Below are 57,671 nucleotides of genomic sequence, written 5' to 3'. Positions count from 1 at the left end.
CCGGTGGTCAGCACGACGCCGTCGATCGGGTAGCCGTAGAGCGTCTCGACCAGGCCGAGGTAGGCGAGGTTGCGGTCCAGCGCGGCGGTGGGGCGCTTGCCGGTCTCCTGGATCGGGTGGACGGGGAACTCGATGGCGATCCCGCCCGCCTCGCGGATGCCCTCCCGGGTGCGGTCGGCCAGCTGCAGGTGGTGCCGGTTGCAGGGGGAGAGGTCCGATCCGGTCTGCGCGATGCCGATGATCGGCTTGCCGGACTGCAGCTCTTCCCTGGTCAGGCCCCAGTTCATGTACCGCTCGAGGTAGAGCGCCGTCATTCCGGGGTCGGCGGGGTTGTTGAACCAAGCTTCGCTGCGCAGTCCCATACCGGCCAGTCTGGCAACGGCGGTCTTGGAATGCACGCCTCGGCTCAAGCGCCCCAAGGCGGCCTTCGGTGCGTCAGACGCACCCAAGGCGGCCTTCGGTGCGTCAGACGCAACCAAGGCCGCCTTGGGGCGCTTCGGTCAACCCAAGCCGTTCAGCTCGATCACCCGCGAATACCAGTGCGCGCTCTGCTTCGGGGTGCGGCGCTGGGTCGCGTAGTCGACGTGGACCAGGCCGAACCGCTTCGCGTAGCCCTCGGCCCACTCGAAGTTGTCGAGCAGCGACCAGTAGAAGTAGCCGCGCAGGTCGACGCCCGCCGCGATGGCGTCGTGCGCTGCTCGCAGGTGGGAGTCGAGGAACGCCACTCGGTCGGTGTCGACGATGTCGCCGCCGTCGGAGACGACGTCGGGGTACGCCGCGCCGTTCTCGGTGATGTACAGCGGGACCCGGCGGTAGCCGCGGTGGACCTGCAGCAGCGACTCCGTCAGGCCGGCCGGCTGGACCTCCCAGCCGGAGTCGGTGTGCGCCGCCGCCGGGTCCGGGACGAAGTGGACGTCGCCCGCCCCGACCCACTCCGGGCCCGCCGGCTCGCTGCCCGGCACCGGGCGGCCCGCGACGCGGTAGTCGCGGTAGTAGTTCACGCCCAGCCAGTCGACGGGCGCGCCGATGACCGCGGCGTCCTCGTCCCGCACGACCGAGCCCAGCCCGAACGGCGCGAGGTCGGCGACGAGGTCGTCCGGGTAGCCGCCGCGCAGCACCGGGTCGAGGAACAGCCGGTTCTGCAGCCCGTCGATGCGGCGGCACGCGGCGACGTCGGCGACGTTCGCCGGGTCGTGCGGGACGACCGGGTAGAGGTTCAGCGTGATGCCCGCCGGGACGCCCGGCGCGTGCCGGCGGATCACGTCCATCGCCAGCCCGTGGCCCAGCAGCAGGTGGTGCGTCGCGGCGACGGCGGCGGGGTGGTCGGTGCGGCCGGGCGCGTGGATGCCGCCCGCGTACCCGAGCATCGCCGCGCACCACGGCTCGTTGAGCGTCGACCAGCTGGCGACGCGGTCACCCAGCCGGGCGAGCACCGTCTCGGCGTAGTCGGCGAACCGGAACGCGGTGTCGCGCGCCGTCCAGCCGCCCTTGTCCTCCAGTGCCTGGGGCAGGTCCCAGTGGTAGAGCGTCGCCCACGGCTGGATCCCGGCCTCCAGGAGCCGGTCGACCAGCCGGTCGTAGAAGGCGAGCCCGGCGGTGTTGGGGGCGCCGCCGTCGGGGCGGACCCGCGGCCACGCCAGCGAGAAGCGGTAGGCGCCGAGGCCGAGCCGGCGCATCAGGTCGACGTCTTCGCCGTAGCGCCGGTAGTGGTCGGCGGCCGGGTCGCCGGTGTCGCCGCCCACGACCGCACCCGGACGGCGCGCGAAGACGTCCCAGACCGAGTCGGTGCGCCCGTCGGCCGTGGTGGCTCCTTCCACCTGGAACGCCGCGGTGGCGGCGCCCCAGACGAAGCCGGGCGGGAACATCGACGCGGTCTCCGCCCGGACGTTCTCCGACCGGACACTGTCGGGATGTACGGACATGGTCACCCTTTCACGGCACCTTGCATGATCCCGGCCACGATCTGGCGGCCGAGGAGGACGAAGACGATGAGGATCGGGATGGTGGCCAGGGTCGTTCCGGCCAGCACCAGCGAATAGTCGACGTAGTAACCGCTCTGGAGCTTCTCCAGCGCCACCTGGACGGTCGGGTTGCCCGCGTCCAGGACCACCAGCGGCCAGAGGAAGTCGTTCCAGGACGTCATGAACGTGAACATCGCGAGGATCGCCGCGGCCGGGCGCACGGCGGGCAGGCAGACGTTCCAGAAGATCCGGATCATGCTGCAGCCGTCGACGCGCGCGGCCTCGATCAGCTCGTACGGCAGCGCGTCCACTGTGTACTGGCGCATCCAGAAGACGCCGAACGCGGTGACCAGGTTGGGCACGATCACCGACTGCAGGCCGCCGGCCCAGCCGAGCTCCGACATCGCGATGAACAGCGGGATGATGCCGAGCTGTGTTGGCACGGCGAGCGTCACCACGATGAACACGAACATCCCGTTGCGGCCCTTGAACCGCAGTTTCGCGAAGGCGAACCCGGCCAGCGACGAGAACAGCACGGTCGTGAGGGTGACCGTGCCGGACACGATGACGCTGTTGGCCAGTGCCTTCCAGAACGGGACGGTGTCGAACACGCGGGCGGCGTTGGCGAAGAAGTTGCCGCCGGGCACGAACGGCGGGATGCGCTCGGTGAGCATCCCGTTGTCGCGGCTGGCCACCAGGAACGACCAGTAGAACGGGAACAGCGAGCCCAGCACGAAGATCGCGAGCACGATGTAGGTCGCCTTGCGCGGTTTTCCGAGCGTGGCGACGCTCCTGCGCAGTCCACTCTGGAGGGTCGTCATTTCTTCTTCACCCCCGGGGTGCGCGCGAGCCGGCCGGTGAGGAAGAAGTTCACCAGCGCGATCAGCACGATGATCACGAACAGCACCCAGGCGATCGCCGAGGCGTAGCCGAGGTTGTAGTTCTCGAACGCCGATTGGTACAGGTACAGCGTCACGGTCTGGAACTGGTTGGTGGAGCCGCCGTTGTTCGACCCGGGCAGGGCGTCGAACAGCTTGGGCTCGGTGAAGATCTGCAGGCCGCCGATCGTCGAGGTGATGGTGACGAAGATCAGCGTCGGCTTCAGCAGCGGCAGGGTGACGGCGGTGAAGCGGCGCCACGTGCCCGCGCCGTCGATCAGCGCCGCCTCGTGCAGCTCCTTCGGGATGGCCTGCATGGCCGCCAGCACGATCAGGGCGTTGTAGCCGGTCCAGCGCCAGTTCACCATGATCGCGATGGCGACGTGGCTGCCGAAGCGGCTGGCCTGCCAGTCGACCGGGTCCAGCCCGATCGTCTGCAGGACGCCGTTGATCAGCCCGTACTTGGGGCCGAACAGGTTGGCGAAGATGATGCCGATCGCGACGAGGCTGGCCGCGTACGGCAGCAGGATGCCGACGCGCCAGCCGGTCGCGCCGCGCAGCCGGGCCCCGAGCAGCGCCGCCAGCAGCACCGCGATGATCAGCTGCGGCACGCTGGACAGCAGGAAGATGCTGACCGTGTTGGTCAGCGCGTTCCAGAACTGGGAGTCGGCGAACAGCTCCTTGAAGTTGTCGAAGCCGATGAACTCCGGGTTGTCGTCCCCGGCCTTCCAGTCGAACAGCGAGACGTAGGCGGTGTAGAGCAGGGGGAACAGCCCGACGATCCCGAACACGACGAAGAACGGCGCGACGTAGAGGTACGGCGATACCTTGACGTCCCACCGGCTCAGCTTGTGCCGGAAGGTGGGCCGGGAAGACACTCGCTTCCCGGCCGTACTCCCTTCCGGCGCGACCTTGTCGATGACGGTCATGAGGTCAGCGGGTGATCTTCTTCGCCGAGTCGACCAGTTGCTGCCAGCCGTCCGCCGCCGACTTGCCCTGTTCGACCGCCTGCAGCGCCGGGCTGGAGGCGTTCTCCTGGATCTGGCCGTCGCCCGGGCCCTTGTACTGCGGCTTCTGGACCTTCTTGGCCTGCTCGGCGAACAGCTCGCCGACCTTCGCGTCGCCGAAGTAGGCGTCGGTCTGGCTCAGCAGCGCGGGGTCCGACAGCGCCTTGACCTGGCTCGGGAAGGTGCCCTTGGCCTGGAACGCCTTGATCTGCTGCTCCGGCGCGGTCAGCCACGCGGCCAGCTCGGCGGCCTCCTTCGGGTGCTTCGACTGCGTCGGCACGGTCAGGTACGAGCCGCCCCAGTTGCCGCCGCCGCCGGGGAAGGCCGCGGTGACCGCCCACTTGCCGGCGTTGTCCGGGCCGGCCTGCTCCTTGATCACGCCGAGCATCCAGGCGGGGCACACCTTCGTGGCGAACGCGCCCTGCTTGAAGCCGGTGTTCCACTCGTTGCTGAACGCGGTCAGCTTGGCCGACTCGCCCTTGGCGACGGCGTCGGTGACCTTCGTCCAGGCGTCCTTGATGCCCTGGTTGCCCTCGACGGCGAGCTTGTCGTCGGAGCCGATGTAACCCTGGGGGAGCTGGTTGACCATGGCGTTGAAGTTCTGCGCGGCCGAGTCGAACCAGGCCTTGCCCTTGGTCTTCGAGACGTAGTCGGCGCCGGCGGCGAAGTAGCTGTCCCAGGTGGCGAACAGCGGCTTGACGGCCTCGGGGTCGGTCGGCAGGCCCGCCGCGGCGAACATGTCCTTGCGGTAGCACATGGCGAGCGGGCCGATGTCGGTGCCGTAGCCGATGACCTTGCCGTCCTTGGTCTTGGCGGCGTCGTACTTCCAGCCGAGCCAGCGCTCGGGGGAGGCGTCGGCGGGGCCGATCTTGCTCAGGTCGTTGAACTTCGAGCCCTTGTCGAGGACGTCGGAGAGATGACCCTCCTCGACCGCGGAGACGTCGGCGAGACCGGAGCCGGCGGCCAGCTTGGTGATGAGGTCCTGGTGGTACGGGCCGCCCTGGCCGGTCTTGCGGTGGGTGATCTTGATGTTCGGGTGCAGCCGCTCGTACTCCGGGATGAGCGCCTCGTAGCCGAACTCGGTGAACGTCGCCAGCGTGAGGTCCACGTGCTCGTTCGGACCCGCTGCCGCCGGGGTTTCGTCACCGCCGCCACCGCAGGCCGTGGCGCCGAGCGCCGTCATCGTGATGCCCAGTGCCAGGACCAGGCCGTTCCGGATCGTTCTCACGTGTCCAACCACCTTGTTGACGGGAATGAGCGCTCCTACTGCTGGGAGCCAAACTGGGAGCGCTCCCAGGTGTCGCAGAGTCTGGTTGGGGCCTCGACCGGTGTCAAGGGGTCGTAACCGGAGCGTTTTCTGCGAGGAGCGCTCCCGGACCGTGCGCACGAGTGCCGGTTAAGCTGTCCGCGTACAGGTGGTGGCGGGAGCGAGGGCGGTAGGCGTGGGGCCTCGAGCAGGGGATGAAGAACGGCCGACACTGGAGGACGTCGCGGCGTTCGCCGGCGTGTCGCGGTCGACGGCGTCGCGCGCGTTGAACGACGACGCGTACGTCAGCGCGGCGGCGCGCGAGAAGGTCCTCGCCGCGGCCCGCGACCTGGGCTACTCCCCGAACCAGGCGGCGCGGTCGCTGGTCACCCGCCGGACCGGGGCGATCGCGGTGGTGCTGTCGGAGCCGGAGGCCCGGCTGCTCGACGACCCGTACCGCACCGCCGTCATGCGGGCCGGCTACCGCGAGCTCGCCGACGTCGGCCGTCAGATGGTGCTGATCTTCAGCGACACGCGCGAGGACCTGAGCAAGACCGTCCGGTTCCTGGAGGGCGGGCACGTCGACGGCGCGCTGGTGTTCGCGCCGCACCGCGCCGACCCGCTGCCCAAGGCGCTGCGGCTGCTGCGCATCCCGGTGGTGTTCGGCGGGCAGGCGGCCGGCATCCGGCGCGGGGTGCACGTCGTCGACTTCGACAACGAGGGCGGCGCCCGGCTGGCCGTGGAGCACCTGGTCGCGGCCGGACGGCGGCGGATCGGCACCATCGCCGGGCCGCAGGACCAGAGCGCCCCGATCGACCGGCTCGCCGGCTGGCGCAAGACCCTCCTCGACACCGGGCTCGACCCCGCCGACCTGGCCGAAGAGGCCGACTTCACGCTGGCCGGCGGCGCTTCGGCGATGTCGGCCCTGCTCACCCGGCACCCGGACCTCGACGCGGTGTTCGTCGCCAGCGACATGATGGCGGTGGGCGCGTTGCGCACGCTGGACGCGGCCGGCCGCCGCATCCCGGACGACGTCGCGGTGGTCAGCTTCGACGACAACGCGACCCTGGCGCCGGCCATGGACCCACCCCTGACGTCGGTCCACCAGGACCCGCGCGAGCAGGTCCACGCGATGGTCGAGACCCTGATCCAGCTGCTCGACGACCAGAACCTCAAGCCGCGGCAGCAGATCCTCCCGGTCTCCCTGGCGGTCCGCGCCTCCAGCTGACCCCCCGATCACGCGTGTCGACCCTTCCCGCACGGGCCGATCGGCGAACTCGTGTGTCTGAAGGGGTCGACACGCGTGATTGAAGGGTCGACACGGCCGGGGGCGCAGGTGGCTGGGAGCGATCCCGCCTGAGGTGCACGCCTTTGGCGCTAAACGGTGTTTCCTTGGTACTGAGGGTGACCGTGGAACTGGGCCGGACGAGTGAACGGGCGACCATCGGGGGCGGCTGTTCAGGAGCGTTCAGTGCGCCGGGGCGGGCCGGGAGCGTAGGTGTGACGTCCGCGGCCGCGGTGTGCTTCTGACTCGATTCTTTACATCCACGTTTCCGGCTGGCTACCGTCTGCGCCTGGAAGCGCTCCCAGATCGCTGGCTCCCTACGGACAAAGGAGTTCCGAAGCCATGCGTTCCTCCCCCCGATGGCGCCTTGCGCGCCGAACGCGCTGGTTACGCGGCCGCGCGCTGACCCTGGCCTCGGCCGTGGTCGCGTTCACCGCCGCGCTGGTCGTCCCCTCCTCGGCGCTCGCCGCCGACGTCGCCTGTTCCGTCACCTACACCACCAGCGACTGGGACACCGGGTTCACCGCGAACGTCTCGCTGCGCAACGACGGCGCGCCGCTCGACAGCTGGAAGGTCGGCTGGACCTTCCTCGACGGCCAGAAGGTCCAGCAAGGCTGGAGCGCCACCTTCGCCCAGACCGGCGCCGCGGTCACCGCGACGAACCTCTCCTACAACGGCCACCTCGACACCGGGGCGAGCACGAGCTTCGGCTTCAACGGCTCGAAGGGCTCCGCCAACCGCCCGCCCACCGACTTCTCCGTCAACGGCACCGCGTGCACCGGCGCCAACAAAGCCCCGACGGTCAGCCTGACCTCGCCCACGAGCAGCGGCACCTACTACGCCCCGGCCACGATCCCGCTCGCCGCCACGGCCGCCGACTCCGACGGCACGGTGAGCAAGGTCGAGTTCTACGCCGGCGACAGCCTGCTGGCCACCGACACCACCGCGCCGTTCGAGGGCAGCTGGGCGAACGTCCCCGCCGGGACGTACTCGATCACGGCCAAGGCCTACGACAACAAGAACGCCTCGACGTCGTCGAGCCCGGTGAGCGTGAAGGTCCTTTCCGGACCCACCATCGTCGCGACCCCGGCGACCACGCAGGTCAAGCAGGGCGGGACAACCACGTTTGCGGTCAGTCTCGCCGGCGCGCCGACGAGCTCGGTGACCGTCGGCGTCGCCCGCACGGCTGGCAGCACCGACCTCACCGCGAGCCCCGCGAGCCTCACCTTCACCACGTCGAACTGGAGCACCCCGCAGAACGTCACGGTGAAGAGCGCCGACAACGGGGGAGCGCTGGGCAGCGCCACCTTCACCGCGAGCGGCACCGGCTACACCGCGGCCACCGTCACGGTCACCGAGATCTCGTCGTCCACTTCGGACTACCAGCTCGCGTTCCTGACGCAGTACAACAAGATCAAGGACCCGAACAACGGCTACTTCCGCAAGTTCGGCAGCATCCTGGTGCCCTACCACTCGATCGAGACGCTCATCGTCGAGGCGCCGGACCACGGCCACGAGACGACATCGGAGGCGTTCAGCTACTACCTGTGGCTGGAAGCGTCCTACGGGCGGATCACCGGTGACTGGGCGCCGTTCAACCAGGCCTGGACGTCGATCGAGACGTACGCGATCCCGTCGGCGGCCGACCAGCCGGGCAACTCCGGGTACAACGCGAGCAAGCCGGCCACCTACGCGGCCGAGTACCCGAGCCCGAAGTCGTACCCGTCGCAGCTGCAGACCGGCGTCTCCGTCGGCAGCGACCCGATCGCGGCCGAGCTCAAGGCGGCCTACGGCTCGGCGGACGTCTACGGCATGCACTGGCTGCTCGACGTCGACAACATCTACAAGTTCGGCCACTGCGAAGACGGCACGAACACCGCGCCCGCGTTCATCAACACCTTCCAGCGCGGTTCGCAGGAGTCGGTCTGGGAGACGGTGACCCAGCCCAGCTGCGACACCCTGAAGTTCGGCGGCAAGAACGGCTATCTCGACCTGTTCACCGGTGACTCCGCCTACGCCAAGCAGTGGAAGTACACCGACGCGCCGGACGCGGACGCCCGTGCCGTCCAGGTGGCCTTCCAGGCGGAAAAATGGGCAGCCGCCCAAGGCAAGAGCGCCGACGTCGCGGCCGTCGTGAAGAAGGCGTCGAAGATGGGCGACTACCTCCGGTACTCGCTGTTCGACAAGTACTTCAAGAAGATCGGCAACTGCGTCAACCCGAGCAGCTGCCCCGCCGGTACCGGCAAGGACAGCGAGCACTACCTCGTCTCCTGGTACTACGCCTGGGGCGGCTCGCTCGACCAGAACGCCTGGGCGTGGCGCATCGGTGACGGCGCGGCGCACCAGGGTTACCAGAACCCGCTGGCCGCGTACGCGTTGTCGGCGGATCCGGGCCTGAAGGTGACGTCGGCGACCGGCGCGAGCGACTGGGCGACCAGCCTCGGCCGGCAGCTGGAGTTCCTGCAGTGGCTCCAGTCGTCCGAAGGCGGTCTCGCCGGTGGCGCGACCAACAGCTGGGACGGTCAGTACGGCACCCCGCCGTCCGGGACGCCGACGTTCTACGGGATGTTCTACGACCAGCAGCCGGTCTGGCACGACCCGCCGAGCAACCAGTGGTTCGGCTTCCAGACGTGGGGCATGGAACGGATCGCCGAGTACTACCAGGCGACCGGCGACGCCCGCGCGAAGAAGATCCTCGACAAGTGGGTTCCGTGGGCGATCGCGAACACCACGGTCGGGGCCGGCGGCAGCTTCCAGATCCCGGCAGACCTCGGCTGGAGCGGCGCGCCGGACACCTGGAACGCCACCAGCCCGGGCTCGAACACGAGCCTGCACGTCACGGTGAAGAACTACAGCAACGACGTCGGGGTCGCGGCTTCGCTGGCCAAGACGCTCCTCTACTACGCGGCCGGCTCGAGCAACGCCCAGGCCAAGACCGTGGGGGAGAGCCTGCTGACGGCGCTCTCGGCGAACACCGACAGTAAGGGCATCGCGGTGCCGGAGACCCGGACGGACTACAACCGGTTCGACGACGCCTACAACGCCACCACCGACCAGGGCCTGTACGTGCCCTCCGGCTGGACCGGCACGATGCCGAACGGCGACCCGATCAACGCCTCCTCGACGTTCACCTCGATCCGCTCCTTCTACAAGAGCGACCCGCAGTGGCCGAAGGTCCAGTCCTACCTGGACGGTGGCGCCGCGCCGACGTTCACCTACCACCGGTTCTGGGCGCAGTCGGAGATCGCCACGGCGTTCGCCGCCCACGTCGCCCTGTTCGGCTGAAAGGCATTCGATGAAGCGACTGCTCGCCCTCGCGGTCGCCGCACTGGTCGGGGGCGCCGTTCTCACGGCGTCCCCGGCCACCGCGGCCCCCACTCCCGCACTTTCACGTGAAAGTGCCCACCTGGGGTCCGCACTTTCACGTGAAAGTGCGGCCTCGGGGACCGGGATCGGCTATTGGCACGCGTCCGGCTCCCAGCTCGTCGACGCCACCGGTGCGCCGGTGCGGATGACCGGCGTCAACTGGTTCGGCGCCGAGACCGGCAACTACTCGCCGCACGGCCTGTGGAGCCGGAACTACAAAGACATGCTCGACCAGATGGCGAGCCTCGGCTACAACACGCTGCGGCTGCCGTATTCCAACCAGCTCTTCGACCCCGGCGTCAAGCCGAACAGCATCGATGCCGTCCAGAACCCCGACCTGCAAGGGCTTTCCGGCCTGCAGGTGCTCGACAAGATCATCGCGTACGCCGGCACCAAGGGCATGCGCGTCATCCTCGACCAGCACCGGCCGGACTCCGGCGCGCAGTCCCCGCTCTGGTACACCAGCGCGTACCCCGAGAGCCGCTGGCTGTCGGACTGGACGATGCTCGCCCAGCACTACAAGGGCAACACCACGGTGATCGGCGCCGACCTGCACAACGAGCCGCACTCGATCCAGGGTGGCGGCGGCGCGTGCTGGGGCTGCGGAGACACCGCGACCGACTGGCGGCTCGCCGCCGAACGCGGCGGGAACGCCGTTCTCGCCGCGAACCCCGACTGGCTGGTCATCATCGAGGGGGTCGACTGCGTCAGCGGCACCGGTGACCCGCAGTGCGGCTGGTGGGGCGGCAACCTCTCCGGCGCGCGGCAGTTCCCGGTGCGACTGTCCAAACCGGACAAGCTGGTGTACTCGGCGCACGAGTACGCGACGTCGGTGTTCGCCCAGCCGTGGTTCTCCGACCCGTCGTTCCCGGCGAACCTGCCGGCGTTGTGGGACCACTTCTTCGGTTACCTGCAGAAGCAGAACATCGCGCCGGTGCTGCTCGGCGAGTTCGGCACCACCCTCGCCGACCCGCGCGACAAGACCTGGCTGCAGGAACTGATGAAGTACGCCGGGACCGGGGCGACCGGGATGAGCTTCACGTATTGGTCGTGGAACCCCAACTCCGGCGACACCGGCGGCATCCTCAACGACGACTGGACCACGGTCAACCAGGCCAAGCAGGCAGTCCTGCAGCCGTACCTCATCCCCCCGGTCGGCGGCGGTGGCGGGACGACAGATCCGCCGCCCGCGGTGAGCTGCGCGGTCACCTACCACGTCGACAACGCGTGGCAGGGCGGGTTCGTCGCCTCCGTGACGCTCAAGAACACCGGCACCACCCCGCTGAAGACCTGGGCGCTCGGCTGGATCGCGCCTTCGGGGACGCAGATCACCGGCGGCTGGGGCGCCACCGTCACCCAGTCCGGGCAGCAGGCGAGCGCCAAGGCGCCCACCTGGGCGCCCGATCTCGCCGGCGGCGCCTCGACGTCGATCGGCTTCCAAGCGACCGGCGCTTCCGGCGGGACACCGACCGGGTTCGCCGTCGGCGCCACCTCCTGCACATCCTGACAACCCGAAGGAGCACACTCGATGAAGAGTGAATTCTGGTCCCCGAAGAGGAAGGTGCGGCTCGCCGCGGCTTCCTCGGTGACGGCCGCCGCGGTCGTCGCGGGGCTGCTGGTGGCGGGCGGCAGCCCGGCGGTCGCCGCCACCGGCTGCAAGGTCACCTACGCGACCAACCTGTACGAGCCCGGGTTCACCGCGAACATCACGGTGACCAACCTGGGCGACCCGATCACGTCCGGCTGGGACCTCCAGTGGGACTTCGCCGGCAACCAGCAGGTCCAGCAGGGCTGGAGCGCGACGTTCTCCCAGAGCGGCAAGCACGTCAGTGCGAAGAGCCCGTCCTGGGGCGCCACGCTGGGCACGAACGCCACCGCGAGCCTCGGCTTCAACGGCCAGTACTCGGGCTCGAACGCCGTCCCGGCGTCGTTCACCCTCAACGGCGTCGTCTGCGACGGCTCCACCGGCGGTTCGACCACCACGCCGACCACCCCGACGACACCCACGACCCCGACCACGCCCACCACGCCGAACCCCGGCACCCACGTGGACAACCCGTACTCCGGCGCCAAGGGCTATGTGAACCCGGACTGGTCGGCCTCGGTGACCGCGGCGGCCGCGGCCAAGGGCGGCACGCTCGGCGCGCAGATGGCCAAGGTGGCGAACACCTCCACGGCCGTCTGGCTGGACCGGATCGCGGCGATCGAGGGCACGTCGAGCGCGCGCGGCCTGCGCGGGCACCTCGACGCGGCGCTGGCCCAGCAGAGCGGCGGGACGCCGGTGACGATCCAGATCGTCGTCTACGACCTGCCGAACCGCGACTGCGCCGCGCTGGCGTCCAACGGTGAGCTGCAGGCCGGCTCGAACGGCCTGGCCCGGTACAAGAGCGAGTACATCGACCCGATCGCCTCGATCCTGTCGGATTCGAAGTACGCGCCGCTGCGGGTCGTGGCGGTCGTCGAACCGGACTCGCTGCCCAACCTGATCACCAACACCGCGACGGCCAAGTGCGCCGAAGCGCAGTCCACCGGGGCCTACACCCAGGGCATCCAGTACGCGCTGAACAAGCTCCACGCGATCTCCAACGTCTACAACTACCTGGACATCGCGCACTCGGCGTGGCTGGGCTGGGACAGCAACTTCGGCCCGTTCGTGAACCTGGTCAAGCAGACGCTGCAGGGCACGACGGCCGGGGTGAACAGCATCGACGGCTTCATCAGCGACACGGCCAACTACACGCCGCTGACCGAGCCGAACCTGCCCGACCCGAACCTGACCGTCGGCGGCCAGCAGATCAAGTCGGCGACGTTCTACCAGTGGAACCCGTACTTCGCAGAGGTGCCGTTCGCCACCGCGATGTACACCGCGTTCGTCTCGGCCGGCCTGCCCAGCGGCATCGGCATGCTGATCGACACCTCGCGCAACGGCTGGGGCGGCTCGGCCCGGCCCGGCAGCGCGTCCGGGTCCACTGTGGACAGCTACGTGAACTCGGGCCGGGTCGACCGGCGGCTGCACCGCGGGAACTGGTGCAACCAGAGCGGAGCGGGGCTGGGCACGCGGCCGACCACGTCGCCCGCGGCGCACTTCGACGCCTACGTCTGGATCAAGCCGCCGGGTGAGTCCGACGGCGCGAGCTCGCAGATCCCGAACGACGAAGGCAAGGGCTTCGACCGGATGTGCGACCCGACCTACCACGGCAGCGACCAGGCCAACGGCGGCAACCTGACCGGCGCCCTGCCGAACTCGCCGCTGTCCGGCAAGTGGTTCCAGGCCCAGTTCGAAGAGCTGGTCCAGAACGCCTACCCGCCGGTGCAGTAACCCCGCAGTGCTCCCGGGCCGGGCGGTGCCGCGCAGCCGCCGTCCGGCCCGGGTCTCCACCCCGTCCACTCCAGGAAGGAACCGCTCATGAAGAACCGGCTACGGGCCACACTGGCGTCGTTCGGAGCCGCGACCGTGCTGCTCTCCGGCGGTGTGGTGCTGACCGCCCCGCCGGCGGCCGCGGACACGCAGCTGTGTGACAAGTACGGCTCGCTGCGCATCCAGGGCGGCAAGTACATCGTGCAGAACAACAACTGGGGCGACGACACGACCCAGTGCCTTTCGGTGTCCGCCACCGGGTTCACCGTCACGACGGCGTCGCACAACCGGCCGACCAACGGCGCGCCGGGCAGTTATCCGTCGGTGTTCGCCGGCTGCCACTACGGCAACTGCAGCAGCGGCAGCGGCCTGCCCCGGCAGGTCCGGTCGATGGGTTCGCTGCGGTCGCATGTGGACTACGCGACCGTCCAGGCCGGACAGTGGGACGCGGCCTACGACGTCTGGTACGACCCGAACCCCAACCCGGCCGGGCAGAACACCGGCGCCGAGGTGATGATCTGGGGCAACCACCGCGGCGCCCCGCAACCCGTCGGCAGCGTCATCGGGACGGCGCAGCTCGCCGGGGCGACGTGGAACGTCTGGTTCGGCAACATCGGCTGGAACGTCATCTCCTACGTCCGCACGTCCGGCACCGACAGCCTCGACGTCAACCTGAGCGACTTCACCCGGGACGGCGTCAACCGCGGCAAGATCAGCGACGCCTGGTACCTGACGAGCGTCCAGTTCGGCTTCGAGCCGTGGCAGGGCCAGACCGGGCTGGGCGTGCGGTCGTTCAGCGTGTCCGGCTAGAGGTCCTTGCGGAAGGACAGCCGGTCCAGCCCCGGCCCGTCGTAGTCGGGCTGGACCGGCAGTCCGCCGAACTCCTTCGGGCCCGGCTCGGTGACGAACCCCAGCCGGGTGTGGAACGCGTGCGACCCCTTGTTGACCGGCGACGTGATCGCGCGGACGGTCGTGCGCCCGTTCGCCCGGCTGTAGGCGAAGAACCGCTCGTACAGCTCCGCGCCGAGCCCGTTGCCGCGCTCGGCCGGGTCGACACCCACGAAGTGGATGTAGCTTTCCGCCGGCCGGGACGGTGAGAGGAAGCCGATCAGGAACGCGACGATCCGCTCGTCGGAGGTCACCACGAAGCTGCTGTCGGTGAAGTGCTGGAACATCAGCTTGGGCAGCAGCAGGGCCCGCTGACGGGAGGCTTCCGGGCCGCCCATGCCGTCCCACCAGCGGTCGAGGACGGCCAGCACCGGCAGGTGGTCTTCGGGACCCGGGCGGCGGAGGTCGTAGTGCCGCCAAGGTGGGGAGAGGGGAGTGGTCATGACCGGCACCCTGCCTGCTCCGGCGGGCCCGCGCGAGCGGGTTTTGCCGGTCCCGGCCTCACGGCACCACCCGGTGCACCCCGATCAGCACCTGCTGCCAGACGGCGGCCGGGTCGGCGCCCCGCTCGACCGACCCGAGGGCGGGCGCGATCACCGTCTCCTGGATCTTGCCGTCACCCGGTCCCTTGTACTGCGGCTTCCCGACTTTTCGTGCCTGGGCGACGAACACCTGCCCGCTCAGCGCGCCGCCGAAGTAGCCGTTCATCTCGCTGAGGAGGTCGGGGGAGGTGAAGGCGTCGACCTGGCTGGGGAAGTTCCCGCTCACCCGGAACGCGTGCAGCTGCTGCTCCGGCGCGGTCAGCCACGCGGCGAGCGCGGCGGCCTCCTTCGGGTGCTCGCTCGAGGACGGCACGGTCAGGTAGGAGCCGCCCCAGTTGCCACCGCCGTCCGGGAAGGCGTCGGTGATCGCCCACTTGCCGGCGTTGCCCACTCCGGCCTGCTGTTCGATGACACCGAGCATCCACGACGGACAGACCTTCGTCGCGAAGGCGCCGAGGCGCAGGCCGTTGTTCCCGTCGTCGGCGAAGGCGGTGAGCCCGGCCGACTGGCCCTGCTTCACGGCGGTGGTCACCCGGTCCCAGGCGCCGCGCAACGCGGTGTTCGTTTCCAGCGTCGAGTGGTCTTCGCGGTCGAGGTAGCCGACCGGGAGCTGGTTGACCATGGCGTTGAAGTTCTGCGCGGCGGAGTCGAACCAGGCCTTGCCCTTGGTGCGCTTGACGTACTTCTCGCCCGCCGTGAAGTAGCTGTCCCAGGTCGCGAACATCGTCTTCACCGAGCCAGGATCGGTCGGCAGCCCGGCGGTTTCGAGGAGGTCCTTGCGGTAGCACATGGCGAGCGGGCCGATGTCCGTGCCGTAGCCGACGAGCTTGCCGTCCTTGCTGCGGCCGGCCTCGTACTTCCACTCCAGCCACCGGCCGGGCTTGACGTCGGCGGGCCCGATCTCGGCCAGGTCGGCGAACTTCCCGGACTGCGCCAGGACGTCGGCGAGGTGTCCTTCTTCGACGGCTTGGACGTCGGCGAGCGGTTGGCCGTTCTGCAGCTTGGCCAGCAGGCCCTGGTGGTACGGGCCGCCCTGCTCGGTCCGGACCTGGGTGACGGTGATCCCGGGGTGGGTGAACTCGTAGCCGGGGATCAGGTCGTCGTAGCCGAACTGGCCGAACGTCGCGAGGGTCAGCGTGATGGCTTCGGGGGTGCCCGGCCCGCACCCGCCGGTCAGGACGAGCAGGACGAGCGTGACGGCGACGGCCAGCCGTCTTCGGATCTGCCTCATGTGCGCGCACTCCCCGGTCGCCTGCCACTCCCTCGTGACTGGGAGCGCTCCCGGACGGAGTGTTGTTCGCGAGAGCCCCGGGTGTCAAGGCGCACGACGGCGGGTGTCCGCGCGGACACGGACCGGCTTTCCGGTGGTGTCCGGTGAAACGGCCGACGGTCACCGACATCGCGCGAGAGGCGGGAGTGTCCACAGGGGCCGTTTCGTACGCGCTCAACGGCCGGCCGGGCGTCTCGGAGGAGACCCGCCGCCGCGTCACGGAGACCGCGCGGCGGCTGGGCTGGTGCGGCCCCGCGCCGGCCGGCACCGGGGTCACCGGCCTGGTGCTCGACCGGCCGCCGGAGCTGCTGCTGGGGGCGCTGCTGGCGGGGTTCGAGGCGGAGCTGCTGGTGCGGATCGCGCCGGACCGGGAGACCGAGCTGGTGGTGTACCGGCGCTGGCGGGCCGAACGGAGGGTGGACGGCGTGCTGCTCGCGGGGCCGCGGAATGCCGCGGAGGTCGGCCTGCCGGCGGTGGTGCTCGGCGGCCCCGGCGGCGTGCCGGGCGTGCCGTCGGTGTGGGTCGACGACGTGGCTGGGGTGGGGGAGGTGCTGGAGTACCTCGCGGCGCTGGGACACCGGCGGGTGGGGCGGATCGCGGGAGCGGCGCCGTTCGCGGACGCGGGAGTGCGGGAACGGGCGTTCACCGAGGCGGCGGCGCGGCTCGGGCCGCCGGCCACGCGAAGGGGCGACGCGCCGACCGTCCACCCGGGACACCCCGAACCCTCTGCCGACGCGGTCCGCCGGGTGCTCGCCACCGACTCGGGACATCCCGAATCCTCCGCCGACGCCGTCCGCCGGGTCCTCACCGCCGACCCACGTCCCACGGCGCTTCTCTGTGATACCGACACCCTCGCCGTGGCGGTCCTCGTCGCGGCGCGCGAACTCGGCCTCTCCGTGCCCGGGGACCTCTCCGTCGTCTCCTGGGACGACACCCCGCTCTGCCGCCTGGTCCGTCCCGCGCTCACCGCCGTGCGGCGTCCCTTGGCCGAGCTCGGCTCACTCGCCGCGTCGGTCCTGCACGACCTGCTCGCCGGGGAACACCCCGGTGATGTCTGCGCGTCGCGGCCCCGGCTGATCACCCGGGGCAGCACCGGCCCCGCCCGCTGACGGACGGGACCGGCGCCCGGTCAGCTGCCCTGGCAGGTCGGCGTCGGCTGGGCCGGGTTGGTCCCCGGCGCGTTGACGACCAGCCCGAACGTCGTCTCGCCGTCGGGCTCCACCCGGCCGTTCCAGTCGGCGTTGCGGACCGTCACCACCGAGCCCGACTGGCTCAGCGTGCCGTTCCAGACGCTGCCGACCGTCTGGCCCGTGGGCAGGGTCCAGCCCACCTGCCAGCCGCGGTAGGCCGCGGTGCCGTGGTTCATCACCGTCACCGTGGCCTGGTAACCGCCGCTCCAGGAGTTGGTCACCTCGTACATCGCCATGCACGAGCCGCCCGAGGGCGGGGGGTCGGTGGGGGTGGTCGGCGTCGTGGTCGGGGTGCCCGGCGAGTGGACGCCGGTGACTTCGCCGTGCCCGCCGTCGAACGTGACGTCCGAGCAGCCGTAGAACGTTTCGGCGCTGTCGGAGCGCTTCCACACCGAATAGACGACGTGCCGGCCCGACTTGCCCGACGGCAGCGCGCCCGTCCACTTGTACTGTCCGTCCACCGTGCCGACCTGGCCGGTCACCGGCGGGTGGTCGACGGTCAGGAACGGCTGGTCCTCCAGCGAGTCCCAGGTGAGCGGCTTCGAGGGATCCCAGCCGTCCTTCGTCACGTAGGTGGAGAACCAGCCCGGGTGCGCGGCCCACGCGTTGTAGGAGAAGTCGAACGTGGCCCCGGCGGTGAGGTGCGTCAGCGGCCAGTCGCCGACCTGGTCGAAACCGGCGTAGCCCGGGTTGCCGCCGGAACACAGCTTTCCGTCCGGGATGAACCCGCGGGTGCGCCCGGCGCCGTCGGAGCGCAGCACGGCGAACCAGTTGTACAGCGAGTTGGCGCCGCTGGTCGCCACGGCGGCCGAGCAGGCCGGGTTCTGCGGGATGATCTGGCCGGTCGGGCTGAGCCCGTCCTGCCAGCACAGGAACGTCCGGCTGCCCGGTTTCATCAGGGCGCCGTGCGCTTCGGCGGTGCCGGTGTCCAGCAGGATGGCCGTCAAGCTGGCCAGCAACACGGTGACGGCGGCGAGGATCGTACTTCGTCTCCTGGTCACGTCTGTCCCTTCGTCGGGTAGCGTGCGTCGAAGACTGGGAGCGCTCTCAAGGTCAGGATACGCGGTGGCGCGCCGGGAGAACAGCCCGCGGTGACGGGCCCGGACGCCTTGGCCTACCTTGGCGGAGGCCGTCGATCACCGAGAAAGGCACAGCGTGGAAAGTCCGTCATCGGTTCCCGCCTGGGTGCGGGCCGAACCCGCCCGGCTGCTCGGTTTCGCCGCTCGTGCGGCGCACCCCGGCGGCGGGTTCGCCTGGCTCGACAACACCGGCCGCCCGGTGCTCGACCGGCCCGTCGAAACCTGGATCACCTGCCGGATGACGCACGTCCTCGCGCTGGCGTCCCTGCAGGGCTCGGACACGGGAGCGCAGGTCGACCACGGGGTGGCGGCGCTGACGGGCCTGCTGCGCGACCCGGACCACGGCGGCTGGTACGCGACGACAACGTTGTCAGAGAAGCGCGCCTACGAGCACGCGTTTGTCGTCCTGGCCGCCGCGAGCGCGGTGGCCGCCGGCGCCGAGGGCGCGGAACCCCTGCTCGCCGAGGCTCTTGACGTGGTCGAACGCCGGTTCTGGGAGCCGGGCCCGGGCCGCGTCGCCGACGTCTGGGACCGCGGCTGGACGCGGCTCGAGGACTACCGCGGGGCCAACGCCAACATGCACTCGGTCGAGGCGTTCCTCGCCGCCGCGGACGTCACCGGCGACCCGGTCTGGGCCGCCCGCGCGTTGTCCATTGTGGACAAGCTGGTGCACGGCGAGGCCCGCGCGCACGGCTGGCGGCTGCCGGAGCACTACGACGCGCGGTGGCACGTGCTCCTGGACCACAACCGCGACGAGCCCGCGCACCCCTTCCGCCCGTTCGGCGCGACGATCGGGCACCTCTTCGAGTGGGCGCGGCTGGCGGTGCAGCTCAAGCGGGCGCTCGGTGACGGCGCGCCCGGCTGGCTGGTGCGCGACGCGGTGGCGCTGTTCGAGACCGCGGTCCGCGACGGCTGGGCGGTCGACGGCCGGCCGGGATTCGTCTACACCACCGACTTCGCCGGGACGCCGGTGGTGCGCACCCGCCTGCACTGGGTGGTCGCGGAGGCGATCGCCGCCGCGTGGACGCTGCACCAGGAGACCGGCGACCCGGCCTACCTGGCCCGGTTCGCGGAGTGGTGTGAACACGCCGAAGCCTGTTTCGCTGACCGGGAACTCGGGTCGTGGCACCACGAGCTCGACCCGGAGAACCGGCCCGCGTCGATGGTCTGGGCCGGCAAACCGGACATCTACCACGCGTACCAGGCGACGCTGCTGCCGGCGCTCCCGCCCGCCGCGTCGTTCGCCGGGGCGCTCAAGCCGCGCGGCTAGACTCGCCCGAGCCGTCTTCCCGACAAGGAGAACCATGTCGCCCTTCACCGCCGCCGGAAACCGGTACGCGGACATGCCGTACCGGCGCGCCGGGCGCAGCGGGCTGAAGCTGCCCGCCGTGTCGCTCGGCCTCTGGCACAACTTCGGGGACGACAAGCCCCTCGACGTCCAGCGCGCGGTGCTGCGGCGGGCGTTCGACCTCGGCGTGACGCACTTCGACCTGGCGAACAACTACGGCCCGCCGCCCGGTGCGGCCGAGGCGAACTTCGGCCGGCACTACGCCGCCGACTTCCGCCCGTACCGCGACGAGATCCTGGTGTCGTCCAAGGCCGGCTACTTGATGTGGGACGGCCCGTACGGCGAGTGGGGCTCCCGCAAGAACCTGCTCGCCAGCCTGGACCAGAGCCTCGCGCGCACCGGCCTGGACCACTTCGACGTCTTCTACTCCCACCGGCCGGACCCGGAGACGCCGATCGCGGAGACCATGGGTGCCCTCGACTCCGCCGTCCGGTCGGGGAAAGCGCTCTACGCGGGCATTTCCAACTACTCGCCGGAGCAGACGGCAGCCGCGATCGCCGCGCTGACCGAGCTCGGCACCCCGCTGCTGATCCACCAGCCGTCGTACTCGATCCTGAACCGCTGGGTCGAGGACGGCCTTCAGGACACCCTCGACGAGCACGGCGTGGGGTCGATCGCGTACTCGCCGCTGAGCCAGGGCCTGCTGACCGACCGCTACCTCGACGGTGTCCCGGCCGATTCGCGCGCGGCCGGCGCGAGCCCGTTCCTCACCCGCGACCGCCTCACCGAGGAAACCCTGGCGACGATCCGCGCGCTGAACGACGTCGCCAAGCGGCGTGAGCAGACGCTGGCGCAGCTGGCCATCGCCTGGGTGCTGCGCCGCGGCCGCGTGACCTCCGCGCTGATCGGCGCCAGCAGCGTCGCGCAGCTGGAGAACACCGTCGCCGCCACTGCGAACCTCGAGTTCACCGACGACGAGCTGGCCGAGATCGACCGGATCGTCAAGCGGTAGCGCAGCCGAGCCGCGCGGGAGCCACGGCCACGTCGTCGAACCACAGCGTGTCGGCGTCGGTGCCGTAGCTCTCCCAGCCCAGCCGCAGGTCGGTCACCGACGGGTGCCAGGCCCGCGCGAGCCACTGCTGGTCGACGTCGGGAGTCGCGACGCCGTCGGCGACCAGCCCGGGCACCGCCGCGGACCCGAGCCAGGTCCGCAGCTGCCCGGCGGAGCCGTCGAGCTCGAACTCGAAGCAGGACCACGTCCCGGTCGGCAGCGGGACGCTCTGGGCGACCCCGGCCGGGCTCTGCGCCGGCAGGGTCGCGTCGTCGGACTCGCGGTTCCACTGCAGGGCGTGGTTCTGGCCGCCGGCGCGCAGGTCGCGGTGGTCGATCGAGTCGTGCATCGCCAGGAAGGTGACGTGCCCGGCGGGCAGCGGGGTGGTGTGCCGGACCCAGAACCGGCCGAAGAGCGGACCGGTGCCGGGGACGCTCGTGCCGAAGAAGGTGTGGTTGCAGTAGCCGCCCTGGCCGGTGACCTTCACCGACCGGCTGCCCGAGTGCGCGACCGTGCCGTCGACGGTGACCGCGCCGGTGCCCTGGCAGTTCGCCGCGCCGACGGTCCAGCGGCCGCCCGGGGCGCCGCCGGTCTGCTGCTCGAAGTCGTCGCAAATCACGGCTTCGGCGCACCCGGCGGGCGGTGGTGCGGACGTCGTGGTGGCCGGTGTGGTCGTCACCGGGGGAGCGGGGTCACCGCAGGCGACGCCGTTGAGCGCGAAGTCCACGGGATCGGGGTTCGTCCTGGTGGCGGTGCCCTGCACACCGAACGAAACGGAAGCGCCGGCGGGCAGCGCGGCGTTGTAGGGCAGGCTTTCGGCGGTGACCGCGGCGCCGGACTGCCGGACGGTGGCGTTCCACGCGGACGTCACGACCTGGTTCCCGGGCTGGTGCCAGGTGAGCGTCCAGGACGAGAGCGCGGTGGCGCCGTTGGTCACGGTGATCTCGGCGGTGTACCCGGTCTGCCACGCGTCGGCGCGGTAGCCGGCTTCGCAGGCCGGCGCGGCGGTGGCGGGACCGGCGGCGACCACCGCGGTGGTGCCCGCGGCGGCGAGGCAGAGCGCGCCGAGGGCGCCGGCGAACCTGGTCATCGGGTCTCCCGGGAGGCGGACGAGGACGCGGCCAGGGGCGCCGTGGCCTGCACCACGACGCCCCTGGGTGGTGGTCGCGTTCTGGCGAGGCGACCTGGCATGGGAGCGCTTCCAGCCGTCGAGAACGTAACCCGGGATGTCCGGGTTGTAAAGCGCGACCCGGCCGCGGCCCGTTCCGGTGGCCCGTTTTCCGGCGGTCGGCCGCTCCTGGCGTCCACTGAACGCTCCTGAACGGCCGAACCCGTTGGCGGGAAACCGATCCCGCGGTCGCGCTGGGCCACCGGCCGAGGCGGCCGGATGCCGCCGTTGGGGTGGATTCGGAAGAATCTTCCCCAAGATCGCGGCGGGCTTTACAGGGCTCGAGGTGGGCGGTACTGTCCAGCGCTGCTGGGAGCGCTCTCATGATGAGTCCTGCACAAGGGAGTGTTCGATGCGTTCCGGACCAGCACTGCTCGGCGCCTTTGGCGCAGTCGCCGTTGTCGGCGCGACGACGGCCTTCACTCTCGGCACCCCGGCGCCCGCCGCCGCGGCCACCGCCTGCGAAGTCGGCTACACGACGAACGACTGGGGAACCGGCTTCACCGCCAACCTCACGCTGAAGAACCTCGGGACGGCGCCGCTGTCCGGGTGGTCGGTCAGCTACGCCTACACCGGGAACCAGCAGCTGCAGCAGGGCTGGAACGGCACCTGGGCCCAGAGCGGGAAGACCGTCACGCTCACCCCGGCGACCTGGAACGGCACGGTCGCGCCGAACGCGTCGGTCACCGCCGGGGCGAACTTCGCCTACAGCGGCACGAACACCGCCCCGGTGTCGTTCAGCGTCAACGGCGCGCCCTGCGGCGGCACCACGCCAACCGCCACCCCGACGACCCCGACGACGACCACCACCACTCCGCCGCCGGGGGACGCGCCCGCGTTGCACGTCGCGGGCAACCACCTGGCCGACCCCGCGGGCACCCCGGTCACCCTGCGCGGGGTGAACCGCTCCGGCGGGGAGTTCGCGTGTGTGCAGGGCAACGGCCTCTTCGACGGCCCGATGGACGCGGCCTCGGTGGCCGCGATCAAGAGCTGGCACGCCAACGTCGTGCGCGTGCCGTTCAACGAGGACTGCTGGCTCGGGCTGCCCAATGTCAAGCCGGAGTACGCCGGCGCGACCTACCGCGCCGCGCTCAAGTCCTATGTGGACCTGTTGCACGCGAACGGCCTCTTCGCGATCCTCGACCTGCACTGGACCCAGGGCGTCTACACGGGAAACTCGTCGGCGTGCGCGGACGTGAACTCGACCTGCCAGAAGCCGATGACGAACACCGCGCATTCGGTGGACCTGTGGACCTCGGTCGCGACCACGTTCAAGGGTGACAACGCCACGATCCTCGACCTGTTCAACGAGCCCTACCTCGACCGCGCCGTCTCCGGCTCGGCCCAGGCCTGGACGTGCTGGCGCGACGGCGGTTCCGCGTGCCCGGGCATCGGGTACCCGGTGGCGGGCATGCAGACGCTGGTGAACGCGGTGCGCGCGACCGGCGCCACCAACGTGGTCATGCTCGGCGGGCTCGCGTACTCCAACGACCTGACCGGGTGGCTGCAGTACCGGCCGAGCGACCCGGCGGGCAACCTGGTCGCGTCCTGGCACTCCTACAACTTCAACGTCTGCAGCTCGGCGTCCTGCTGGGAGAGCCAGCTCGCGCCGGTCGCCGCGGCGGTGCCGCTGGTGGCCGGGGAGATCGGCGAGAACGACTGCGCGAGCGGGTACGTCACCGGCCTGATGGACTGGCTCGACCGGCACCAGGCGTCCTACCTCGGCTGGACCTGGAACACCTGGAACTGCGGCACCGGACCGGCGATGATCTCGGCCTACGACGGCACGCCCACGGCGTTCGGCGCGGGCATCCGGGCGCGCTTCCTCGCGGCGGGCTGAGCGGCGAGGGGCGGTGGCTTTCCGCCGCCCCTTCGCTCGGTCGAGTGAGAGAATGTCGGGTGCACGTGCACGAAATGGGTGCTCTCTCACCCTTCTGGGGTGCTGTGACCAGGTCCTTGGTGACGTCGTGGGCCCTTGCGGTCACGCTGCGGTACTGTCATCCGTGTGCACCAGTACGCCGGAAATCGTTGGATGAACGATGAGTCGACAGGTAAAGCCAGGGAGTAAGCCCTACCGTGCACAACTGCGCGACCGGCTGGCCGCGTTGGGTTTTCCCGAGGCGGCGATGCCGGCCAGGGTGGCGGAGAACCTGATCGTCGAATGCCGGATCCCGCCCCGGACCGCGTGGCGGCTCGCGTCCGAGCTCTCGCTCGACGTCGCGGCGCACCACTACAACGCCGTCACCGGCGATCCCAAGGCCGGCATGCGCGGCACCCGGATCTGGGAGTACGAGCAGTGGCCCGAACGCGGTGTCCGGCCCACCGTCGCGGCCCTGCGCGTGCTCGCGCAGGTGTACGGCACCGGCTGGAAGTCCCTGCTGGGGCTGCGTGACCTCGAGCAGCTGCCGGCCAAGGACCTGGCCGAGTACCACGCCGACGAGCCGGCGCTGGTGACCGCGGTCGCCGTGCCCGAGCACGACGTCCCGCCGGCTCGCAGCGCGGCGCCCCGCACCGAGCTGCGGCCGGAGGAGGACTTCGGCGCCGGCGCGCTCGACGACGCCATCCTGCTGACCAAGACCAACGTCGACGACGTCCAGCTCGACGACCTCTGGTCGGACCTCGACTTCCTCGGCAGCGCCTACACGCGCACCGCGCCCGACTCGATCCTCGGCCAGCTCGCCGTCATCGAGGAGCGGGCGTCGGCGCTGCTGAAGGGGCGCCAGCGGCCGAAGCAGACCCAGGACCTGCTCCTGGTCGGCGCGAAGTCCACCGCGATGATGGCGTGGATCGCCGGCGACCTCGGGCGGTACCGCCTTTCGCGCGAGCTCAACTCCGCGGCCTGGCTCTACACCCAGTACGCCGACGACTTCCTCGCCCGGCGCTGGGTGCGCACGTCGCAGGCGCGCGTGGCCTTCTGGTCGGGCAACGGCATCGAGTCCGCGAAGCTCGCCGCCGACGGGCTCAACTACCACGTCGGCGGCCGGCTGACGGACGCGCCGCTGATCCTCGCCGAGGCGCGCGGCTGGTCGTCGGTGCAGGCCGAGCAGCAGGTGCTGGACGCGATCGCGCGCTGGACCAGCATCGAGGACCCGGACCTGGGCGCGGGCGGCGAGGACCGGTTCTTCAACATCACGAAGGACCGCCGCCACTACATGGCCGGCACCTCGCTGCTTTCGGTCGGGCAGGCGTGCGCCGCGCTGCGCGAGTTCAGGACGGCCCGCGAGGCCTACGAAAAGCTGTCGCTGGAAAACCGCTGGGAGGCCATGGACCCCATGATCCGGATCGACACCGGCCGCGCGCACCTGCGGCTCGACGATCTCGACGGCGCGGCCGCCCAGCTGGAGCCCCTGCTCGCCACGGACGTGGCGAAGCAGCCGGACATGGTGCGTGCCATGCTCAAGGTCCTGGCCACCGAGCTGACCGGACCGCGCTGGCGCGCGGCCGCGACGGCCCGGAGCCTCGCCGAGGCTCTCCTGGACGCCCAAGCTTCGGCTCGGTCGTGACGGGCGACCCGACCCGGATGGAGGTGCCGCGGATGGCACCGGAGGGTTCCCCGCGCCCGCAGGACGCTCCCGTCGAGCCGGACTGGGCGTTCGAAGGCCATACCCGCCGCCACGTCGTGGTGGTCGCCGACCGGTTCGCGCGGTTCGCCCGCGGCGACCGGGTGCTGACCATTTCGGACCTGCTCGCCATGCTCACCGCCGGCGCGCCGGAGGTGGAAGGCTGCCACTGGGTCGTGCACGTCGGCCAGGGCATCGACGGGACCGACTGCGACCTGCTCGAAGCCGCGTGCGAGAAGAGCGAGGCGTCGGTGCGCCTCGCCGACCCGGCGGCGTTCCGGCAGTCCCTGGCGCACCCGGGGGTGGTCCACAAGGACCGGCCGGAGAACGTGCTGCTGGCGGGCGTGCACAGCCCGGTGGCCACGCACTGCCGGGCCGAGCTGCGCATCCACCGGGACAACGAGCTGATCCTCGACCACCACACCGGTGAGCACGTGCAGGGCATCGTGATCATCGAGGCGATGCGGCAGATCTGCATCGCGCAGTTCGAGACCGCGGTCCGCCCGCGCCTGGGCGCGCCCGCCTACGCGGGGGTGTGGAAGCGGATCGACCTGTCGTTCCAGGACTTCCTGTTCCCGCTGCCGGCCACGGTCGAGTCGCTGATCGAGGAGTCCGACCTCAGCCGCGACAGCAACCTCAAGTTCCGCGCCAGCACGGCGGTCCGCCAGCACGGGCGCACCGTCGCCACCGCCGGCATCGAGTACTCGATGATCGGGCAGGGGCGCATCGACACGCTGGAGCGCCGCAAGGCCGACCAGGCCACCCGCGCCTACCTGGACTGACCCGAAACCCACTCCGGAAGGGAAACCACACCACGATGTCCGAAGCGCAGCAGCAGGACCGCGCGGCGTCCTTCGCCCAGGGCCTCGAGCTCATCCGGCGGCTCGGCGGGGTCGAGCGGCCGGCCGTGCTGGACCTGTTCGCGAGCATCGGGGAAGCCGAGTTCGGCGAGCAGTGCGTCGGCTTCATCTACGGCGACGTCTACCACCGCCCCGGCCTGCCGCTGCCGGACCGGCAGCTGGCGACGGTCGCCGCGCTCACGGCGCTGGGCTACGCGGGCTCCCAGCTGCAGTTCCACGCCAAGGCCGCGCTCAACGTCGGCTGCACCCGCCGCCAGCTGGTCGAGACGGTCATCCACATCAGCTCGTTCGCCGGCTTCCCGGCGACCCTGAACGCGCTGGGCGAGCTGAAGGCGCTGTTCGAAACCCTGCCCGCGGACGAGACGCCGGCCGAGACCACCGACGTGCCGTGGGCGGGCATCGAAGACCGCTACGAGCGCGGGCTGGCCGCGATGAAGGCCGTCGACGGCGACGCGGGGGAGAAGGTCGCGGAGGCGCTGAAGGACATCGCCCCCGACCTGGCGACCTACATCATCGAGTTCACCTTCGGCGAGATCTACAGCCGGCCGCACCTGAGCCTGCGCCACCGCGAGATCGTCACGATCGCCGCGTGCGTCGCGCTGGGCACCGCGCTGCCGCAGCTTAAGGTGCACATCCACGGCCTGCTCAACGTCGGCGGCACCGAACAGGAGGCGGTGGAGACCGTGCTGCACCTGGCGTTCTACTGCGGCTTCCCGGCCGCGCTCAACGCCATCGCCGCCGCGCGGGAAGTGTTCGCGCAGCGGTGACCGGGCTGCGGAAGGTCCGCGTGGTCGCCCTCGACTGCGACGGCGTGCTGATCGACGACACGTACCTGGCCATGATCGCGCGGTTCGTCACCGACCACGGCGGGGTCTACGACGCCGCGGCGGAACGGGACGTCATCGGGCTGCGGGACATCGTCGTCGCCGAGAAGGTCACCCGGCTCTGCGGGCTCGACCAGCCGGCCGAAGAGACCCTGAAGCAGCTGTGGGCCGCCCGGCAGGACTACCTGGCCGAGCACCCCATCCGCGTCGCCGAGGGCGCGCGGGACTGCCTGGAGGCGCTCGGAAAGCTCGACGTCCGGCTCGTCTGCTACGGCGGGCGGACCCGGGAGCACACCTTCGACCGGCACCTCGGCGACCTCGTGGACCTGTTCGACCCCGAGGTGCCGTACGTGAGCATCAACGAGCACCGGCCGGGCGTCGAGCACATCACCCGGACCGTGCTCGGCGCCGGGTTCGACGAGATCGTGTTCGTCGACGACGTCAGTCGCGTGGCCGAGGACGCGCGCGTGCACGGCGCCGGGTTCATCGGGTTCCCGTCGAGCCCCGCTCACACGCGGCAGCGGGAGTTCATGGCCGCCGACGGCGTCCGGCACCTGCCGGGCTCGCTCGCCGAACTGACCCCGGAACTCGTGGAGATCGTCGACGCGGAGCTCGCGAGTTCGACACACTGGCCTCGTTGAGGAGTTCCCGCACCCTTGGAGCCGCTGTGAAGTATTTTTCCCTGCCGCGTCCCGGCGCCCAGCTCGTCCTGGGCGAGCGCGACACCCCCGAGCCCGGTCCCGGGCAGGTGCTGGTCCGGATGCGCGGGTGGGCGGTCAACGCCCGCGACCTGATGATCATCAAGGGCTTCTACCCGAAGCCGGTGAAGGCGGACGTCGTCCCGCTGTCCGACGGCGCGGGCGAGGTCGTCGCGGTGGGCGAGGGAGTGGCCGCCTGGTCCGCGGGTGACCGGGTCGCGGCGACGTACTTCCCGGACTGGCAGTCGGGCCCCGGCACGCCGCACAACACGGCGGACGACCTCGCCGGCACCCTCGACGGGGTGCTCGCCGAGTACGCCGTCTTCCCGGCGGACGCGCTGGTCGCCGTCCCCGCCCACCTCGACTACGCCGAAGCGGCGACCCTGCCCAGCGCCGGCGTAACGGCGTGGCGTGCGGTCGTCGAAGAGGGCCGGCTGGCACCGGGCCAGACCGTGCTCACCCTGGGCAGCGGGGGCCTGTCCACGTTCGCCCTGCAGTTCGCGGTGCTCGGGGGCGCCCGCGTCATCGCGACGTCCAGCTCCGACACGAAGCTGGAGCGGCTGCGCGCGCTCGGCGCCGCCGACACGCTCAACTACACGACGACGCCGGAGTGGGGCGCCGCCGTGGCCGAGCTGACCGGCGGCGGGGTCGACCACGTCGTCGACGTCGGGGGCGGCGGCACGATCGGCCAGTCGATGATCGCCGCGCGCTACGGTGGGCACGTCACCGTCGCCGGCGTCCTGACCCACGAAGGCGCGGCCGACCCGGTGCTCGTGCTGGTCAAGCAGCTCACCCTGCGCGGCCTCACCAACGCCTCCCGCGCGACGTTCCAGGCGATGAACCGGGCCATCGAGCAGTCCGGCCTGCGGCCCGTCGTCGACCGCCGGTTCGCCTTCGACGAGGTCGAGGACGCTCTCAAGCACCTCGAGTCCGGCGCGCACGTCGGCAAGGTCGTGCTGGAGAGCGCCTGAGGGCGCGGCCGCTGTCCCGCGGGTAAGTTTTGCCGGTCCGGCTGGGTATATCCGTACCTCCGGGGCGCGTTTCCGCAGGTAACCGCGGTTTGACCGGGCGAAAAAGTCCTCTTTCGGCAGGAATGGCGGCCGCGGGCCGCACCGGGGAGAGTGATAGTCACCGGGACAGCGCCCGAGCAGGCTGCGGCTGCTGGGAGCGACGTCCGGGTCTGGGGGCGCGGGGAGGGGGTTTCAACCGCCTGGGGGTGGGTTGAAACCCCCTTCCGGCCGACGCCGGTCCGCGCACCCCCGGACTCCTTCCTCACCGCGCCCCGTACGGCATGCGGATCGCTCTGAAGCCGCCTCGGCGAGGCCGAGGCTCCGTTGGCTCCCATGGCCGTGCGGCGACCCGCCTCGACGCGGCTGTGCCCCGCGCGGTCTGGCTTCGGCCCCGTGCTCATGCGGCTGCCCGTCCGTTCAGGTGGCCGAACGCCTCTGCACTATTTCCCGCTCAGCGGAAACCAGTTCACCCACCGTCGCAAATCGCGCGCGGATTTCGCTTTCCGTAATCATCCACAAAGGATTCCTGAACCGCCGTCCGAGACAGATCGTGTCCATTGTGTACCGAATCGGCGCTCACGCGGACGGAGTAACGTTGTGCGCCAAGCGGTATCACATATGTGAACGGCGATCACGTTTCTGAATTGTTATCAGGACTGCCTTGCCCGGTTTTTTCCGGCGTGTGAGTGTGGTCCCCGCTGGCTGGACTGAACCTATGAAAGAGGCGACCCGGCAATGACGCAGACGGCCCCGCCGCGGCATATCAGCCGAACCACGCTGTACTTCTTCGGCGCGCTCGGCGGCATCTTGTTCGGTTACGACCTCGGGGTGATCTCCGGGGTGCTCCCGTTCATCGGGAAAGCGTGGTCGCTGACCGCCTGGGACAAGGGTGTGATCACCGCCAGCCTCTCGGTCGGCGCGATCGTGGGCGCGCTGTTCTCCAGCCGCATCAACGAAGCCCTCGGACGGCGGCGCACCATCATGGTCGCCGCGGTGGTGGTCATCGTGGGCACGCTCGCGGCGAGCTCCTCGCCGACGTTCGCGCTGCTCGTGATCTCGCGGCTGGTGATCGGCCTGGGCATCGGGCTTTCGTCCTCGACGGTGCCGACCTACCTGTCGGAGCTCGCGCCGGCCCGGTTGCGCGGCGCCATGGGTGCGCTCAACCAGATCTTCATCGTGCTCGGCATCCTGATCGCGTTCCTGGTCAGCTACTGGCTCGGCCCGATCTCCGCGTGGCGCTGGATGTTCGCCGGCGCCATCGTGCCCGCCGCGATCCTGCTGGTCGGGCTGGCGTTCCTGCCGGAGACCCCGCGCTGGCTGCTCAAGAACGGCCAGGAGGAGGAAGCCCGGCGGGTCCTGGCGAGCGCGCACGGCAACTCCGTGAACCTCGACGAGGAGATCGAGACGATCCGCGACGTCATCCGGCTGGACACCGAGGCCAAGCCGCGGTTCCGCGAGCTGTTCTCCGGCTTCGTGCGTCCGATGATGGTCGTCGCCATCCTGCTCGCCGTCGGCCAGCAGTTCAGCGGGGTCAACGCGATCAACGCGTACTTCCCGACGATGCTGATCGGCCTCGGCTTCGCCACCCAGGCCGCGTTGCTGTCCGGCGTGCTGCTGGGTGTCACGAAGTTCTTGTTCACCGCATGGGTCGTGTTCGTCGTCGACCGCTGGGGCCGCAAGCCGCTGCTGCTCATCGGCAACGTGATCATGGTCGTGACGCTGGCGGCGGCCGGGCTCGTGGTGCTGAACGTCCACGACACCGGCACCCGCGGCATCCTGATGCTGGTGATGATGGTGCTGTACCTGGTCGGCTACGAGCTCGGCTGGGGCGCGGTCGTCTGGGTGATGATGGCCGAGGTGTTCCCACTGAAGTACCGCGCGGCCGGCATGGGCGTCAGCAGCGTCGTCCTCTGGGCGGCGACCGGCATCGTGAGCGCGGTCTTCCCGCTCATCTCCGCGGTGGGCTCGCTCGGCATCGGCGGCTCGATGTTCCTGTTCGCCGGGATCAACGTGGTGCTGTTCGTGCTCACCAAGTGGCTGGTCCCGGAGACCAAGGGGCGCAGCCTGGAGCAGATCGAGCTCGACCTGCGGGCGCGCCAGGGCGTGACCGCGAGCTGACCCCGGGGGGCCGGAACCGGCGGGACACGGATCTTCCGTGTCCCGCCGGTTCAGTGTGCGGGGGCGGTGACCAGGCCGAGCTTGCCGGCGAGCCGGCCGACCCACGCTTCGACCTCCTCTGGCGCCCGGTCCGGGAGCCCGAAGACGGTTTCGGTGACGCCGATCGAGTCCAGGTGTGCCAGGCGCTCCCGGTCCGGGCGTTCCCCGAGGGCGCAGACCCGCGGCGCCCCTTCGCGGCCTTCGTCGTGCCAGATCTGCTTGAGCAGGGCCAGATGCCCGTCCAGGTCGGTGTCGGCCGGGGTGGTGATCCAGCCGTCGGCGTGGCGCGCGATCCAGTGGAACGTCTTCTCCGTCGGACCCGCGCCGAGCAGTACCGGGATGTGCGGCTGGACCGGCTTCGGCCACGCCCAGCTGGGCCCGAAGGAGACGAACTCCCCGGCGTAGGCGGCTTCTTCCTCCGTCCACAGTGCACTCATCGCTTCGAGGTACTCGCGCAGCGCGGTGCGGCGGCGGTTGCCGGGCACCCTGTGGTCGGTCAGCTCGTCGACGTTCCAGCCGAACCCGGCGCCGAGCGTGACCCGCCCGCCGGAGAGGTGGTCCAGGCTCGCGATCGTCTTGGCCAGCGTGATCGGGTCGCTTTCGACGGGCAGCGCCACCGCGGTGGACAGCCGGATCCGCGACGTGACCGCGGCCGCCGTCGCCAGCGCGACCCACGGGTCGAGCGTGCGGCTGTAGCGGTCGTCGGGCAGGGAAGCGTCCCCGGTGCGCGGGTGCGGCGACTCGCGCTTCACCGGGATGTGCGTGTGCTCGGGCACGTAGAAGGTGGCGAACCCGGCGGCTTCGGCGGCGCGGGCCGCGGAAGCCGGGGTGATGCCTCGGTCGCTGGTGAACAGCACGATTCCGTAGTCCACGCGAGGAGCATATTAGAACGTGTTTCAGTTTTCAAGGCGGCCCGCCTTGCCGGGTTGTTGCCGGATTCGTCCCAGTCCGTGGACAGAGCAGTCCGCAAGATGGCGTGCCCGGGCCTCGGTCCGCTACCGTGGGTCACAGGTCGAGAGGCGCTGCAACGGACCCCGGGTCCGCCACGCTCGGCTGGCACGACCACCCAAGGGCGCCTCCCGACCGAGGGAGGCTGCCGGTGAACCCCAACACCCCGCGAGAGTCCGACGCCACCGCGCGCCTGCGCGAGCTGCTCGGCCGGCGGGTCGCGGTGCTCGACGGCGCCTGGGGAACGATGCTGCAGGGCGCCGGGCTGACCCCGGCCGACTACCGCGGCGACCGCTTCGGCGAGCACACCCACGACGTCACCGGGGACCCGGACCTGCTCAACCTCACCCGCCCGGACGTCATCCTCGACGTGCACCGCCAGTACCTGGCCGCGGGCGCGGACATCACCACGACGAACACCTTCACCGCCACCAGCATCGGCCAGGCCGACTACGGGCTGGAGCGCCACGTCCACGAGATGAACGTCCGCGGCGCGCAGCTCGCGCGCCAGGCCGCCGACGAAGCGGGCGGCCGGTTCGTCGCCGGGTCGATCGGCCCGCTGAACGTCACGCTCAGCCTGTCGCCCAAGGTCGACGACCCGGCGTACCGGGCCGTCACGTTCGAGCAGGTCAAGGCCGCGTACGCGGAGCAGATCGCCGGGCTCGCCGAGGGCGGCGTCGACCTGCTGATGATCGAGACGATCTTCGACACGCTCAACTGCAAGGCGGCCATCGCCGCGGCCCGCGACGTCGCGCCGCACCTGCCGCTGTGGATCTCGGTCACCATCGTCGACCTGAGCGGGCGGACGCTCTCGGGCCAGACCGTCGAGGCGTTCTGGAGCTCGATCGAGCACGCGAAGCCGCTGGTCGTCGGCGTCAACTGCTCGCTGGGCGCGGAAGAGATGCGCCCGCACGTCGAGGAGCTGTCGCGGCTCGCGGACACCTACGTCGCCTGTCACCCGAACGCCGGGCTGCCGAACGCCTTCGGCGGGTACGACCAGACGCCCGAGGAGACCGCCGGGCTGATCGGCGGCTTCGCCCGTGACGGCATGGTCAACCTCGTCGGCGGCTGCTGCGGCACGACCCCGGCCCACATCAGGAAGATCGCCGCCGCCGCGGAAGGCGTCACCCCGCGCGAGGTGCCCGCGCCGCGCACCCACACGCGGTTCAGCGGGCTGGAGCCGTTCGGCATCGGCGCCGACACCGGGTTCGTGATGATCGGCGAGCGCACCAACGTCACCGGCTCCAAGCGGTTCCGGCGGCTCATCGAGTCCGACGACCACCAGGCCGCCGTCGACGTCGCGCTCGAACAGGTCCGCGGCGGGGCGAACCTGCTCGACGTCAACATGGACGCCGACCTGCTCGACAGCGAGCAGGCGATGACGACCTTCCTCAACCTCATCGCCACCGAGCCCGAGGTCGCCCGCATCCCGGTGATGGTCGACAGCTCCAAGTGGACCGTGCTCGAAGCCGGCCTGCGCTGCATCCAGGGCAAGGGCGTCGTCAACTCGATCAGCCTCAAGGAGGGTGAGGAGCCGTTCCTCGCCCAGGCCCGCGTCATCCGCAACTACGGCGCCGGTGTGGTCGTGATGGCCTTCGACGAGCAGGGCCAGGCCGACACCGCCGACCGCAAGGTCGAGATCTGCGGCCGCGCGTACGACCTGCTGACGCAGCAGGCCGGTTTCGCGGGTGAGGACATCATCTTCGACCCGAACGTCCTCGCCGTCGCCACCGGCATCAGCGAGCACAACGGCTACGCGAAGGCGTTCATCGACGCGCTGCCCCGGATCAAGGAGCGCTGCCCGGGCGCCCGGACCAGCGGCGGCATCTCGAACCTCTCGTTCTCCTTCCGCGGCAACGACGTCGTCCGCGAGGCGATGCACTCGGCGTTCCTCTTCTACGCCGTGCAGGCCGGGCTCGACATGGGCATCGTCAACGCCGGCCAGCTCGCGGTCTACCAGGACATCCCGGCCGACCTGCTGGAGCTGGTCGAGGACGTGCTTTTCGACCGCCGCGAGGACGCCACCGACCGGCTGGTGAGCTTCGCCGAGAACGTCAAGGGCAGCGGCACCAAGCGGGTCGTCGACCTCTCCTGGCGGGAAGGCACTGTGCAGGAGCGGCTTTCGCACGCGCTCGTGCACGGGATCGTCGACTTCATCGAGGACGACACCGAAGAGGCGCGGCAGCAGCTGGCGCGGCCCCTCGAGGTGATCGAAGGCCCGCTGATGGACGGCATGAAGATCGTCGGCGACCTCTTCGGCTCCGGCAAGATGTTCCTGCCGCAGGTGGTCAAGAGCGCCCGCGTGATGAAGCGGTCGGTCGCCTACCTCGAGCCGTTCATGGAGGCCGAGAAGGAGGAGGCCCGGCTCGCGGGGCGCGCCGAGGTGTCCAACGGCCAGGGCAAGGTCGTGCTGGCCACGGTGAAGGGCGACGTCCACGACATCGGCAAGAACATCGTCGGCGTGGTGCTGGGCTGCAACAACTACGAGGTGATCGACCTCGGCGTGATGGTGCCCGCGGCGAAGATCCTCGACACCGCCGTCACCGAGGGCGCGGACGCGGTCGGGCTGTCCGGGCTGATCACGCCGTCGCTCGACGAGATGGTCTCGGTGGCCACCGAGATGCAGCGCCGCGGGCTGAAGCTGCCGCTGCTCATCGGCGGGGCCACGACGTCCCGCCAGCACACCGCGGTCCGGATCGCGCCCGCCTACGACAACGCGACGGTGCACGTGCTCGACGCGTCGCGCGTGGTCGGCGTCGTCTCCGACCTGCTGGACCCGGACCGGTCGATCGAGCTGGCCGAGCGGAACCGGGCCGACCAGGAGGTGCTGCGCGAGCAGCACGCGAACAAGCAGCGCCGCCCGATGCTGACCCTCGAGCAGGCGCGGGCGAACCCGGAGGAGGTGTCGTTCGACGACCTGCCGACCCCGGCCTTCACCGGCGTCCGGGTCGTCGAGCCGAGCATCACCGAGCTGCGCGAGATGGTCGACTGGCAGTTCCTGTTCCTGGCCTGGGAGCTCAAGGGCAAGTACCCGGCGATCCTGGAGCAGCCGGTCGCGCGGGAGCTGTTCGACGACGCCAACACGTTGCTGGACCAGATCATCGCCGACGGCAGCTTCACCGCGAAGGGCGCGTACGCGTACTGGCCGGCGCACCGCGAGGGTGACGACATCCTGCTCGACGGCGAGTTCGCCCACGTCGGCTTCCCGATGCTGCGCCAGCAGACGTCGAAGCCGCTGGACCGCGCGAACCGCTGCCTCGCCGACTACATCGCGCCCGCGGGTGACCACCTCGGCGGGTTCGCCGTGGCCATCCAGGGCGCCGAGAAGCTCGCCGCGAAGTACGAGGCCGAGCAGGACGACTACCGCGCGATCATGGTCAAGGCGCTGGCCGACCGGCTCGCCGAAGCTTTCGCCGAATACATCCACCTCAAGGCCCGCCGCGACTGGTTCGAGCCGGACGCCGACCCGCTGCTGGAAGACCTGCACGCGGAGCGGTTCCGCGGCATCCGCCCGGCGCTCGGGTACCCGGCCAGCCCCGACCACAGCCAGAAGCGCGAGCTGTTCGAGCTGCTGGAGGCGGACGAGCTGGGGATGGCGCTCACCGAGTCGTTCGCGATGACCCCGGCGGCGAGCGTGTCCGGGCTGATCTTCGCGCACCCGGACTCGAAGTACTTCACCGTCGGGCGGCTGAACCGCGACCAGATCGAGGACTACGCGCGGCGCAAGGGCGTCGAGGTGGCCGAGGTCGAGCAGTGGCTGCGGCCGAACCTGGCCTACGAGCCCGAGGCGTAGTCCTTCAGCGCGATGTCGGTGGCGAAGTTGTCGGTCGCCTTGAGCATCATGCGGAGCAGGAAGCGGGACTTGAACGTCCAGTCCCGCAGCTTGATCCGCAGCCGGGACGGCGGCGCGAGGAACGGGCCCGCGCTGCCGCGCTGGGAGATCTTGGCGTAGCCGCGGCACTGCTCTTCATACGCCGCGAAGGCGGTCCGGTGGTCGCCGCCGGCGGCCAGGAGCTCGCCGGCGAGCACGTACGCGCCGACGATCGCCAGGCCGGTGCCGAAGCCGCCGAGCGTGTTGCCGTACGCGGCGTCGCCGAGCAGGACCACGCGGCCGCGCGAGTAGTGGTCGATCGTGACGCGGGCGAGCGAGTCCAGGTAGAACTCGCGAGCCTGCGGGACCTTCGCGATCAGCTCGGGCACGCGCCAGCCGGCGCCGCGGTAGGCCTCGGCCACCAGCTTCCGCTGCTTCGCGACGTCCGTGCGGTCGTAGTCCAGCTCCGGCGAGGCGAACACGAAGAACGCCGACGCCTTCGGCCCGCCGACCGCGGTCATCCGGCCCGGCTCGTTGTACATCACCGCGTCGCCGTCGGCGACCTCTTCGCCCAGCTCGGCCAGCGCGTAGTAGTGGCCGAGGAAGCGGACGTAGTCCCGCTCCGGGCCGAAGGCCAGCCGCCGGACGTTCGAGTGGATGCCGTCCGCGCCGACCACCAGGTCGAACCGGCGCGGCGCGGCGTTGGCGAAGGTGACGTCCACGCCGTCGGGCGTCTCGACGAGCGCGGTGATGGTGTCCCCGAACAGGTACTCGCAGTGCTCGGCGGTGCGTTCGTAGAGGAGCTGAGCGAGGTCGCCGCGGCGGATCTCGATCTCGCCCCCGGTGAACTCGCCGGGGATCACCGCCTGGGCGCGGCCTTCGGCGTTGATGATCGTCTGGTCGGTTCCGCCGGTCTGGCGGGCCAGGACCTCGTCGAGGATGCCCATGCGCTCGAGCACGGTCCGGTGGGTGTCGCCCTTGAAGTCGACCGCCTGCCCGCCGGGCCGCACCGCGGGGGCGCGTTCGACGACGGTGACGGTGCAGCCGTAGCGGGTCAGCCAGTGGGCGAGGGCGGGGCCGGCGATGCTGGCGCCGGAGATGAGGACGGTGAGGTTCTTCATGCCCCGGAGCTTCTCGGGCGGCGCTGACCGTTCCCTGGCCGTCCGCTGACGGTCACCGTCGGCGTCCGGTGCGTGACTGTCGCGAATGGACGGCCGAGGACGGAAAATTCCCGGCCACCGGCGCGGGTTTCCCGTGTTGACCCGGTTCGGTTCCGGGGGGACCATCTTCGCCGGGGAGAGGGGGCGGGCAGTGCTGGACAGCGGAACCCGGCCGGCGCCGAGCGGTCTCGGAGAGCTGCTGGGCCACGGCGAACACGCGCTCGGCGTCGACGGTGACCTGCGCGCCGGCCGCGAGTGGTTCGACCGCGCGTACCGGGCCGCCGAGGCCGCGGCCGACGGCGCGGCGATGGCGCGCGCGGCGCTGGGCCTGGGCGGGCTGTGGGTCCACGAGCACCGCAGCGCGCCCGCGGCGGCGTTGCTGCAGGCGCGGCTGCGCAGTGCCCGTGCGGCGGTGGAACCCGGTTCGTCGCTGGCTCTGCGGCTCAAGGCCCGGATCGCCGGCGAAGCCGACTACGTGGCGGGGGAGAGCAACCGGATCCTCGCCGTGCTGGAGGAGGCCAAGCGCGCGGGTGACCCGGTGGCCTGGGCCGAGACCGCAAGCATCGCCCACCACTGCCTGCTCGGGCCCGACCACGGCGGGCAGCGCCGCGCGCTCGCGCAGGAGCTGATCACCGAAGGCTTCCGGACCTCGCGGCGCAGCGATCTGCTGATGGGCCTGCTCTGGCGCACGGTCGACCTCTTCCTCGACGGCGACCCGCACGCCCGCCGCGGCCTCGCCGACCTGCGCGGGCAGCTGGCCGAGCGGGACCATCTCGCGGTCGGGTTCGTGCTCGACGCCGTCGACGTCATGCTCACCATCCGCGCGGGTGACTTCGCCGGGGCCGGAGCGCGGGCCGCCGCCTGCGCCGAACGCGGCGAGCGGGCCGGCGACGCGGACGCGCCCGCCTGGTACGCGGCGCAGCTGGTCGCCATCCGCTGGTACCAGGGCCGGATCGCGGAGCTGGCGCCGGCGCTGCGGGAGACGGCGAACTCGCCCACGCTGAGCGCGGTCGACAACGCGCCGGTCGCCGCGCTGGCCGTGGCCGCCGCGGCGGGGGGAGACCATCGTGAGGCCGCCGGCGCGCTGGCCCGGCTGCGCGGGCGTGACCTTGCGCTGTTGCCGCGGTCGAGCAGCTGGCTGGTGGCGATGTACGGCATCGTCGAGTCCGCGTGCCTGCTCTCGGACGTCGAGTCGGCGCTCGCCGCGTACGCGCTGCTGACCCCGTTCGCGCGGCTGCCGATGACGGCCAGCCTGGGCGTCGCGTGTTTCGGCTCGGTGCAGCACGCGCTCGGCGTGGCGATGCTGACCGCCGGGGAGGCCGAACGCGCGGCCGGGCACTTCCGGGCCGCGGTGCGGGACAACCTGGCCCTGGCGCACTGGCCGGCCGCGGCCCTCTCCCGCGCCCGGCTCGCGCAGGCGCTGGCGCTGCTGCCGGGGTCGGCGGGCGCCGAGCGCGAGCGGGCCGCGGCGGTGAAGGAAGCGGCGGAGCTCGGCATGGTCCTGCCCGACGCGCCCGCGCGACCGGCCGCCGGGCGCGTCACCTGCCACCGGCACGGCAAGCACTGGCTGGTGAGCCTCGGCGCCCGGTCGGTGCTCGTCGAGCACAGCGTCGGCATGGGTTACCTCGCGACCCTGCTGGAGTACCCGGGCCACGAGCTGCCGGCCGTCGAGCTGGCCGCCGGGCCCGGCGTGCGGCCCGCCGCGACGTCCGCGCAGCCGGTGCTCGACCCGGCCGCCACCAGCCACTACCGCCGGTGGCTGGCCACCCTGGAGGCCGAGCTCGACGAGCACGAGGCCAACCACGACGACGGCCGTGCCGAGCGGGTGCGGACCGAACGCGACTGGCTGCTCGGCGAGCTGTCCGCCGCCGCTGGCCTGGCCGGCCGGGTGCGGGAGTTCGCCGGGGCCGAGGAGAAGGCCCGGATCGCCGTGGGCAAGGCGATCCGGCGGGCGCTGACCCGCATCGCCGCCGCGGACGCGGTGATCGGCGACGTCCTGCGCGACGGCGTCCGCACCGGGACCCGCTGCTGCTACCGCCCTGGCTGAGGGTGCCTACTCCACGGCGCCGTTCCGGGTCAGCAGCGTCTGGTACCAGGCGTCGTACGGGTGGTTCGTCGCCGGGTAGCTCGCCAGCGGTGTGGTCGCCTGGCTCGCGGAGTCGAAGTCCCAGCCGCGGACCAGCTTGCCGGAGCCGCGGGCCGCGGTGATGAACGCCGACTCCGTCGCGGGCGCGCCGTAGAACAGTGCGCCCTGCTGGAGCTCCGCGCTGTCCCCCTTCTGAAACTCGTCGAACGCGACCTGCCGGTAGCGGATCCGGTCACCGGTGACGCTCGCGGTGTCCACGCGCAGGGTGTTCGACGGCGTCGGGCCGTCCGCACCCGTCCACACCTTCACCCGCCGGCTGCCGTTCGTGGCGACGTCCTTGGCGAACCGTGCGTCGGAGGTCTTGGTGTTGCCGGTCCACGAGACCGTCGTGCCCGCCAGGGTGCCGTTCCAGGCCCAGTTCTGGGTGTTGCTCTGGCTCTGGTGGATCTCACGCAGGCGGGTGCCGTCGGTGAACGCGACGGTCGGCAGCACGCCGTTGTCGTACTGCCGGCTCGCCTGCCAGGTGATCTCGCCGTCCGAGCCGAGCTTGCCGACGTGCGACCAGAGCGTCGACGCGCTCGGGGACTGGTGCACCTCGACGAGGTCGCCGTTGTCGTTCAGCGCGACGGCCGGCGTCTGGCCGTTGTCGTACTTCCCGTGCCGCAGCCAGGTGACCCGCCCGTCCGCGCCGTACGTGCCGGTCCAGTACCAGAGCGCGCCGGCGCCCGAGTCGTGCACCTCGACGAGCTGGCCGCGGCCGTTGAGCGCGACCGCGGGGTGGGAACCGACGTCGCGCTTGTACTCGGCGCGCGTCCCGGCGTCGCCGGACAGCAGCGGCAGCACCCGCCCGCGCAGCGCGTCGACCGTCGGCTGACCCGCCGGGTAGTCCTGCGCCCGCAGCAGCCGGCCGCCGAACACCGACTCCAGCTCCTGGTTGACGGCGGTGAGGTTGCCGGCCGCGTAGGAGGAGTTGTCGGTCAGGTTGTCCTTGAGGTCGAGCATCACCACGATCGGCGCGGCCGCCGGGTGCGCCGCCGACCACGAGTTCACCGTGGCCAGCCAGTCGCGCAGGTTGTTCGACGCCGGGTTGCCGCCGCTGTGGTCCACGGCGTTGCCGGGCGAGTCGTGGCCGACGCCGTAGTCGTGGTTCGTCGCGTAGCCGTTGTCGTGCACGTCGAGCTCGATGAACCGGACGCCGTGGTCGAGCTGGTAGGCGATCGAGCTCTTCGCGCCGTCGACGTTGCCCGAGTAGCTGTTGTGGGTGGCCCGGAACACCGAACCGGTGAAGGGCGGGCTCGCGGCCTCGGCCGTGCCGGCGGTGAGCAGCGCGGCGGCGGTGATCGCGGAGACGGCCAGTGCGGGCAGTCGGGTCATCCTCGGGTCCTCACGTCGGCGAACGGGACTCGCCCCATCCTGGCCGCCCGAGCGGGACGCTGTCTCGAACTCCGGTGGAACGTCGTGGAACGGCCGTGGAACGCCCAGGAGGTGACAACCGGTTTTTCGAGGGAGGAAAACACCATGACCCACACCGGCGAACCCGGGGCGGCCCAGCCGCCGGCCGCGCCCAAGAAGTCGAAGCGGCGCCAGAAGATCGTGCTCACCGTGTTCCTGGTCGTCGTCGCCGCGATCCTCGCCCTGGTCTGGGTGGCTACCCGGGACAACGGCGAGAACGCGCAAGCCGGCAACTGCGTCACCGAAAGCGGCGAGAACTACGTGAAGATCGTCGACTGCGGCGCGGCGAACGCGACGCTGAAGGTCGTCGCGCGGATCGAAGACAAGACGCAGACGGAAGCGCAGGTCAGCGCCTGCACCGCCTACCCGGACGCGGACCAGGTGTTCTGGGAGGGCAAGGAGGGCCAGACCGGCGTGGTGCTCTGCCTGGCGAAGACCGGCAAATAACCCGTGGCGGCCGGGAAGTTCTCGTTCACCGGGTCCGGCGGGCTCCGGGTCTCCAGCGGCGGGCGCACACTCGCCGCGGCGGGGGACGTGATCGTGATCGGGGACCGGGTCTTCCGGCTGTCCGAGGTCGACCGGGTCGCCTACGCGGCGGCGGCCCGGCCGCGCCAGGCCAGCTACGCGCTCGGCCTGGCCGCGGGCCCGGTGCGCGGCCGCTTCGTCTTCGACGCGTTCGGCCGGGGCGGCGAACTGGACGACGCGCGCGAGACCTGGCGGCGGCTGGTCGAACTGGTCGAATGCGCGGCCTGCCCACGGATCGCCGTCGCCGCGGCCGCCGCGATCACCGCCGGCGCCACCGCCCGGTTCGGCCGGCGCCCGCGGATCGACGCCGACGCCGAGGGCCTGCGGCGCTGCCGGTGGTCCGGGAAGAAGGTGCCGTGGGCGGCGGTGCTCGGCACGGACCTGCGCGCGGGACAGGTGCGCGTGTGGACCGGCGACCCGGAGCCGGCACTGGCCACCGGGATGGGCGGCTGGAACGCCGTCGTCCTGCCACGGGTCGCCGGAATCATGCTCGGGCGGGAAAAAGAATCACCGGGAAATCAATGATCACGATTTCCCGTTAATGGGCGGTAAATGCTCACGGAATGAAAGATCGAATGTCTGTTCTGTCGTGTTCGCCGCGCCATTCGGCGATTAATGCGAAATTGCCGCGCGGATCCGGTACTCCACCGGGCCGTGCGTGGTCATTATCCGTGGAACAGGTGTGCGCGGACACCGGAAAGCCGCGAGGCACGGGGAGGCAGTGGGTGTGGGGACGAACTGGCCGCTGGTCGGCCGCGACGAAGAACTGACGGCGGCGCGCCGGGCGCTGGCCGACGCGGAGGTGTGCGGCCTGCTGCTGACCGGGCGCGCCGGCGCCGGCAAGACCCGGCTGGCCAAGGTGCTGCTCGCCGAACTGGCCGCCGGGGGCGCGCGCACGCATTGGGTGCGCGCGATGTCGTCGGCCTCGACGATTCCCTTCGGCGCGTTCGCGCACCTGCTGCCCGGGGGCACGGAAGGCCCGGCGGACCGCGCGCACCGGCTCAACCAGGTCGCCGGCCACCTCACCCGCGGCGCCGAGGGACACCGGCTCGTGCTGTGCGTCGACGACGCGCACCTGCTCGACGACCTGTCGGCGACCCTGGTGCACCAGCTGGCCGCGACGGCGTCGGCGTTCGTGATCGTGATCGCGCCGCACGGCGTGAGCGTGCCCGACCCGGTGTTCGCGCTCTGGAAGGACCGCGTCGCCGAGCGGCTCGACGTCCGGGAGCTCACCCGGCCGCAGACCACCGAGCTGATCACCGCCGCGCTGGGCGGCCGCCTCGACGACGGCGCCGAGCACCGGCTCTGGCACCTGACCCTGGGGAACCCGCTCTTCCTGCGGGAGCTCGTGCAGGGCGGGCTCGACAGCGGCGAGCTGTCGGCCCGGGACGGCGTGTGGCGGTGGAGCGGCGCGCTCCGGGCGACCCCGCGGCTGGTCGAGCTGATCGAGACCCGCACCGACCGGGTCGACGCCGACGAACGGCGGCTGCTGGAGCTGCTCGCCTTCGGGGAGCCGCTGGGCAGCGAGCCCCTCGTGCGCCTCGGCGCCGGGCGGGTCCTCGCCACCACCGAGCAGGCCGGGCTGGTCGTCTCGGAACGCACCGGCCGGCGGCTGAACGTGCGGCTCGCGCACCCGCTGTACGCCGAGGTGATCCGGCGCCGGACGTCACCGCTGCGCCAGCGTGACACCTACCGGATCCTCGCGCAGACCCTGGACCTCACCGGCGCCCGGCGCGCCGAGGACAAACCGCGGCTGGTGCGGTGGCGCCTGGCCGCCGGGCTGCCGACCGACCCGCAGCTGGTCCGGGCCGCGGCGGAGACGTTGCTGCGCAAGGACTTCCCGCAGGCGGAACAGCTGGCGGCAGAGGCCGTCCGGATGGGGGGCGGGTTCGGGGCGAAGTTCCTGCTCGCCCAGGTCCGGGTGGCCGGCGGCCGCCACGCCGACGCCGACGCGCTGCTGGCCGAGCTGGCCGGCGAGACGGTGTCGGACGCGCAGCACGCCCGCGTCGCCGCGACCCGGGCGCTGAACCTGGCGTTCGGGCTCGGCCGCGCGCCGGCGGCCGAAGCCGTGCTGGACACCGCGGAGACCGGGGTGTCCGGGACCGCGGACGACCTGGTGACCGCCCGGGCGGCGCTGCGGGCGGCCGCGGGTGAGCCGCGGACCGCGCTCGACCTGCTCGGGCCGGTGCTGGACCGCAACCGCCGCGGCGATCCGCTCCGGCTCGCGGCGCTGGTGGTCGCGGCGGACGCCCTCTCCGAATGCGGACGCACCGAGGCGTGCCTCGGCGTCGTCGAAGAGGGAATGGCCGTGGCTTCGCGGATTTCGGACGCTTGTGCGCCCGGGGCGAGGGTCCGGCTGGAGCACGCGCGGATCGTCGCGCTGTGCCGGGCGGGACGGCTCGAAGAGGCTGAGGACCTGGCCGGGGAGGGCTACCGGGACGCGGTCGGGGACCGCTGGGGCCCGGCGCTGGCCGGCGCGGCGGCGTCGCTGGGCACGGTGGCGCTGGCGTACGGGAACATCCGGGCCGCGATCCGCTGGTTGCGGGAGGCGTTGGCGGCCGAGGAGCACGACCAGCCGCACGCGTTCCGGCCGGCGGTCGTGGCGGCCCTGGCCCGAGCGACGGCGATGGCCGGCCGCGCCGAGGAGGTGCCCGGCCTGCCCGCGGATCCTCTCGGCGGGTGGAGCCGCGCCTGGCTGGCCGCCGCGCGAGGCGAGCTGTCGCGCGCAGGGGAGCTGGCCGCCGAAGCCGCGGCGACGGCGGAGGTGGCGGGCCGGCTCGCGGTGGCCGCCGAGATCCGCCACGACCTGGTCCGCTTCGGCGCGGGTTCGGACTCCTTCGGCTCCCCGGGCGGCACTTTGGGGGCGCTCTACTCCGCGCACGCGCGGGCAGCGTCCGCGACGGAACTGGACGAGGTGGCAACGGGTTTCGCCGACACGGGCGCACGCCTGCTGGCCGCGGAGGCATCGGCCGAGGCGGCCCGAGCCCACCGCGCGGCGGGCAAGCTCGGCAGCGCAGCGATATCGGCCAACCGCGCGCGGGCATGGCTGGCATCCTGCGAGGACGCCGCGACACCGGCGTTGGCCCTGTTGGACACACCGCTCGACCTCACGGTCCGCGAGCTGGAGATCGCCCGCCTGGTGGCCACGGGCCTGACCAGCCGCGCGGTCGCGGACCGGCTCGTGGTTTCGGTGCGGACGGTCGACAACGTCCTGCACGGCGTCTACGCGAAGCTGGGTATTTCCGGCCGCCGCGAGCTCGCTTCGGTGGTGGGCCGCCCGGAGGGGAGTAGTCCCGGCGACGGTCCTTAGGTAGCCCGCGCCGGCCGCGGCCGCGAAGCCGAGTAGCGCGCTACTCATGACCGGAGGGGCTCGCGGCCCAAGACTGGATGACACCGGAGGGGCATCGGCTTCACCGATCCGAAGAGCAGGAGTGCACACGATGACGACTTCATCGGGCGACGTTTTCCAGAACGAGCAAGGAGCCGGTGGCCACGGTGGCAACCAGTTCAACGAGCAGGCTTCGGCCGGTCACCACGGTGACGTGTTCCAGAACGAGCAGGGCTCGGGCGGTCACGGCGGCAACCAGTTCAACGAGCAGGCTTCGACCGGTGGCAGCGGCAGCATCTTCCAGAACGAGCAGGGTTCCGGCGGTCACGGTGGGAACCAGTTCAACGAGCAGGCTTCGACTGGTGGTGGTCGTGGGGACATCTTCCAGAACGAGCAGGGCTCGGGTGGTCACGGCGGGAATCAGTTCAACGAGCAGGCTTCGACTGGTGGTGGTCGTGGGGACATCTTCCAGAACGAGCAGGGCTCGGGTGGTCACGGCGGGAACCAGTTCAACGAGCAGGCTTCGACTGGTGGTGGTCGCGGGGACATCTTCCAGAACGAGCAGGGCTCCGGTGGTCACGGTGGCAACCAGTTCAACGAGCAGGCTTCGACTGGCGGTGGTCGCGGCGACATCTTCCAGAACCAGCAGGGCTCCGGTCACGGCGGGAACCAGTTCAACGAGCAGGCCTCGACCGGTGGCAGCGGCAGCATCTTCCAGAACCAGCAGGGCTCCGGTCACGGCGGCAACCAGTTCAACGAGCAGGCCTCGACCGGCGGCCACGGCAACATCTTCCAGAACGAACAAGGCGCCGGCGGCGGGAACCAGTTCAACGAACAGGCCGCCACGGGCGGCCACGGCAACATCTTCCAGAACGAGCAGGGCGCGAGCGGCCACCAGTTCAACGAGCAGGCGTCCACCGGGCACCACGAGAGCCACGAGCACGACCACCACCGCCACGACGAGCACCACCAGGAGCACCACGCCGACCACCACCACGACGTCGAGCACTACTGAGCAGACATCCGGTCAGGACTGAGGAGCGGTCATGCAGGAGCCGAGCGGCGGGGGAGCCATCGCCCTCGACACACTCGACCTCGCGGTCAAGGGGGCGCGGGCCTACGGGCGGGACGATCTCGTCCGCAGGCTCACCGACGCCCGGCGCCTGCTGTCCGAACCGGACGTCACCGTCTACGTCGTCGGGGAGTTCAAGCAGGGCAAGAGCTCGCTCATCAACGCCCTGCTGACCGCCAAGATCTGCCCGGTCGACGACGACATCGCGACCGCGGTGCCGACCGTCGTCCGGTTCGCGCCGGAGTCCGGGGCTCTGGCGACCTACGAGCCGGCCGATCCGTCGTCGCCGCCGTGGACCGAGCGGATCTCCCTCGACGACCTTCCTTCGCACGTCAGTGAAGCCGGGAACCCGGGGAACGTCCGGAAGCTCAAGTCCGTCACCGCGTCGATCAGCCGCCAGCTGCTTTCCGGTGGGCTGGTGCTGGTCGACACCCCCGGTGTCGGCGGGCTCGGCTCGCTGCACAACGCCGTCACCGTCAGCTCGCTGCCGCGGGCGCACGCCGTCCTCTTCCTCTCCGACGCCTCGCAGGAGCTGACCGGCGCCGAGCTGCGGTTCCTCCGGACGGTCAAGGAGCTCTGCCCGAGCGTCTTCTTCGTCCTCACCAAGATCGACCTCCACCCGCAGTGGCGGCGGATCCTCGAGCTCAACGCCGGCCACCTCGAAGCCTGCGGGATCACCCTCGACACCGTCGCGGTCTCCTCGGAGCTGCGGACCGTCGCGGCCCGCTCGGCCGACCAGGCGATGAACGTCGAGTCCGGCTTCCCGCAGCTGGTCAAGCGCCTGCAGGGAGTCGTCGGGGACGCCGAGCGGTCCGCGCTGAACGCCGTCGGGCTGCACGTCGGGTCCGCCGTCGGGCAGCTGCACGCCGCCCTGCGCGCCCGCCGGACCTCGCTCGCCCACCCCGGGCAGTCCGCCGCCCTCGTCAGCGAGCTCGGCCGGGTCAACGACCGGGTCGACGCCCTGCGCAGCCAGTCCGCGAAGTGGCAGCAGCTGCTCTTCGACGGCTTCGCCGACATTTCGTCCGATGTGGACTACGACCTGCGCGCCCGCTCGCGCGGGGTGCTGCACGAGGCCGAAGAGGCCATCGAGGACGGCGATCCCGCCAAGAACTGGGACGAGTTCGAGAAGTGGCTGCGGCAGCGCCTGGCGAACGAGACGCTCGAGAACTACGCGACGTTCGTCAGGCAGGCCCGTCACCTCGCCACCCGCGTCGCCGAGCACTTCGAGCTCGCGGAGTCGCAGGCCGTGCTGCCACGTGAAGTCCAGGCGCCGGTGAAGGTAGTCGAGGAGATCGACATCGACTCGTCGTTCACCGGGGTCAAGACCCGCGGCGCCACCGGGATGGCCGCGTTCCAGAAGGCCTACAGCGGTTTCCTGATGTTCTCGATGCTGACGAAGATGGCCGCGCTCGCCATCCCGACCCCGTTCGGCGTCGCCGCCGGCCTGCTCATGGGCCGCTCCGGGTTCGTCGACGAACGCAAGCGGCAGCTGGAGAAACGCCGCGGCCTGGCCAAGACCGCGGTGCGCCGGTTCGTCGACGAGTTCAACCTGCAGGTCGGCAAGGACTCCCGCGACGCGATGCGGACCGTCCAGCGAGAGCTCCGCGACGCCTACAGCGCGCGGGTCGAAGAACTGCAGCGGTCCCTGACCGAAGCGCTGGCCGCGGCCAAGAAGGCCGTCCTCGACGACGAGTCCGAGGCGGGCGAGCTCAAGCGGCTGGAGGCCGACATCGAAGCCCTCGAGGTGCTCGCGCGCCGCGCCGACGAGCTCACCCTGCGCAGCGCGCCGCAGTCCCGGCCGGTTCCGGCGGTGACCCGATGACCACGCTCTACCTCCAGGTCCGTGGGTTCGTCGCCCGCGCCTGCGCCGGGTACGCCGGCACCCCCGCCGAGCCGATGCTGCGGCAGATCGCCGGCCGGCTCGCCGAACCGCTGCGCGTCGCCATCGCCGGGCGGGTCAAGGCCGGGAAGTCCACGCTGCTCAACGCGCTCGTCGGCCAGGAGCTGGCGGCGACGGACGCGGGCGAGTGCACCCGTGTCGTCACCTGGTACCGCAACGGCCCGACCTACCGGATCATGCTGCACCCGGTGCGCGGAATGCCGCGCCAGCTGCCGTTCGGGCGCCTGTCCGGCACGCTCGGCCTCGAGCTGGGCCTGCCGCCCGGCGACGTCGACCGGCTCGTCCTCGACTGGCCGTCGCCCGCCCTGCGGGTGATGACGCTGATCGACACGCCCGGGCTCGGCTCGGCGCGCCCGGCGGTGTCGACGCGCACCGAGGTCGCGCTGGTCCCCGAGGGCGACGGCGTCGGCACGGCGGACGCGGTGATCTACCTGATGCGCCACGTCCACGGCGACGACGTCCGGTTCCTGGAGGCTTTCCACGACGACCCCGCCCAGCGGCGCCCGGTGAACACCATCGGCGTGCTGGCCCGGGCCGACGAGGTCGGGCACGCCCGGGTGGACGCGCTGGACTCGGCGGCGAAGATCGCCGGCCGGTACGCCCGCGACTCGCGGGTCCGCGGGCTCTGCCAGACCGTCGTGCCGGTCGCCGGCCTGCTGGCCAGCTCGGCCGCGACGCTGAAGGAGTCGGAGTACCGCGCGTTCCGGGTGCTGGCCGCCGCGCCGGAGGCCGAGGTGGCCGGGCTGCTGACGTCGGCCGACCGGTTCGCCCGCGGGGAGTCCGAAGTGGACGTTCCGGCCGCCGAACGCGCCGAGCTGCTGGCCCGCTACGGCCTCTTCGGCGTCCGGCTGTCGGTCGAGCTGACCCGCGGGGGCCTGGTGACCGGCGCGCGGGCGCTGTCGGGGGAGCTGCTGGCCCGCAGTGGCCTGCACGGCCTGCGCTCGCTGCTGATCACGCAGTTCGCCGCCCGGGCCGACGTGCTCAAGGCGCGGTCGGCGCTGCAGGCGGCGGAGCTCGTGCTGCGCGCCTTCCCGGACCGCACCGGCGGCCTGCTGCACGAGTGGGAGCGGATCGTCGCCGGCGCCCACGAGTTCGCCGAGATCCAGCTGATCGACTCGATCCGGCTCGGCGTGGTCCTGTTCACCACCGACGAGGCTCGCGACGCGGAACGGCTGCTCGGCGCGGCCGGGGTGGACGCGGCGAGCCGGCTGAACCTGCCGGGGAACGCGGGCCGCGCCGCGGTCCGGCAGGCGCTCGGCGCGCAGCTGCTGAGGTGGCAGCGGCGCGCCGAGCACCCCGCGTCGCCGCGTGACGTGCGCGAGGCCGCCCGCGTCCTGGTCCGCACCTGCGAAGGAATCCTGCTCAGCGAAGCCCGGGCGGAGGTCTTGTCGTGACCGAACTGCCGAAGAAGATCAAGCGGGCGGCGACGGCCGTTGCCGGCGCCGTCGCCTCCGAAGTCGCCGGCAACCTGCTGACGCCGGGCGGAAGCCAGCCGCCCCCACCACCCCCGCCGCAGCCGGAACCGGCCGCCGCGGAGGCCGCCCAGGACAGCGGTCACGAGTACGTGCCGCACGTCGAGACCAGCACCGTCACCCGCGGTGAGAACGGCTCCGTCGAGGCGCAGACCGGCACGGTCTGGCACCCGGAGACCACCGAGGGCACGCCGCTGGCGGACCTGCCGACCGTCGAGGAGTTCGAGCAGATCGACGTCCGCGAGGACGAGTTCGGCAACTTCGTCATCGACGCGACCGAGCGGTTCGTGGTGCACAACCACGGCCTCGACGAGGTGTACGTCGACCACCAGCACCTCGTCGTGCCCGGCGACGGGACCCCCGGCGACACGGACATCGACATCGTCCAGGACGCCGACGTCGTGATCCACGAGAACCCCGACGGCACGATCACCGTGGAGCACCAGGGTTCGCTGACCTACGAGCTGACCCCCGACGCGCCGGGGCACGGCGACATCGAGGTGTTCCAGGAGGAGACCGTCGTGCTCGACGAGGCCGAGACCGGCCCGCCGGGGATCGAGGTCGAGGTCGGCGTGGACGAGCAGGCGAGGGCCGAGGACCCCTTCGGCGAGCCGGCCGGGCCGGCCATCCACCAGACCGAGGTGATCACCGACAAGGCCCGCGGCACCACCGTGACCGCGTCGGTCACCGCCCCGGCGCCGTCGCTGCCCGGGCCACCGGCGCCGCCGGTCGTCACCTTCGCCCGCCAGCCGTCCACAGTGGACACCGCGCCGGCGGCGGTCGAGACGACGATGGCGGCGTCGGCCACGCTCGCCGAGCACCCGGCGCCGCGGCACAGCTTCGCGACCGAACGCGAACCGGCGCACCACGACGCCGGCGAGGTGACCGGCTCGCGCCCGCCCGCGGCGGAGAAGCACCCGTTCGAGCCGCCCCGGCACCACGAGCCGGAAACACCGGACGAGCACCCGACTTTTGACCACGCGCACACCGCCGGCGGAGGCTGACATGGGTTACGGACTGGGCATCGACCTCGGCACGACCTTCACGGCCGCCGCCGTCGACAGTGCCGGCCACGTCGAAATGGTGTCGCTCGGCGACCGCACCGCGGCGATCCCGTCGGTGGTGCTGCTGCGCGCCGACGGCGGGGTGCTGGCCGGGGACGCGGCGAGCCGGCGGGCGGCCGTCGAGCCGGACCGCGTGGCGCGGGAGTTCAAGCGGCGCCTCGGCGACCCGACACCGGTGCTGCTGGGCGGCGCGCCGCACTCGGTGGCGTCGCTGATGGCGCACCTGCTCGGGTACGTCGTGCGGACGGTCGCCGGGCAGCAGGGCGGCCGGCCCGACCGGATCACGCTCACCCACCCGGCGAACTGGGGGCCGTACAAGCGCGAGCTGTTCGAGCAGGTGCCCCGGCTGACCGGGATCGACCGCGTCGGGCTGATCACCGAGCCGGAGGCCGCGGCGGCCCACTACGCCGCCCAGGAACGGCTGGAGGACGGCGCCGTCGTCGCGGTCTACGACCTCGGCGGCGGCACCTTCGACGCGACCGTGCTGCGCAAGCACGGCGGCGGCTTCGAGATCCTCGGCACCCCGGAAGGGATCGAGGGGCTCGGCGGCGTCGACTTCGACGAAGCCGTGTTCGGGCACGTCGACCGCGCGCTCGACGGGAAGCTGTCGCAGATCGACCCCGACGACGCCGGCGCGGTGGCCGCGGTCGTCCGGCTGCGCCAGGAGTGCGTGCTGGCCAAGGAAGCCCTGTCCGCCGACACCGAGACCGCCGTCCCGGTGCTGCTGCCGTCGGTGCAGACCGAGGTGCGGCTGACCCGCGGCGAGTTCGAGGAGATGGTCCGCCCGTCGATCACCGCGACGATCGGGTCGCTGCACCGGGCGCTGCGCTCGGCGAACCTCCGGCCGGCCGACCTCGGCGCGGTGCTGCTGGTCGGCGGCTCGTCACGGATCCCGCTGGTGTCGCAGCTCGTGTCGGCCGAGCTCGGCCGGCCGACCGCGGTCGACATCCACCCGAAGTACGGCGTCGCGCTCGGCGCCGCGGCACTGGCGTCCGGGCGGTCCGGGCTGGTGCAGGCGACGCGGTCGCAGCCGGCGCTCCGGCCGGTGCCGCCGCCGCCCGACGTCGTCCGCGTGCCGGCGCCGCGGGAGGAGACGCGCGAGATGGCCACGCCGGGGTTCGGCGCGGGTGCGCCGCCGCCGTCGCTCGGGCGCGGCAAGTCCGGCACCGCGAGCCCCGGGCGGCGGGCTTCCCGCCGGGGCGTGGTGGTCGGCCTGTGCGCGGTCGCGGTCGTCGCGATCGGCGGGGTGGCCGTCGCGGTGAGCAGCTCGGGCGGAACGCCGTCCGGGACGACCCCGCCGGCGTCGAGCTCCGCGACCGAGACGCCGACGCTGGTGACCCTGCCGTCGCCGGAGGACTCGCAGCCGGCGCAGGTGACGGTCGTGCCCCAGCACACGAACCCGCCGGCCACGACCCGGCGCAAGACCCCGCCGCGGACGACGACGCCGACCCGCACGACCACCCCGACCACGACCACCACGCCGACGACCTCGACGAGCGCGAAGCCCACGACCTGAGCCCCGGTCGGTGATCTCGGCGGTGTTCGTCCGGCCGCTGCGGCCGTGGTGGTCGCGACGGCGATGACGCGCTGCGCCGGTAGCCTCGCGGACATGGTGGCAGAGCACGTGATCGTGACGTCGACGACCGATTCCGAAGCGGCGGCCCGGGAACTGGCCGCCGCGGCGGTGGCGGAACGGCTGGGGGCGTGCGCGCAGATCGTTGGCCCGGTGACCAGCGTCTACCGCTGGGAGGGTGCGGTCCGCAGCGACCAGGAGTGGCGCGTCGAGATCAAGACGACCGCCGCCCGGGTGCCCGCGCTGACCGCACGGCTCGGGCAGCTGCACGGCTACGACCTCCCGGAGATCATCGCCACGCCCGTCGAAGGCGGCAGCGCTGAGTACCTGGCCTGGGTGACCGCCGAAACCGGGAACGGTGGTTAGCTGATCGGCATGGACGACCTCAGAACCCGCTTCGAGACGCTGACCACCGCCCACCTCGCGGACGCGTGCATCCGGGCCGGGCTCCCGGTCCGCTGCGCCCCGGCGACGACCCGCGCGGTGGAACCGGGCAGCCGCCTGTTCGGCCCGGCCGTGCCCGCCCGGCACGTCGGCAGTGTCGACGTCTTCCTGGAGGCGTTCGAGAACGCGGCCGCGGGCGGGGTGCTGGTGGTCGACAACGGCGGCCGCCTCGACGAAAGCTGCGTCGGCGACCTGGTGGTGCTGGAGGCCCGCGCGGCCGGGCTCGCGGGGGTCGTCATCTGGGGGCTGCACCGAGACACCGCCGACATCCGCGCCATCGGGCTGCCGGTGTTCAGCCTCGGTTCGCTCCCCACCGGCCCGTTGAGCCTCGGCCCGCGGGTCGACGGCGGACTCGATGAAGCGGTCGTCGGCACCTGGCGGATCGGGCCCGCGGACCTCGTGCTCGGTGACGACGACGGCGTCCTGTTCGTCCCGCTCGACCGCGCCGGCGAGCTGTTCACGCTCGCCGAGGGCATCCGCGACACCGAACGCCGCCAGGCCGACCGGATCCGCGCCGGCGAGCCGCTGCGCGACCAGGTCCGCTTCCGCGACTTCCTCACCGCGCGGGAAACCGACCCGGCGCTGACCTTCCGCGCGCACCTGCGTGCCGTCGGCGGCGCGATCGAGGAGTGAGCGTGTAACCGCGCCCGCACCGGGTATCCGGGCAGCGCACCGGCCCCGGGAGGCACGACCGTGGACAAGCTCATGGACTTCGGCAAGGACACCGAATACGACTTCGCCCGCGCCCTGCGGGCCTACCTCGGGCGGGTCGCGAAGGCCGCCGGAGTCGGCTTCGAGTCGTGTTCGCTCGACCTCGGTGTGCCCAGCTCCGGCTACGTGGCCCTCGACCGCGCGCGGCCGGACCACGACCACGACCTCGCGCTGGTCTGGGACGAGGTGCACGGCTGGGCGGCGGTCGTCGAGCCCGTGGGCGGGGAGACGGCCGAGGTGCTCGGGTACCTCGGCGGCGACGTGGTGCCCCCCGCGGACGCGGTCGTCCGGTTCCTCGACGGGCTGCGCTCCGCGACCCCGCCGGCCGGGCCGGTCCGCCCGCCGGTGCTGCGGACGGCGGGCGACCACGAAGAGCTCGTCGGCCGGCTGCCGGTGACCGGGCCCGAAGGCCTGCTGCGGCCGAGTTCCCCGGGCTACTGAGCGGCGTCCACACCGGAGGAAGGAACCCCGCGGAGCGCCTGAGATGAGCCGGCAGCCGCCGTCCGGCGAGGGATCCCCGTGAGCAGCCCCGACGAACCCCGTCCCGTCCGCGTCCTCCTCGTGGAGGACCACGACGTGGTGGGGATGCGGGGCGGGGGTGGTGCGCGGGCCGCGCGTGAGATCGCGCGGTGCAGCCCCGGCACCGCCATCCTGGCCTTCTCCGCCTACACGGACCGGGCTTCGATGGCCGGGCTCGCCGTGGCCGGTGTCACGGAGTACCTGGTGAAGGGCTCGCCGAACACGGTGATCGTCGAAGCCGTCCGGCGGCTGGGCCGCGGCGCGCCTTCGTGATCCGGGGTCAGCCGACCGGCCGGGGGTTCATCACGCCGTAGAAGTCCATCGGCAGCAACGTGAACAGCCGCAGCACCGCCCGGGACCGACCCGGGTCGACGGTGAGGCGGGCGCCCGCGGCGTCGGCGAGCAGCTGCGCCCGCAGCAGCGAGTTCAGCCCGGCGACGGAGAAGAACGTGACGCCATCGAGGTGGATGGCGACCTCTTCGACCTGGCTGCGGATCCGGGACTGGAGGACTTCGTCGAGCCGGCGCGCGGTGGAGAGGTCGATTTCACCGGCCACCTCGACCACGACGCTGCGGCGCGAGGGGCGGACCACGCGCAGGGCCATGTCGCCGTGGGCGTTGACCCAGGCGCCGGTGAGATCGTGGTCGGCCGGGCGGGGTTCGGGAACCATCGCGGCACACCCTTTCATCGGGTTGCGGCGGCTGACGGTTCAACCAGTACCTCCAGCATAGTGCATCTGCACCAGGTGGACCAGCGCGGGCAAATTCGGTGGACAGCCGCGCCGTGACCCGGTGTGATCGGCCGCGACCACACCGACGTGAGGGGTGCCTTGGCCACCGGAGACCTGTCGTCCGACGAAGCGACCATCACGGTGCCGGTGGTCCGGCGCCTGGTGGCGACGCAGTTCCCGCGGTGGGCCGGGCTGCCGGTCGAGCCCGCGCCGACGCAGGGCGTGGACAACGCGACGTTCCGCCTGGGACCGGACCTGGCGGTGCGGCTGCCGCGGTACGGGCGCTGGGCCGGGCAGGTCGCGCGTGAGCAGGAATGGCTGCCGAAACTGGCGCCCGGGCTGCCGCTGCCGGTCCCGGTGCCGCTGGCCGAAGGCGAACCGGGGGAGGGCTACCCGTTCCCGTGGTCGGTGCTGCGCTGGCTGCCCGGCGAGCCGCTCGACCCGGACGGCGTGGCCGACCCGGCCGAGGAGCTGGCGGATTTCTTCGCCGCGTTGCGCCGGGCGGACACCACCGGCGGCCCGCCACCCCAGTGGAGCAACGGCTTTCGCGGCGTCTCGACGACCGACGAACGCGACTCGGCGATCGCCCCGGCCCGGCTCGCCCCGCGGATCGAGGCGCTGGCCGGCCTGATCGACATCCCGGCGGTGGCGGCGGTCTGGGAGGCGGCGCGCGCGGCCCCGCCGTGGGACGGCCCACCGGTCTGGATCCACGGCGACCCGGCCCCGGCGAACCTCCTGTCCCGCGACGGCCGGCTCAGTGCGGTCATCGACTTCGGCACGATGGCGGTCGGCGACCCGGCGTGCGACCTGATCGTGGTGTGGTCGGCGCTGTCGGCGGCCGGGCGGCGGCGGTTTCGCGCGGCATCGGACATCGACGACGCCACCTGGGCGCGGGGGCGGGCGTGGGGGCTGACGGCGGTGCTGCCGACGCGGGCGGAGCTGACGGGTCCGGACCCGGCCGGGGCTCGGCGGCGGCTGGACGAGCTGGTGGCGGATCACCAGGCCTCGGGCCAGTAGGGGAAACCGGCCGCCGTGCGAGGTGGGTTGATGGCTGTGCTGCCGACGCAGGCCGAGCTGCCGGGCCCGGCAGCTGGATGAGCTGGTCGCCGATCACCAGGCGTCGGGCCGGTAGAGGAAATCCACCGGCTGCCATGCCAAGGTGGGCCCATGGGCACCACCGTCGTCAACCTGAAGGGCCACCGCGACGACCCGGACTACGCCGACGTCGTCTACGTCGGGCGGGCGATGCACCGCGGCGGCTGGCACCTCGCCGGCTCGAAGCTCGCCAGCCCGTTCCGGCCCGGCAAAGACGGCACCCGCGAGGAAGTCCTCACCCGGTACCGCGAGCACCTCCTCGCCCGGCCGGACCTGCTCGCGCTCCTGCCGGACCTGCGCGGCAAGCGGCTCGGCTGCTGGTGTGTCCCCCTGCTGTGCCACGCCCAGGTGATCGCCGACGTCGCGGATCACGGGCCGTAACGAAACGCACCCCCTCTGCGAGTAACCTGGCGACACGAGGGGGTGATCGACGGTGCCCGCGCGACGACATGCCGGCTTCGACCAAGCCGAACTGCCGAAGGCTCACCGGATCAGGTGGTGGTTCGCGGCGGTGACGGCCGGGCTCGTCGCCGTCAGCTTCGCCGTCGTGCCCTACCTGCCGTTCTTCCAGAGCTGGACGTTCGTCCGCGACCCGAAGGTCGCGAGCATCATCACCTGGACCGTGCTGCAGACGTCCGTCGTGGTCGTCTCCGCCGTCCTCACCCTGTACTTCGTCGGCAAGGCCCGGCTCGAAGCCGCCGCCTTCCGCGCCAACCAGATCGACATCCGGCTCTTCGTCGACGAACGCGCGCCGGACAGCCACGACCGGGAGATCGACTCCGCCGTCGAGCTGACCGCCACCTTCAAGCGGTTCCTCAACGACTCTCGCCTCTACACGCCGACGCCGGTCCCGGGCGTCGGCAGCTCGTACGACTTCATCCAGATCGTCGAGCACGCCGGCGACGCCGCCGACGGCTGGTGGAAGGCCGCCACCAAGCTGATCCGGCTCGCGCAGCCGCCCGCCGCGTTCACCGTCACCGGCACGGTCCGGCCGGGCAACACCGCGGGCCGCTACCAGCTGATCCTCGAGCTCGTGCGCGTCCCGCGGTTCGCGGCCGGCCCGCTGGTGATCGAGGACGAGAACTGGCCGCGGGTGCTGCACCGCGCCGCGAACGCCGTCGCCGCGCTGGTCATCCCGCGCAGCGCCTACGTGCGCACGAACATCCACTGGGCCGCCTGGCGCGACGCGAAGATCCCCTACGAGCTCTTCGACGCCTACCAGCGCGCCAACCACTTCGTCACCTACCGCCGCTACGACGAAGCCCTCGCCGAGTACTACCGCGCGGTCAGCCTCGACCCGTCGAACGTCTACATCAGACTCGAGATCGCGGCGCTGCAGGAGCAGCTCGACCTGCACCTCGACGCGCTCGCCACCTATGACGACGTGATCACCGTCTGCAGCCGGGGAAAGCCGGCCCTCGCCCGCTGGTGGATCGGCCCCGACTTCGCGCGGCAGCCGCGTCACGCCGGCCGCGGCCGGGACGTCGCGCTGCTGATCGCCCGGTACCGGCACGCCCTCGTGCTCGGCCACGGCGACTCCGTGGCCGGCTCGTGGTGGGTGCGGCGCACGACCGCGAGCGCGCCCGACGACGCGCGGGCGTTGCGCCGAGCCGAACTGCGGGCGGCGCTGGAACTGCGGTTCCGCCGGTACGTCGAGCTCGACGTCCGGACCCGGCCGTACCCGATCCCGCGGGAGAAGCGGCTCGAGCTGCACCGCCGGGTGCTGCGGGTGCCGGCGCGCGAACTCGTCGTCCAGGAGGCGACGCCGGAGCAGCTGGCCGAGTACAACCAGCGGGCCGCGGAGATGCGGTCGTACCTCGGCGCGCTTTCGCAGTACGAGATCGAACGGCTCCTCGAGGACTACCGCCGGTTCGGCCGGCGCTGGACCCGCAGCTGGCAGCAGCTGACGAACCGCGCGCTCGAGCTGTCCCTGATCTGGACGGTGGTGCGGCGCGCGATGGCCGACGTCGAGCCGATGTCCGGCGCCGTCCCCGAACCCCGCCCGGCCTACCCCGGCAGCCGCGTGAAGCTGGCCGACGTCTGCCCGGACCGGCGCTGGCCGCCGGACCCGCAGAGGCTCGACGACACGGTCGAGGCCGCGGGCGGGCGCAAGTCGTGGGAAGAGTGCTACAACGCGGCGAGCGTCTACGCCGTCGCCATGCTCGAAGTCGGTCCCCGCGGGGAACGGGACCTGCGCGACCGGGCCCGCAACCCGCGTCTCACCGGCGAAGCGCGGGACGAAGTGGCGCGCCGCGCGATCCGCGAGCTCTACCACGCCGCGACGATCAGCCACAGCGGACGGCTGCCGGAGCGCCGCTCGTGGGTGATGGGGGAGGACCCCGACCTCGCCGCGCTGCGCGGGCACGAGCTGTTCCGCGTCTTCGAGATGGTCACCTTCTCGCCGGACCGGGCCGCCCCGCTACGGCCGCAGCGCGCCCACGTCTGGGAACAGGTCAGCTACGTGCGGCACCTCGTCGGCGAGATCGCGGCGTGCCGCGCGCACTTCTGGCGGGTCCGCACCCTCGACCCCGAGCCGCGGCCGGACAGCCGGACGCTCGACCGCTGGCGCTCGGCCGACCGCGACGCCTGGCGGAAGCTTTCCCGGCTGGCCACCGGGAAACAGGACTGGTACACCCGCTACCAGGCGATCTGCGCGTTCCGCGAGTGGTCGGCCGACTCGGGTTACCCGGGCTCGATCAGCGGGTTCCCGCTCTACAGCGAGGACCGGCTGCACGCCCAGCTGCGTGGCGCGGCCGGCTCGCGGGGGAAGACCGGGCTGGACGCCAACGTCGTCGTCCGCGAGTACGTGCGGCTCTGCGACCAGCGGCTCGACCAGCTGGTGACCGACATCGCGGAGTTCGAAGGCGCACTAGTGACGGAGGAGGAGTTCGCCGCCCGAGCGGAGCTGTGGGCCGCGCTCTGCTCGTGGTTCGACGACGACATCGCCGACGGCTCCTCGGCCGGCGAACGCCGTGAACGGTTCCGGAAGCTCGCCCGCGCCTAGGCACTGTCCTGTAAGTCATCGGAGCCAGAGCACGATGGCGGCGATGGTGAGTTCTGCCTGGTAGTAAGCGGCGCGTTTGGCATAGCGGGTG

General features: G+C 71.8%; 45 protein-coding genes (1 of these 45 running past the window's edge). 32 read left to right on the top strand and 13 right to left on the bottom strand.

Annotation, left to right across the window (positions count from 1 at the left end; all coding sequences use genetic code 11):
- From ACZ61C_RS36175 to ACZ61C_RS36155, 5 genes are all read right to left on the bottom strand, one after another.
- A protein-coding gene (locus ACZ61C_RS36175) for an IlvD/Edd family dehydratase (protein WP_465312404.1) crosses the window boundary here: on the bottom strand, window positions 1-362 show its 5' end (the start). Its footprint begins 1,405 nt before the window's first position; the window shows 362 of its 1,767 coding nt (coding positions 1-362); its start codon is at window positions 360-362; its stop codon lies beyond the left edge, outside the window.
- Window positions 363-500: 138 nt separating this feature from the next.
- Window positions 501-1,922, bottom strand: a complete 1,422-nt coding sequence (locus ACZ61C_RS36170; RefSeq protein WP_465312403.1) for a GH1 family beta-glucosidase — start codon at window positions 1,920-1,922, stop codon at window positions 501-503.
- 2 nt (window positions 1,923-1,924) lie between these two features.
- Window positions 1,925-2,782 (bottom strand): carbohydrate ABC transporter permease, encoded by an 858-nt coding sequence (locus ACZ61C_RS36165; protein WP_465312402.1) that lies wholly within the window; start codon window positions 2,780-2,782, stop codon window positions 1,925-1,927.
- Window positions 2,779-3,768: a carbohydrate ABC transporter permease gene (locus tag ACZ61C_RS36160; protein WP_465312401.1), complete on the bottom strand. Its 990-nt coding sequence runs from the start codon at window positions 3,766-3,768 to the stop codon at window positions 2,779-2,781. The genes ACZ61C_RS36165 and ACZ61C_RS36160 overlap by 4 nt, the downstream gene beginning before the upstream one ends.
- A gap of 4 nt (window positions 3,769-3,772) precedes the next feature.
- A complete protein-coding gene (locus ACZ61C_RS36155) occupies window positions 3,773-5,074 on the bottom strand; it encodes an ABC transporter substrate-binding protein (protein WP_465312400.1) in 1,302 nt (433 codons plus the stop codon).
- A gap of 250 nt (window positions 5,075-5,324) precedes the next feature.
- Between ACZ61C_RS36155 and ACZ61C_RS36150 the strand changes: the two genes are divergently transcribed.
- From ACZ61C_RS36150 to ACZ61C_RS36130, 5 genes are all read left to right on the top strand, one after another.
- Window positions 5,325-6,320, top strand: a complete 996-nt coding sequence (locus ACZ61C_RS36150) for a LacI family DNA-binding transcriptional regulator (protein ID WP_465312609.1) — start codon at window positions 5,325-5,327, stop codon at window positions 6,318-6,320.
- A gap of 399 nt (window positions 6,321-6,719) precedes the next feature.
- Window positions 6,720-9,662 carry a glycoside hydrolase family 48 protein gene (locus ACZ61C_RS36145; RefSeq protein ID WP_465312399.1) on the top strand — a complete coding sequence of 981 codons (2,943 nt, stop codon included), beginning with the start codon at window positions 6,720-6,722 and terminating at the stop codon, window positions 9,660-9,662.
- A 10-nt stretch (window positions 9,663-9,672) separates the two neighbouring features.
- On the top strand, window positions 9,673-11,250 hold the full coding sequence (locus tag ACZ61C_RS36140) for a cellulase family glycosylhydrolase (RefSeq protein WP_465312398.1): 1,578 nt from the start codon (window positions 9,673-9,675) through the stop codon (window positions 11,248-11,250).
- 21 nt (window positions 11,251-11,271) lie between these two features.
- The gene (locus tag ACZ61C_RS36135; RefSeq protein WP_465312397.1) at window positions 11,272-13,062 is read left to right on the top strand and encodes a glycoside hydrolase family 6 protein; all 1,791 of its coding nucleotides are present in this window, start codon (window positions 11,272-11,274) and stop codon (window positions 13,060-13,062) included.
- Between the two features lie 87 nt (window positions 13,063-13,149).
- Window positions 13,150-13,911, top strand: coding sequence for a GH12 family glycosyl hydrolase domain-containing protein (locus ACZ61C_RS36130; protein ID WP_465312396.1), 762 nt, complete (start codon window positions 13,150-13,152; stop codon window positions 13,909-13,911).
- Here ACZ61C_RS36130 and ACZ61C_RS36125 read toward each other — a convergent pair.
- Both ACZ61C_RS36125 and ACZ61C_RS36120 read right to left on the bottom strand, forming a co-directional pair.
- On the bottom strand, window positions 13,908-14,432 hold the full coding sequence (locus ACZ61C_RS36125) for a GNAT family N-acetyltransferase (RefSeq protein WP_465312395.1): 525 nt from the start codon (window positions 14,430-14,432) through the stop codon (window positions 13,908-13,910). The genes ACZ61C_RS36130 and ACZ61C_RS36125 overlap by 4 nt on opposite strands.
- A gap of 58 nt (window positions 14,433-14,490) precedes the next feature.
- The gene (locus tag ACZ61C_RS36120) at window positions 14,491-15,762 is read right to left on the bottom strand and encodes an ABC transporter substrate-binding protein (RefSeq protein WP_465312394.1); all 1,272 of its coding nucleotides are present in this window, start codon (window positions 15,760-15,762) and stop codon (window positions 14,491-14,493) included.
- Window positions 15,763-15,905: 143 nt separating this feature from the next.
- On the opposite strand from ACZ61C_RS36120, the gene ACZ61C_RS36115 reads away from it, so the two are divergent.
- Window positions 15,906-16,910, top strand: coding sequence for a LacI family DNA-binding transcriptional regulator (locus tag ACZ61C_RS36115; RefSeq protein WP_465312393.1), 1,005 nt, complete (start codon window positions 15,906-15,908; stop codon window positions 16,908-16,910).
- A gap of 20 nt (window positions 16,911-16,930) precedes the next feature.
- Here the strand turns inward: ACZ61C_RS36115 and ACZ61C_RS36110 are convergent, their stop codons facing one another.
- Complete coding sequence (locus tag ACZ61C_RS36110; RefSeq protein WP_465312392.1) at window positions 16,931-17,992, bottom strand: lytic polysaccharide monooxygenase auxiliary activity family 9 protein; 1,062 nt, start codon at window positions 17,990-17,992, stop codon at window positions 16,931-16,933.
- Between the two features lie 154 nt (window positions 17,993-18,146).
- Here ACZ61C_RS36110 and ACZ61C_RS36105 point away from each other — a divergent pair, with 154 nt between their 5' ends.
- On the top strand, window positions 18,147-19,340 hold the full coding sequence (locus ACZ61C_RS36105) for an AGE family epimerase/isomerase (protein ID WP_465312391.1): 1,194 nt from the start codon (window positions 18,147-18,149) through the stop codon (window positions 19,338-19,340).
- Between the two features lie 34 nt (window positions 19,341-19,374).
- On the top strand, window positions 19,375-20,370 hold the full coding sequence (locus ACZ61C_RS36100; RefSeq protein WP_465312390.1) for an aldo/keto reductase: 996 nt from the start codon (window positions 19,375-19,377) through the stop codon (window positions 20,368-20,370).
- Here the strand turns inward: ACZ61C_RS36100 and ACZ61C_RS36095 are convergent.
- Entirely contained in the window at window positions 20,360-21,499 is a 1,140-nt protein-coding gene (locus ACZ61C_RS36095) for a cellulose binding domain-containing protein (RefSeq protein ID WP_465312389.1), read from the bottom strand. The two genes, ACZ61C_RS36100 and ACZ61C_RS36095, sit on opposite strands and share 11 nt — an antisense overlap.
- A gap of 430 nt (window positions 21,500-21,929) precedes the next feature.
- On the opposite strand from ACZ61C_RS36095, the gene ACZ61C_RS36090 reads away from it, so the two are divergent.
- The 7 genes from ACZ61C_RS36090 to ACZ61C_RS36060 all read left to right on the top strand — a co-directional run bounded on the left by ACZ61C_RS36090 (window position 21,930) and on the right by ACZ61C_RS36060 (window position 30,647).
- A complete protein-coding gene (locus ACZ61C_RS36090) occupies window positions 21,930-23,417 on the top strand; it encodes a cellulase family glycosylhydrolase (protein WP_465312388.1) in 1,488 nt (495 codons plus the stop codon).
- 199 nt (window positions 23,418-23,616) lie between these two features.
- Window positions 23,617-25,080 carry a hypothetical protein gene (locus ACZ61C_RS36085; RefSeq protein ID WP_465312387.1) on the top strand — a complete coding sequence of 488 codons (1,464 nt, stop codon included), beginning with the start codon at window positions 23,617-23,619 and terminating at the stop codon, window positions 25,078-25,080.
- Between the two features lie 32 nt (window positions 25,081-25,112).
- Window positions 25,113-25,919, top strand: a complete 807-nt coding sequence (locus ACZ61C_RS36080) for an AfsA-related hotdog domain-containing protein (RefSeq protein ID WP_465312386.1) — start codon at window positions 25,113-25,115, stop codon at window positions 25,917-25,919.
- 35 nt (window positions 25,920-25,954) lie between these two features.
- Window positions 25,955-26,764 carry a carboxymuconolactone decarboxylase family protein gene (locus ACZ61C_RS36075; protein WP_465312385.1) on the top strand — a complete coding sequence of 270 codons (810 nt, stop codon included), beginning with the start codon at window positions 25,955-25,957 and terminating at the stop codon, window positions 26,762-26,764.
- Window positions 26,761-27,462, top strand: coding sequence for an HAD family hydrolase (locus ACZ61C_RS36070; RefSeq protein ID WP_465312384.1), 702 nt, complete (start codon window positions 26,761-26,763; stop codon window positions 27,460-27,462). Before ACZ61C_RS36075 ends, ACZ61C_RS36070 begins: the two co-directional genes overlap by 4 nt.
- Window positions 27,463-27,488: 26 nt before the next feature.
- Window positions 27,489-28,490, top strand: coding sequence for a zinc-dependent alcohol dehydrogenase family protein (locus tag ACZ61C_RS36065; protein WP_465312383.1), 1,002 nt, complete (start codon window positions 27,489-27,491; stop codon window positions 28,488-28,490).
- Between the two features lie 774 nt (window positions 28,491-29,264).
- Complete coding sequence (locus tag ACZ61C_RS36060) at window positions 29,265-30,647, top strand: sugar porter family MFS transporter (protein WP_465312382.1); 1,383 nt, start codon at window positions 29,265-29,267, stop codon at window positions 30,645-30,647.
- 50 nt (window positions 30,648-30,697) lie between these two features.
- Here the strand turns inward: ACZ61C_RS36060 and ACZ61C_RS36055 are convergent, their stop codons facing one another.
- Window positions 30,698-31,558 (bottom strand): TIGR03619 family F420-dependent LLM class oxidoreductase, encoded by an 861-nt coding sequence (locus ACZ61C_RS36055; RefSeq protein WP_465312381.1) that lies wholly within the window; start codon window positions 31,556-31,558, stop codon window positions 30,698-30,700.
- 227 nt (window positions 31,559-31,785) lie between these two features.
- Here ACZ61C_RS36055 and metH point away from each other — a divergent pair, with 227 nt between their 5' ends.
- Window positions 31,786-35,427: a methionine synthase gene (metH, locus tag ACZ61C_RS36050; RefSeq protein ID WP_465312380.1), complete on the top strand. Its 3,642-nt coding sequence runs from the start codon at window positions 31,786-31,788 to the stop codon at window positions 35,425-35,427.
- Here metH and ACZ61C_RS36045 read toward each other — a convergent pair.
- Entirely contained in the window at window positions 35,409-36,566 is a 1,158-nt protein-coding gene (locus ACZ61C_RS36045) for an FAD-dependent monooxygenase (protein ID WP_465312379.1), read from the bottom strand. The two genes, metH and ACZ61C_RS36045, sit on opposite strands and share 19 nt — an antisense overlap.
- Window positions 36,567-36,756: 190 nt before the next feature.
- Between ACZ61C_RS36045 and ACZ61C_RS36040 the strand changes: the two genes are divergently transcribed.
- Window positions 36,757-38,652 (top strand): hypothetical protein, encoded by a 1,896-nt coding sequence (locus tag ACZ61C_RS36040; RefSeq protein WP_465312378.1) that lies wholly within the window; start codon window positions 36,757-36,759, stop codon window positions 38,650-38,652.
- Window positions 38,653-38,658: 6 nt separating this feature from the next.
- On the opposite strand, the gene ACZ61C_RS36035 is transcribed toward ACZ61C_RS36040, so the two are convergent.
- On the bottom strand, window positions 38,659-40,065 hold the full coding sequence (locus tag ACZ61C_RS36035; RefSeq protein WP_465312377.1) for a PI-PLC domain-containing protein: 1,407 nt from the start codon (window positions 40,063-40,065) through the stop codon (window positions 38,659-38,661).
- 144 nt (window positions 40,066-40,209) lie between these two features.
- On the opposite strand from ACZ61C_RS36035, the gene ACZ61C_RS36030 reads away from it, so the two are divergent.
- The 12 genes from ACZ61C_RS36030 to ACZ61C_RS35975 all read left to right on the top strand — a co-directional run bounded on the left by ACZ61C_RS36030 (window position 40,210) and on the right by ACZ61C_RS35975 (window position 53,024).
- Window positions 40,210-40,590, top strand: a complete 381-nt coding sequence (locus tag ACZ61C_RS36030; RefSeq protein ID WP_465312376.1) for an LppU/SCO3897 family protein — start codon at window positions 40,210-40,212, stop codon at window positions 40,588-40,590.
- A gap of 3 nt (window positions 40,591-40,593) precedes the next feature.
- Entirely contained in the window at window positions 40,594-41,193 is a 600-nt protein-coding gene (locus tag ACZ61C_RS36025; RefSeq protein WP_465312375.1) for a hypothetical protein, read from the top strand.
- Between the two features lie 202 nt (window positions 41,194-41,395).
- Window positions 41,396-43,978: an AAA family ATPase gene (locus ACZ61C_RS36020; RefSeq protein ID WP_465312374.1), complete on the top strand. Its 2,583-nt coding sequence runs from the start codon at window positions 41,396-41,398 to the stop codon at window positions 43,976-43,978.
- Between the two features lie 130 nt (window positions 43,979-44,108).
- Complete coding sequence (locus ACZ61C_RS36015; RefSeq protein ID WP_465312373.1) at window positions 44,109-45,011, top strand: glycoprotein; 903 nt, start codon at window positions 44,109-44,111, stop codon at window positions 45,009-45,011.
- Between the two features lie 31 nt (window positions 45,012-45,042).
- Window positions 45,043-46,890: a dynamin family protein gene (locus ACZ61C_RS36010; protein WP_465312372.1), complete on the top strand. Its 1,848-nt coding sequence runs from the start codon at window positions 45,043-45,045 to the stop codon at window positions 46,888-46,890.
- Window positions 46,887-48,362, top strand: a complete 1,476-nt coding sequence (locus ACZ61C_RS36005; RefSeq protein WP_465312371.1) for a dynamin family protein — start codon at window positions 46,887-46,889, stop codon at window positions 48,360-48,362. The genes ACZ61C_RS36010 and ACZ61C_RS36005 overlap by 4 nt, the downstream gene beginning before the upstream one ends.
- The gene (locus tag ACZ61C_RS36000) at window positions 48,359-49,444 is read left to right on the top strand and encodes a hypothetical protein (protein WP_465312370.1); all 1,086 of its coding nucleotides are present in this window, start codon (window positions 48,359-48,361) and stop codon (window positions 49,442-49,444) included. Before ACZ61C_RS36005 ends, ACZ61C_RS36000 begins: the two co-directional genes overlap by 4 nt.
- A gap of 1 nt (window position 49,445) precedes the next feature.
- Window positions 49,446-51,020 (top strand): Hsp70 family protein, encoded by a 1,575-nt coding sequence (locus ACZ61C_RS35995; protein ID WP_465312369.1) that lies wholly within the window; start codon window positions 49,446-49,448, stop codon window positions 51,018-51,020.
- Between the two features lie 93 nt (window positions 51,021-51,113).
- Window positions 51,114-51,443, top strand: coding sequence for a divalent-cation tolerance protein CutA (cutA, locus tag ACZ61C_RS35990; RefSeq protein WP_465312368.1), 330 nt, complete (start codon window positions 51,114-51,116; stop codon window positions 51,441-51,443).
- 9 nt (window positions 51,444-51,452) lie between these two features.
- Window positions 51,453-52,154: an RraA family protein gene (locus tag ACZ61C_RS35985; RefSeq protein WP_465312367.1), complete on the top strand. Its 702-nt coding sequence runs from the start codon at window positions 51,453-51,455 to the stop codon at window positions 52,152-52,154.
- Between the two features lie 72 nt (window positions 52,155-52,226).
- Window positions 52,227-52,673 carry a DUF6292 family protein gene (locus ACZ61C_RS35980; protein ID WP_465312608.1) on the top strand — a complete coding sequence of 149 codons (447 nt, stop codon included), beginning with the start codon at window positions 52,227-52,229 and terminating at the stop codon, window positions 52,671-52,673.
- A gap of 78 nt (window positions 52,674-52,751) precedes the next feature.
- Entirely contained in the window at window positions 52,752-53,024 is a 273-nt protein-coding gene (locus tag ACZ61C_RS35975; RefSeq protein WP_465312366.1) for a hypothetical protein, read from the top strand.
- Window positions 53,025-53,031: 7 nt separating this feature from the next.
- On the opposite strand, the gene ACZ61C_RS35970 is transcribed toward ACZ61C_RS35975, so the two are convergent.
- A complete protein-coding gene (locus ACZ61C_RS35970; RefSeq protein ID WP_465312365.1) occupies window positions 53,032-53,421 on the bottom strand; it encodes an STAS domain-containing protein in 390 nt (129 codons plus the stop codon).
- Between the two features lie 159 nt (window positions 53,422-53,580).
- On the opposite strand from ACZ61C_RS35970, the gene ACZ61C_RS35965 reads away from it, so the two are divergent.
- The 3 genes from ACZ61C_RS35965 to ACZ61C_RS35955 all read left to right on the top strand — a co-directional run bounded on the left by ACZ61C_RS35965 (window position 53,581) and on the right by ACZ61C_RS35955 (window position 57,580).
- Complete coding sequence (locus tag ACZ61C_RS35965; RefSeq protein WP_465312364.1) at window positions 53,581-54,498, top strand: aminoglycoside phosphotransferase family protein; 918 nt, start codon at window positions 53,581-53,583, stop codon at window positions 54,496-54,498.
- Between the two features lie 150 nt (window positions 54,499-54,648).
- Complete coding sequence (locus ACZ61C_RS35960) at window positions 54,649-54,957, top strand: DUF4326 domain-containing protein (RefSeq protein ID WP_465312363.1); 309 nt, start codon at window positions 54,649-54,651, stop codon at window positions 54,955-54,957.
- Window positions 54,958-55,009: 52 nt separating this feature from the next.
- Entirely contained in the window at window positions 55,010-57,580 is a 2,571-nt protein-coding gene (locus ACZ61C_RS35955; RefSeq protein ID WP_465312362.1) for a tetratricopeptide repeat protein, read from the top strand.
- Window positions 57,581-57,671 lie beyond the last annotated feature (91 nt).

Source organism: Amycolatopsis sp. NPDC104587 (assembly GCF_055583645.1).
Note: the sequence above shows the minus strand (reverse complement) of the source record. Positions and strands in the feature narration are given on the sequence as shown.

Coding starts and splice junctions, on each gene's coding strand:
- ACZ61C_RS36130 (WP_465312396.1), top strand. CDS start 13,150: ATGAAGAACCGGCTACGGGCCACACTGGCGTCGTTCGGAGCCGCGACC.
- ACZ61C_RS36165 (WP_465312402.1), bottom strand. CDS start 2,782: ATGACGACCCTCCAGAGTGGACTGCGCAGGAGCGTCGCCACGCTCGGA.
- ACZ61C_RS36010 (WP_465312372.1), top strand. CDS start 45,043: ATGCAGGAGCCGAGCGGCGGGGGAGCCATCGCCCTCGACACACTCGAC.
- ACZ61C_RS36140 (WP_465312398.1), top strand. CDS start 9,673: ATGAAGCGACTGCTCGCCCTCGCGGTCGCCGCACTGGTCGGGGGCGCC.
- ACZ61C_RS36035 (WP_465312377.1), bottom strand. CDS start 40,065: ATGACCCGACTGCCCGCACTGGCCGTCTCCGCGATCACCGCCGCCGCG.
- ACZ61C_RS36030 (WP_465312376.1), top strand. CDS start 40,210: ATGACCCACACCGGCGAACCCGGGGCGGCCCAGCCGCCGGCCGCGCCC.
- ACZ61C_RS35985 (WP_465312367.1), top strand. CDS start 51,453: ATGGACGACCTCAGAACCCGCTTCGAGACGCTGACCACCGCCCACCTC.
- ACZ61C_RS35970 (WP_465312365.1), bottom strand. CDS start 53,421: ATGGTTCCCGAACCCCGCCCGGCCGACCACGATCTCACCGGCGCCTGG.
- ACZ61C_RS36125 (WP_465312395.1), bottom strand. CDS start 14,432: ATGACCACTCCCCTCTCCCCACCTTGGCGGCACTACGACCTCCGCCGC.
- ACZ61C_RS36095 (WP_465312389.1), bottom strand. CDS start 21,499: ATGACCAGGTTCGCCGGCGCCCTCGGCGCGCTCTGCCTCGCCGCCGCG.
- ACZ61C_RS36085 (WP_465312387.1), top strand. CDS start 23,617: ATGAGTCGACAGGTAAAGCCAGGGAGTAAGCCCTACCGTGCACAACTG.
- ACZ61C_RS36100 (WP_465312390.1), top strand. CDS start 19,375: ATGTCGCCCTTCACCGCCGCCGGAAACCGGTACGCGGACATGCCGTAC.
- cutA (WP_465312368.1), top strand. CDS start 51,114: ATGGTGGCAGAGCACGTGATCGTGACGTCGACGACCGATTCCGAAGCG.
- ACZ61C_RS36170 (WP_465312403.1), bottom strand. CDS start 1,922: ATGTCCGTACATCCCGACAGTGTCCGGTCGGAGAACGTCCGGGCGGAG.
- ACZ61C_RS36015 (WP_465312373.1), top strand. CDS start 44,109: ATGACGACTTCATCGGGCGACGTTTTCCAGAACGAGCAAGGAGCCGGT.
- ACZ61C_RS35960 (WP_465312363.1), top strand. CDS start 54,649: ATGGGCACCACCGTCGTCAACCTGAAGGGCCACCGCGACGACCCGGAC.
- ACZ61C_RS36045 (WP_465312379.1), bottom strand. CDS start 36,566: ATGAAGAACCTCACCGTCCTCATCTCCGGCGCCAGCATCGCCGGCCCC.
- ACZ61C_RS36145 (WP_465312399.1), top strand. CDS start 6,720: ATGCGTTCCTCCCCCCGATGGCGCCTTGCGCGCCGAACGCGCTGGTTA.
- ACZ61C_RS36160 (WP_465312401.1), bottom strand. CDS start 3,768: ATGACCGTCATCGACAAGGTCGCGCCGGAAGGGAGTACGGCCGGGAAG.
- ACZ61C_RS36005 (WP_465312371.1), top strand. CDS start 46,887: ATGACCACGCTCTACCTCCAGGTCCGTGGGTTCGTCGCCCGCGCCTGC.
- ACZ61C_RS36080 (WP_465312386.1), top strand. CDS start 25,113: ATGGCACCGGAGGGTTCCCCGCGCCCGCAGGACGCTCCCGTCGAGCCG.
- ACZ61C_RS36135 (WP_465312397.1), top strand. CDS start 11,272: ATGAAGAGTGAATTCTGGTCCCCGAAGAGGAAGGTGCGGCTCGCCGCG.
- ACZ61C_RS35980 (WP_465312608.1), top strand. CDS start 52,227: ATGGACTTCGGCAAGGACACCGAATACGACTTCGCCCGCGCCCTGCGG.
- ACZ61C_RS36060 (WP_465312382.1), top strand. CDS start 29,265: ATGACGCAGACGGCCCCGCCGCGGCATATCAGCCGAACCACGCTGTAC.
- ACZ61C_RS36090 (WP_465312388.1), top strand. CDS start 21,930: ATGCGTTCCGGACCAGCACTGCTCGGCGCCTTTGGCGCAGTCGCCGTT.
- ACZ61C_RS35995 (WP_465312369.1), top strand. CDS start 49,446: ATGGGTTACGGACTGGGCATCGACCTCGGCACGACCTTCACGGCCGCC.
- ACZ61C_RS36120 (WP_465312394.1), bottom strand. CDS start 15,762: ATGAGGCAGATCCGAAGACGGCTGGCCGTCGCCGTCACGCTCGTCCTG.
- ACZ61C_RS36075 (WP_465312385.1), top strand. CDS start 25,955: ATGTCCGAAGCGCAGCAGCAGGACCGCGCGGCGTCCTTCGCCCAGGGC.